Annotated in this window: 46 protein-coding genes and 1 riboswitch; of the genes, 36 read left to right on the top strand and 10 right to left on the bottom strand. The window is 36.3% G+C overall.

What is annotated here, in order from left to right; all coding sequences use genetic code 11:
- Positions 1-326: 326 nt before the first annotated feature.
- The gene (locus K9V48_RS16765; RefSeq protein WP_224140174.1) at positions 327-782 is read right to left on the bottom strand and encodes a YndM family protein; all 456 of its coding nucleotides are present in this window, start codon (positions 780-782) and stop codon (positions 327-329) included.
- A gap of 191 nt (positions 783-973) precedes the next feature.
- On the opposite strand from K9V48_RS16765, the gene K9V48_RS16760 reads away from it, so the two are divergent.
- From K9V48_RS16760 to K9V48_RS16745, 4 genes are all read left to right on the top strand, one after another.
- A complete protein-coding gene (locus K9V48_RS16760; RefSeq protein ID WP_224140173.1) occupies positions 974-1,369 on the top strand; it encodes a VOC family protein in 396 nt (131 codons plus the stop codon).
- A gap of 311 nt (positions 1,370-1,680) precedes the next feature.
- Positions 1,681-2,289 (top strand): flavin reductase family protein, encoded by a 609-nt coding sequence (locus K9V48_RS16755; protein WP_224140172.1) that lies wholly within the window; start codon positions 1,681-1,683, stop codon positions 2,287-2,289.
- Positions 2,290-2,315: 26 nt separating this feature from the next.
- A complete protein-coding gene (locus tag K9V48_RS16750) occupies positions 2,316-2,924 on the top strand; it encodes an alpha/beta hydrolase (RefSeq protein ID WP_224140171.1) in 609 nt (202 codons plus the stop codon).
- Between the two features lie 332 nt (positions 2,925-3,256).
- Positions 3,257-3,856 (top strand): NADPH-dependent FMN reductase, encoded by a 600-nt coding sequence (locus tag K9V48_RS16745; RefSeq protein WP_224140170.1) that lies wholly within the window; start codon positions 3,257-3,259, stop codon positions 3,854-3,856.
- A gap of 253 nt (positions 3,857-4,109) precedes the next feature.
- Here K9V48_RS16745 and K9V48_RS16740 read toward each other — a convergent pair whose 3' ends face one another.
- Positions 4,110-5,156 carry a lactonase family protein gene (locus K9V48_RS16740; RefSeq protein WP_224140169.1) on the bottom strand — a complete coding sequence of 349 codons (1,047 nt, stop codon included), beginning with the start codon at positions 5,154-5,156 and terminating at the stop codon, positions 4,110-4,112.
- A gap of 180 nt (positions 5,157-5,336) precedes the next feature.
- On the opposite strand from K9V48_RS16740, the gene K9V48_RS16735 reads away from it, so the two are divergent.
- The 4 genes from K9V48_RS16735 to K9V48_RS16720 all read left to right on the top strand — a co-directional run bounded on the left by K9V48_RS16735 (position 5,337) and on the right by K9V48_RS16720 (position 9,776).
- Complete coding sequence (locus K9V48_RS16735) at positions 5,337-5,957, top strand: acetate uptake transporter (RefSeq protein WP_224140168.1); 621 nt, start codon at positions 5,337-5,339, stop codon at positions 5,955-5,957.
- 325 nt (positions 5,958-6,282) lie between these two features.
- Positions 6,283-7,188 (top strand): arginase, encoded by a 906-nt coding sequence (gene rocF / locus K9V48_RS16730; protein ID WP_224140167.1) that lies wholly within the window; start codon positions 6,283-6,285, stop codon positions 7,186-7,188.
- Between the two features lie 121 nt (positions 7,189-7,309).
- Positions 7,310-8,503, top strand: a complete 1,194-nt coding sequence (locus K9V48_RS16725) for an ornithine--oxo-acid transaminase (RefSeq protein ID WP_263432863.1) — start codon at positions 7,310-7,312, stop codon at positions 8,501-8,503.
- 601 nt (positions 8,504-9,104) lie between these two features.
- Positions 9,105-9,776 (top strand): AarF/UbiB family protein, encoded by a 672-nt coding sequence (locus tag K9V48_RS16720; RefSeq protein WP_224140166.1) that lies wholly within the window; start codon positions 9,105-9,107, stop codon positions 9,774-9,776.
- 111 nt (positions 9,777-9,887) lie between these two features.
- Here the strand turns inward: K9V48_RS16720 and K9V48_RS16715 are convergent, their stop codons facing one another.
- Entirely contained in the window at positions 9,888-10,136 is a 249-nt protein-coding gene (locus tag K9V48_RS16715; protein WP_224140165.1) for an alpha/beta-type small acid-soluble spore protein, read from the bottom strand.
- A 228-nt stretch (positions 10,137-10,364) separates the two neighbouring features.
- On the opposite strand from K9V48_RS16715, the gene K9V48_RS16710 reads away from it, so the two are divergent.
- A complete protein-coding gene (locus tag K9V48_RS16710) occupies positions 10,365-11,597 on the top strand; it encodes an alanyl-tRNA editing protein (protein ID WP_224140164.1) in 1,233 nt (410 codons plus the stop codon).
- Positions 11,598-12,010: 413 nt separating this feature from the next.
- Here K9V48_RS16710 and K9V48_RS16700 read toward each other — a convergent pair whose 3' ends face one another.
- On the bottom strand, positions 12,011-12,937 hold the full coding sequence (locus tag K9V48_RS16700; protein WP_224140163.1) for a VanW family protein: 927 nt from the start codon (positions 12,935-12,937) through the stop codon (positions 12,011-12,013).
- A gap of 37 nt (positions 12,938-12,974) precedes the next feature.
- Positions 12,975-13,823, bottom strand: coding sequence for a hypothetical protein (locus tag K9V48_RS16695; RefSeq protein WP_224140162.1), 849 nt, complete (start codon positions 13,821-13,823; stop codon positions 12,975-12,977).
- A gap of 597 nt (positions 13,824-14,420) precedes the next feature.
- Between K9V48_RS16695 and iolG (K9V48_RS16690) the strand changes: the two genes are divergently transcribed.
- The 15 genes from iolG (K9V48_RS16690) to K9V48_RS16620 all read left to right on the top strand — a co-directional run bounded on the left by iolG (K9V48_RS16690) (position 14,421) and on the right by K9V48_RS16620 (position 33,020).
- Positions 14,421-15,425 carry an inositol 2-dehydrogenase gene (gene iolG, locus K9V48_RS16690; RefSeq protein ID WP_224140161.1) on the top strand — a complete coding sequence of 335 codons (1,005 nt, stop codon included), beginning with the start codon at positions 14,421-14,423 and terminating at the stop codon, positions 15,423-15,425.
- 37 nt (positions 15,426-15,462) lie between these two features.
- Positions 15,463-17,328, top strand: a complete 1,866-nt coding sequence (gene iolD, locus K9V48_RS16685; protein WP_224140160.1) for a 3D-(3,5/4)-trihydroxycyclohexane-1,2-dione acylhydrolase (decyclizing) — start codon at positions 15,463-15,465, stop codon at positions 17,326-17,328.
- A 35-nt stretch (positions 17,329-17,363) separates the two neighbouring features.
- Complete coding sequence (gene iolB / locus K9V48_RS16680; RefSeq protein WP_224140159.1) at positions 17,364-18,185, top strand: 5-deoxy-glucuronate isomerase; 822 nt, start codon at positions 17,364-17,366, stop codon at positions 18,183-18,185.
- Positions 18,186-18,297: 112 nt separating this feature from the next.
- The gene (locus K9V48_RS16675) at positions 18,298-19,326 is read left to right on the top strand and encodes a Gfo/Idh/MocA family oxidoreductase (protein ID WP_224140158.1); all 1,029 of its coding nucleotides are present in this window, start codon (positions 18,298-18,300) and stop codon (positions 19,324-19,326) included.
- A gap of 243 nt (positions 19,327-19,569) precedes the next feature.
- Positions 19,570-20,985: a sugar porter family MFS transporter gene (locus tag K9V48_RS16670; protein WP_224140175.1), complete on the top strand. Its 1,416-nt coding sequence runs from the start codon at positions 19,570-19,572 to the stop codon at positions 20,983-20,985.
- A gap of 78 nt (positions 20,986-21,063) precedes the next feature.
- Positions 21,064-21,906, top strand: coding sequence for a sugar phosphate isomerase/epimerase family protein (locus tag K9V48_RS16665; protein WP_224140157.1), 843 nt, complete (start codon positions 21,064-21,066; stop codon positions 21,904-21,906).
- Positions 21,907-22,450: 544 nt separating this feature from the next.
- On the top strand, positions 22,451-23,938 hold the full coding sequence (locus tag K9V48_RS16660; protein ID WP_224140156.1) for a sugar ABC transporter ATP-binding protein: 1,488 nt from the start codon (positions 22,451-22,453) through the stop codon (positions 23,936-23,938).
- Positions 23,939-23,944: 6 nt separating this feature from the next.
- Positions 23,945-24,952, top strand: coding sequence for an ABC transporter permease (locus tag K9V48_RS16655; RefSeq protein ID WP_224140155.1), 1,008 nt, complete (start codon positions 23,945-23,947; stop codon positions 24,950-24,952).
- A gap of 79 nt (positions 24,953-25,031) precedes the next feature.
- A complete protein-coding gene (locus tag K9V48_RS16650) occupies positions 25,032-26,021 on the top strand; it encodes a sugar ABC transporter substrate-binding protein (protein ID WP_224140154.1) in 990 nt (329 codons plus the stop codon).
- A 17-nt stretch (positions 26,022-26,038) separates the two neighbouring features.
- Complete coding sequence (locus K9V48_RS16645) at positions 26,039-27,028, top strand: sugar ABC transporter substrate-binding protein (RefSeq protein ID WP_224140153.1); 990 nt, start codon at positions 26,039-26,041, stop codon at positions 27,026-27,028.
- Between the two features lie 207 nt (positions 27,029-27,235).
- Positions 27,236-28,249: a zinc-dependent alcohol dehydrogenase gene (locus tag K9V48_RS16640; RefSeq protein ID WP_224140152.1), complete on the top strand. Its 1,014-nt coding sequence runs from the start codon at positions 27,236-27,238 to the stop codon at positions 28,247-28,249.
- Positions 28,250-28,377: 128 nt separating this feature from the next.
- Positions 28,378-29,373, top strand: a complete 996-nt coding sequence (locus tag K9V48_RS16635) for a Gfo/Idh/MocA family protein (RefSeq protein ID WP_224140151.1) — start codon at positions 28,378-28,380, stop codon at positions 29,371-29,373.
- Positions 29,374-29,544: 171 nt separating this feature from the next.
- On the top strand, positions 29,545-30,315 hold the full coding sequence (locus tag K9V48_RS16630; RefSeq protein WP_224140150.1) for a sugar ABC transporter substrate-binding protein: 771 nt from the start codon (positions 29,545-29,547) through the stop codon (positions 30,313-30,315).
- A 125-nt stretch (positions 30,316-30,440) separates the two neighbouring features.
- Positions 30,441-31,634 carry a Gfo/Idh/MocA family protein gene (locus tag K9V48_RS16625; RefSeq protein ID WP_224140149.1) on the top strand — a complete coding sequence of 398 codons (1,194 nt, stop codon included), beginning with the start codon at positions 30,441-30,443 and terminating at the stop codon, positions 31,632-31,634.
- Positions 31,635-32,021: 387 nt separating this feature from the next.
- The gene (locus K9V48_RS16620; protein WP_224140148.1) at positions 32,022-33,020 is read left to right on the top strand and encodes a sugar ABC transporter substrate-binding protein; all 999 of its coding nucleotides are present in this window, start codon (positions 32,022-32,024) and stop codon (positions 33,018-33,020) included.
- Between the two features lie 239 nt (positions 33,021-33,259).
- Here the strand turns inward: K9V48_RS16620 and iolE are convergent, their stop codons facing one another.
- The gene (iolE, locus tag K9V48_RS16615) at positions 33,260-34,186 is read right to left on the bottom strand and encodes a myo-inosose-2 dehydratase (protein WP_224140147.1); all 927 of its coding nucleotides are present in this window, start codon (positions 34,184-34,186) and stop codon (positions 33,260-33,262) included.
- A gap of 293 nt (positions 34,187-34,479) precedes the next feature.
- Between iolE and iolG (K9V48_RS16610) the strand changes: the two genes are divergently transcribed.
- From iolG (K9V48_RS16610) to ystJ, 6 genes are all read left to right on the top strand, one after another.
- Positions 34,480-35,502: an inositol 2-dehydrogenase gene (gene iolG, locus K9V48_RS16610; protein WP_224140146.1), complete on the top strand. Its 1,023-nt coding sequence runs from the start codon at positions 34,480-34,482 to the stop codon at positions 35,500-35,502.
- 197 nt (positions 35,503-35,699) lie between these two features.
- Positions 35,700-36,551 (top strand): transketolase, encoded by an 852-nt coding sequence (locus K9V48_RS16605; RefSeq protein ID WP_224140145.1) that lies wholly within the window; start codon positions 35,700-35,702, stop codon positions 36,549-36,551.
- Positions 36,552-36,554: 3 nt separating this feature from the next.
- Positions 36,555-37,508 (top strand): transketolase family protein, encoded by a 954-nt coding sequence (locus tag K9V48_RS16600; RefSeq protein ID WP_224140144.1) that lies wholly within the window; start codon positions 36,555-36,557, stop codon positions 37,506-37,508.
- Positions 37,509-37,608: 100 nt separating this feature from the next.
- A complete protein-coding gene (locus tag K9V48_RS16595) occupies positions 37,609-39,036 on the top strand; it encodes an aldehyde dehydrogenase family protein (protein ID WP_224140143.1) in 1,428 nt (475 codons plus the stop codon).
- Between the two features lie 161 nt (positions 39,037-39,197).
- Positions 39,198-40,238 carry a LacI family DNA-binding transcriptional regulator gene (locus tag K9V48_RS16590; protein WP_224140142.1) on the top strand — a complete coding sequence of 347 codons (1,041 nt, stop codon included), beginning with the start codon at positions 39,198-39,200 and terminating at the stop codon, positions 40,236-40,238.
- Between the two features lie 468 nt (positions 40,239-40,706).
- Positions 40,707-41,951: an NADP-dependent malic enzyme gene (gene ystJ / locus K9V48_RS16585; RefSeq protein WP_224140141.1), complete on the top strand. Its 1,245-nt coding sequence runs from the start codon at positions 40,707-40,709 to the stop codon at positions 41,949-41,951.
- 127 nt (positions 41,952-42,078) lie between these two features.
- Here the strand turns inward: ystJ and K9V48_RS16580 are convergent, their stop codons facing one another.
- Positions 42,079-42,624 (bottom strand): NADPH-dependent FMN reductase, encoded by a 546-nt coding sequence (locus K9V48_RS16580; protein WP_224140140.1) that lies wholly within the window; start codon positions 42,622-42,624, stop codon positions 42,079-42,081.
- A gap of 276 nt (positions 42,625-42,900) precedes the next feature.
- Between K9V48_RS16580 and K9V48_RS16575 the strand changes: the two genes are divergently transcribed.
- The 6 genes from K9V48_RS16575 (at position 42,901) to K9V48_RS16550 (ending at position 48,758) form a co-directional block, all read left to right on the top strand.
- The gene (locus tag K9V48_RS16575) at positions 42,901-43,881 is read left to right on the top strand and encodes a bile acid:sodium symporter family protein (RefSeq protein ID WP_224140139.1); all 981 of its coding nucleotides are present in this window, start codon (positions 42,901-42,903) and stop codon (positions 43,879-43,881) included.
- Positions 43,882-43,981: 100 nt separating this feature from the next.
- Positions 43,982-44,085, top strand: a riboswitch (TPP riboswitch).
- A 126-nt stretch (positions 44,086-44,211) separates the two neighbouring features.
- On the top strand, positions 44,212-45,489 hold the full coding sequence (locus K9V48_RS16570) for an acetylornithine deacetylase (protein ID WP_224140138.1): 1,278 nt from the start codon (positions 44,212-44,214) through the stop codon (positions 45,487-45,489).
- Between the two features lie 72 nt (positions 45,490-45,561).
- Positions 45,562-46,236 (top strand): thiaminase II, encoded by a 675-nt coding sequence (tenA, locus tag K9V48_RS16565; RefSeq protein ID WP_224140137.1) that lies wholly within the window; start codon positions 45,562-45,564, stop codon positions 46,234-46,236.
- Positions 46,229-46,999, top strand: a complete 771-nt coding sequence (locus K9V48_RS16560; protein ID WP_224140136.1) for an ABC transporter ATP-binding protein — start codon at positions 46,229-46,231, stop codon at positions 46,997-46,999. Before tenA ends, K9V48_RS16560 begins: the two co-directional genes overlap by 8 nt.
- Entirely contained in the window at positions 46,996-47,748 is a 753-nt protein-coding gene (locus tag K9V48_RS16555; RefSeq protein WP_224140135.1) for an ABC transporter permease, read from the top strand. Before K9V48_RS16560 ends, K9V48_RS16555 begins: the two co-directional genes overlap by 4 nt.
- Complete coding sequence (locus K9V48_RS16550; RefSeq protein ID WP_224140134.1) at positions 47,745-48,758, top strand: ABC transporter substrate-binding protein; 1,014 nt, start codon at positions 47,745-47,747, stop codon at positions 48,756-48,758. Before K9V48_RS16555 ends, K9V48_RS16550 begins: the two co-directional genes overlap by 4 nt.
- A gap of 467 nt (positions 48,759-49,225) precedes the next feature.
- Here the strand turns inward: K9V48_RS16550 and yppF are convergent, their stop codons facing one another.
- The 3 genes from yppF to K9V48_RS16535 form a co-directional block, all read right to left on the bottom strand.
- On the bottom strand, positions 49,226-49,438 hold the full coding sequence (yppF, locus tag K9V48_RS16545; RefSeq protein ID WP_224140133.1) for a YppF family protein: 213 nt from the start codon (positions 49,436-49,438) through the stop codon (positions 49,226-49,228).
- A 536-nt stretch (positions 49,439-49,974) separates the two neighbouring features.
- A complete protein-coding gene (locus tag K9V48_RS16540) occupies positions 49,975-50,736 on the bottom strand; it encodes a SurA N-terminal domain-containing protein (RefSeq protein ID WP_224140132.1) in 762 nt (253 codons plus the stop codon).
- Positions 50,737-51,272: 536 nt separating this feature from the next.
- A partial coding sequence (locus K9V48_RS16535; RefSeq protein ID WP_224140131.1) for a hypothetical protein occupies positions 51,273-51,510 on the bottom strand: 238 nt, incomplete at its 5' end.

The raw sequence follows: 51,510 nt of genomic DNA, 5'->3' as shown, positions 1-51,510 counted from the left end.
CTTAGTGAAAAAGAATAAGAAAGAAAAGGAAAAAGGCAATTTGCCGTCTAAAAAGCAGACAGCAAATTGCCTTTTTGTATTGAAAAGAAATTAAAAGAATAAAAAACGTAAGTTTTTCAGTGGCCTCCAATCAATAGCAGTTGGTTTTTTCATTATCTTTTCGAAAGATCAGAAATTATAAATTTTTTGACTTAGTTTTCGTGTCCAGCGCAAGCGTCCGGCCCCTCGAGGTCATAAGCCACTTTTGAATTGAAGGCAAAGTGCGCCTTCTATTCAAAAGCGTCTTATTTGCCCGAGGCTGAACAAGGCGCTTGCGCTTTTCTTATCTACTTTTTAGAGCGTGATAAATCTTGAATACTCTCTTCCTCTGCAAACTCTGTTCCATAGGCAAGAGTGGGATTTAATCCCGAATTCCGTTCTCGTTTAGTCTTTTGTTTAGCTGTTACTGGCTCATTTAAGAATGAATGAACAAAGACTTCTACTGTCGTGATAATAATGGCGGAAATAATACTTCCCCAGCCTATTTGTATATAGTTGTCTAATAGGATACTTCCAAATACCCATACGCTTAAATAGGTTAATAAAAAATCAATCGCAGTAGCAGCTCTCTTCCCTAATTGTCTTAAGACGATTACATCACCAATTACATAAGAAACAATCGTGATAAATAAACTAAAGGAAAGAATATCAACGATCGTTGCGTCAAAGAATAAATCAAGTCCGACCGTAAAAGCAATCACACAGGTTACAAATTTTATTAGTAAAACAGTTATTTGTTTCATGATCAAAACCTCCCATTTATTAGTTTTGATCAAAATGGAAAGGTTCATACATAGTTTTAGACAGAATTCTGTTTTTTGCGATTATCGTGATCAGATATTTTTCAAATTAATATAGACAGATTCCAGATGTATGATGATGTTTTCATTTGCTATAATTAGTACTACTACTTATACATAAGGAGATGTACAAATTGATCGAAATCGAAAACATCCACCATGTAAGTCTATCTGTAACAGATTTACAAAGGGCTAAACATTTTTATGGGACAATGCTAGGATTTAAAGAATTAACCCGTCCGAATTTTGACTTTCCCGGTGCTTGGTATGAGATAGGTAAGCAACAACTTCATTTAATTGCGCTACCGGATTCTTCTACGCTCCGTAAGAGTAGCGAAATTAATTCGCGAGAAGGGCATTTTGCCATTCGTGTAAAAGATTATCATGCAACATTAAAGTATTTACAGGAATTAGGAATTGAGATTAATGAAAGAACGAATAGTAAAAGTGGTTTTGCGCAAGTTTTCTGTATGGATCCTGATTTGAATTTGATTGAATTTAGCGTTGATAAGGCATCGTTATTGAAATGATGGTCTGCTAAATTGATATAAAGGTAAAGGTTACGGAATGAATTGTTGAAAATCGTAATATCCGCATATTTAGAGGATGAAATCGCAATGATTTTGTCCTTTTTTATTTATTATAAAAAATTGAATGAATAAAAGTTTAAATGATTGACAAAATAAAAGCAATATATTATGATTATCTCGAATTAAAAATAATATAAATCAAGATATATGAACAACAAGTAGATTATCCCATACTTTTTTTAAAGAATTATCTCGGAATCAAGAATATTCAATTGCATGCTATAGTTTGATTTTAGAGAGGAATGATCCTTATGCTTTCGATTGATCCAGCTACAAACACGGAAAGAGAGAATTATAAGCTCTTAATTGGAAGTATTATACCTAGACCAATCGCTTTTGTAACCACGAGTTCACGTGATGGAATTGTAAATGGAGCCCCTTTTAGTTATTTTTCGATTGTTTCATCAAATCCTCCAATGATTTCAATAGCGATACAGCGTAAAGAGGGGATACAAAAGGATACTGCGAGAAATATCAATGAGTTAAAAGAATTTGTTATCCATATTGTAGATGAACAAATTGTTGAAAAAGTTAATGCAACAGCAGCTAATTTACCGCCTGAGCAAAGCGAAATCGAATTAGTAAACTTAACGCAGATTAACAGTACAAAAATATCTGTACCTGGTATAAAAGAAGCGAAAATTCGTATGGAGTGCATACTAGAAAAATCGCTGGCATTAGGAGGAAGTGATGAACCAGGCTGTGACCTCATTATAGGTAGAGTTGTTCAATTTCATGTTGAAAACGATATTTATGAAAATGGAAGAATTAATCCAAGTGGTTTAGCTGCAATAAGTCGTTTAGCTGGTCAAGATTATGCGCATATAGGTGAGACCTTTTCGCTGGAAAGACCTAAATAAGCACAAGTTTTTGGAGGAGATAAGAAATGAAACATATTTTTCAAAAAGGGACCAATCCAGCAAAACCAACCTTGCTTTTGCTTCATGGTACTGGTGGGAACGAACTAGACCTCTTGCCTTTAGCTGGAAAAATTGACGAAGAAGCTTCTGTGTTAAGTGTACGTGGAAATGTACTTGAAAACGGAATGCCGAGATTTTTCCGTCGCTTAGCAGAAGGTGTTTTTGATGAAGAGGACCTTGTGTATCGTACGACAGAATTAAATGAGTTTCTGGATGAAGCTTCCAAAACATATGACTTTGATCGCGATAACATTGTGGCAGTTGGGTATTCAAATGGTGCGAATATAGCAGCAAGTTTATTATTCCATTACCAAGATGCATTAAAAGGTGCCATTCTTCATCATCCGATGGTACCGAGGAGAGGGATTCATCTACCAGATATAGCAGATAAATCAGTATTTATTACGGCAGGAACAAATGATCCAATTTGTCCTTCACAGGAATCTACTGAACTGCAGTCTATGTTGGAAAATGCAAATGCAAATGTGCAAATTCATTGGGAGAATATGGGGCATCAGTTAACCTTTTCAGAAGTAGAAGCTGCTGCTAAGTGGTACCTTGGAATTGGGTTTTAATAACGTGTAACCTATGATCAAGATGATAGTATCATAACTAAAAATGCAAGTGGCAACAGTGCGAGCATATTAGTACAAATTGAGATAAATGTGTTTATAATCAAAATCGGATGATTATTTTAATTAGTAAAGAGCTACCCGAAATTATATTTATGAATAGGTTTATACGTATAAATAGGGGAGATAATAGGAAAGTGAAAATTGGTCGGAAGTCAATAAGAGCTTTTGATTATGCTAAATTACCTTCAATAGATAAGTGTTATCGCTGCACTTTAAGGGGGTGAAGTAACCATCCACAAGACAAGTTCAGAATAAATTTAGAGGTGAAAGAAATGGGATTTTTGGATAAATTATTTGGGAAAAATACTAATACTAAGGAGTCGAATGAAATGACAAAATTAAACATTGGAATTATTCTAGGAAGTACACGCCAAGGACGCGTTAGTCCACAAGTAGGAAAATGGGTTAAAGAAATTGCTGACAAACGTGGAGATGCAAATTATGAGATCGTAGACATCGCAGATTTCAAATTACCATTATTAGGCGAAGGAACTGGAGAAGAGCCTGGTCTAAAAGCTTGGTCAGAAAAGCTTTCTAGCCTAGACGGATTTGTATTCGTTGTTGCTGAATACAACCACAGTATTACAGGAGCATTAAAAAATGCACTTGATTCAGCTCGTGATGAGTGGAACAATAAAGCAGCTGGTATCGTAAGCTATGGTTCAACAGGTGGTGCTCGTGCAGCTGAACACTTACGTGGAATCTTAGGAGAATTATTAGTTGCTGACGTTCGTACGCATCCAACATTATCTCTATTCACTGATTTTGAAAACTTCAGCGAATTCAAACCAGCTGATTTACACCAAGATAATATGACTGGTATGCTTGATCAATTGATCGCTTGGAGCGGAGCATTAAAAACAATTAGATAATTATTTGTCAACAGGTTTCCATGATATAAAATGGAGACCTGTTTTTTCTAAGCAACCCTGGCTATTCGTTCTTTTTAGTTACTCGTTATCGCTTGATAAATACACTGAGGTTAGGAATGAGTGTGGTGGCGAGTATGGTTGCTGAACGAAATAAAAGAAAAACGCTTGGGTGCTAACTATCCAAGCGTTTTTCTATGGAAATAATCCGATAAGTCTCACTAGACTAGCAGATAGAACTGATGGAAGTCACGCTTTATACATTCAAAAACTTCACACAAACTGGATATGGTACTGTTACATCTGATTGTAATAGTGATAATTTTCCAGTCTCTGCATCTCTTGCATACAAGACTAGATTACTACTTTCTTGATTTGAAGCAACCATAAATTTTTCCGATGGATCTAGTGCAAAATCGCGAGGCCAATTTCCTTCTGTTGGTGTATATTCAACAAACGTAAGTTCGCCGTTTGCTTGATTTACACTAAAAACAGCAATGCTATCGTGTCCGCGGTTTCCTGCATAGACGAAACGCCCGTCGGCCGAAATATGAATGGCGCTCCCTTGACTATTTTCTGTGAATTCTGTCGGAATCGTTGAGATGTATTGCAACTCAGTAAAAACTCCATTTTCTGCATTGTAGCTTAATGTAATCACTTCATTGCTAAGCTCTGTCATGACGTATGCATACTTTCCATTTGGATGGAAGGTAATATGTCTAGGGCCACTACCAGCTTTCACTAGTAGACTATGTACTTCTTCTAGTTTGCCATCATCAATTTTATACGTTATTACTTTGTCAATCCCTAGATCAACAGCAACTACATATTTCTCATCAGGGGTAAACCCAGAAAAATGAGTATGTGGTTTTTCTTGTCTCTCATGTGGACCTTCTCCTGAGTGTTCCATAATAGAGGTAACAGGATTAATCATGCCATCTTCATTTACTAAAAAAGATTCAATGGTTCCCTTGTGGTAATTTGCAGTCACAACTTGACGATTTTGACGATCAACACTGACATGACAAGGTGATGCACCTTCGTTCACTTGACTATTTAGCTTTGTAAGATCACCAGTTTGACTGCTTATCGCGTAAGAAGCGACACCACCCTTGTCACCTTCTTTAACGACAGCATAAAGAGTCTTATTATCATGACTCAAGTTTACATATGTAGGGTTATCCAATTCAGCAACAGCTTTAATATCACCAAGCTTTGCAGCTTCAGTATCTAACGTAAAGCTATAAACACCTTTACTATCACCTTTTGTGTATGTACCGATATAACCAATTAATTTTGGCAAAATATTTGTCTCCTTCCAAACATTGTATATAAACGTATTATACCGCTTTATGTCGATTATCATCAACTTTTTGATCTTTTCTACCTGTTTTCATACTAAACTAATGCAAATGAAAAAATGGTTTGACAGAATCATTTATCTTCTGTAATATCTATTGGGATGTTTTTTAAGGAGGACATAATGGATAACCAGAATATACAACAAGTTAAAATATCAACAGCAGATCCGTCAGCGCTAGGACTATTTGGATTAGCAATGGTTACACTCGTAGCTTCTTCACAAAAATTAGGGTTAACAGATGGACTTTCATTTATTTTACCGTGGGCGTTCTTTCTAGGTGGTTTTGCACAATTGTTTGCTAGTGTACTAGATGCAAAACACAACAATATCTTTGGTACAACAGCTTTCGGTGCATTTGGACTTTTTTGGATCGGAGTCGGGACATCTTGGCTAATTCAATTGGGTTTCTTTGGTGAAAATCTAGCTGCAAATGCTGACCCAAAACAACTCGGAGTCGCTTTTATTGGTTATTTAATTTTTAGTCTTTACATGACTATTGGTGCGATGGAAACACACAAGGTTTTATTTTTCATCTTCGTTTTTATAGATTTCTTATTCATCGGTTTATCATTAAGTACTTTTGGAATTATGTACGAAGTAACACATATGGTAGCGGCTGTCTCTGAATTTCTGATTGCATTATTATCTTTCTATGGCTCTGCAGCAGTTGTTTTAAATACACATTTTGGACAAGTTGTATTGCCTGTAGGGAAGCCTTTTGGGATTTATAAAAAGAAGTAAATAGTGTCGGGCTTTCATCAATGACCCTTTAAAATAAGAAAAGCAAGAAAAAAAGCAGTGGATAATATGAGAATCCACTGCTTTTTATATTGTAAAAAACGAAAGAGCTCAAGGCCAAGAAAATTCATAAGTTTGAGTATTATTCTTTTCATTTATTCCATATTAACGGGTAGTAATTAATAGCCGACCGAGGGAAGTTTTAACGTATCTATCGCTTACGAGAGGTGATTTCTGATATTTCTGAATTTTTATACAAATAAATGTTAAGTTGAGTCATCTTCCTACCGTAAGTTACAATTTAGGTAACGAACAAAGGGGGAGAATGATGGTGAAAAAACAGATATCGATCATTGGCGTGCCGATGGACTTAGGACAGTCAAGACGCGGTGTTGATATGGGGCCGAGTGCAATTCGCTATGCTGGTGTTGTTGAGCGTTTAGAAAAGTTAAATTATGAGATTCATGATATGGGTGATATTGAGATTGGAAGACCTAGCAAAGATGAAGAGGTTAATGATGGGAATTTGAAATATTTGAGAGCGGTGTCGGAGGCAAGCGATAAGCTTGCTTTAGAAGTAAATAGGGTTATTGAGTCAAAATCGTTTCCACTAATTTTTGGAGGAGATCACAGTATTGCGATTGGAACACTTGCAGGCATTTCCAAACATTACAAGAACTTAGGTGTGATTTGGTATGACGCCCATGGAGATTTGAATACTAGTGAAACATCACCGTCTGGCAATATCCACGGTATGCCTTTAGCGGTAAGTTTAGGTATCGGACATCCCGCATTAATAAATATTGCAGGTTACTCTCCAAAAGTAAGGCCGGAGAATATCGTGATTATTGGGGCACGTTCATTAGATGAAGGTGAAAGGGTACTGATTCGAGAAAAAGGAATCAAGGTTTATACGATGCACGAAATTGATCGATTAGGGATGACGAAGGTGATGGAAGAAGCTGTCTCATATTTAAAGTCAAAGACGGACGGTGTTCACCTGTCTCTTGATTTAGATGGGATTGATCCAAGCGATGCCCCAGGTGTCGGTACACCCGTATTAGGTGGCATAAGTTACCGGGAAAGTCATTTAGCGATGGAAATATTGGAAGAGTCAAACATAATAACGTCTGCTGAGTTTGTTGAAGTAAACCCAATTTTGGATGAAAGAAATAAAACAGCAACAGTTGCAGTCGCATTAATGGGTTCGCTTTTTGGTGAGAAATTATTATAAAACGTATAGGGGTTGACATGATAGGGGTCAGCTCCTATTTTTCTTGCATATATAAAGGTAAGGAATGAAATCGCATTTGGTGTAATGCGAAAAAAGAATCATTTTTCTTGGAGGGATAAAAATGAATACAGACACTGCCAAAGTGATTAGACAAACTGAGCAATATGGCGCAACCAACTATAATCCTCTCCCGATTGTTATTACAAAAGCAGAAGGAATCTGGGTTAAGGATCCGGAAGGTAATACGTATATGGATATGCTTAGTGCTTATTCAGCCGTGAACCAGGGACATAGACACCCAAAAATTATTGAGGCTCTAAAAGCCCAAGCAGATAAGGTAACACTTACATCACGTGCATTTCATCATGATCAATTAGGGGTATGGTACGAAAAAATTGCAAAGTTAACACAAAAAGAAATGGTGTTACCAATGAATACGGGTGCTGAAGCAGTTGAAACGGCTGTTAAAGCGGTTAGACGTTGGGGCTATCAAGAAAAAGGGATTTCAGATAATCAAGCAGAGATTATTGCATGTGTTGGCAACTTTCACGGTCGTACAATGACTGCGGTATCACTCTCTTCTGATCAAGAATACCGCAGTGGCTTTGGGCCAATGTTACCAGGCATTAAATTGATTCCATACGGTGAGATTGAAGTACTGAAAGCTGCAATAACACCACAAACGGTAGGTCTTCTCATTGAACCGATTCAAGGAGAAGCAGGTATTTTGATTCCACCAACAGGATTCCTAAAAGAAGCCTATGAAGTATGTAAAGAAAATAATGTTCTTTTCGTTGCTGATGAAATTCAAACAGGATTAGGTCGTTCAGGAAAAATGTTTGCCAGTGATTGGGAAGATGTCATTCCTGATATGTATATTTTAGGTAAAGCATTAGGTGGTGGCGTGTTTCCTATTTCATGTGTTGCGGCAAATCGAAACATCCTTGGAATATTTAATCCAGGATCACATGGATCAACTTTTGGCGGGAATCCTTTAGCATGTGCTGTATCAATCGCAGCACTTAATGTGATTGAAGAGGAACATCTAGTAGAGCGTTCATTGAGATTAGGTGAGTATTTCATTGAACGTTTAAAGGAATTATCCAATCCGATTATCAAAGAAATTAGAGGTAGAGGCTTATTTATTGGCGTTGAATTAACTGTACGTGCAAGACCATATTGTGAAAAGTTGATGGAGAAAGGGCTATTGTGTAAGGAAACCCATGAATCGGTTATTCGATTTGCGCCACCACTTATTATTACTGAAGAGGAATTAGATTGGGCGATGGAAAGGATTAAACTAGTCCTTTCTTAAGGTGCTTAATTATAAAGGCTGTTTTCGCAAACTTTGTTGCTATTGTCAGATAGAGTGCCATCAACAGTGCCCGATTTGACTCCAATATACTAAAATTGGGCGCGAAACTCAAGTAAAGGTGCCCGTATTGGCTCTTTTTCCTTGATTAGGGCAAAAAACAACAATCATTTAGAAAATAGTATGATAAAATAGTAGTTGATATTCAGTTGATATTGAATTATATCCGTTCAAAAAAATGAAAAAGTCAGGCAGTGGAACCTACTGTTTCTATTATTTCAATAAAAATTCATTACCGTCTTTGGTTTTCATTAAATAGAGATAAACGAAGATGAAAATAGTGGAAATCTCATTTTGGAGTTATGAATTGACCTTCACTTGAATACTATTTATAATAGCGATAACTGAATAACTTATACCTTTTTAAAGGGGAGTAGCTGTCACAGTAAAGTCGTCAATACAGGTTTATACCTCGGCTTTATTGGCAACGGACGTTGTTTGTGAGACCTTTACCATTATTTGGTGAGGGTCTTTTTTGTTCACTTGATCAGACAAGCACAAGAATAAGACGACATAGCAATACGTAAGAAAGGAGCTGTAAGCGATGAATAGTAATATCTATGCAAATAGTATCGAATTTGCAGTGAGTAATGGTAGAATTCAAGTTAAACAGTATCATCAAGATTTAAAGCTAGTCGGTACTGGCAGGAGCGCGTGTGTATTCCGAATAAAAGATACGAACAAAGTAATAAAAGTGTTTCCTTCACAATTTACTCATATTGCTCAAAAAGAGGCTGATATTTATAAATTGTTAATAAATAGTAATTATTTTCCCACTATTTATGAAACTGGTGAAAATTTTCTTACAATGGATTATATAGAGGGGAATACCCTGTTTATGTGTCTAAACAAAGGAATCTTCATTAGTGAAAAGCAAATCAATGAAGTTGACAATATTTTAAATGAAGTGAGAGAAGTGGGATTAAATCCCTCCGATATTCATCTGCGTAATATTATCGTTACGCCAGACAATCAGATTAAAATGATCGACGTAGCAAGATATAAACAAAAAAAGCATGATACACAATGGAATGATTTAAAAAATGCTTACTATCGATTTTATCTACACCCACTCTTTCCAAAAAGATTGCCAGAGTGTATGTTGAATTTTATTGCCGCGTTATATAAAAGAAAATTATTGTTTATCCGGTTCTTAACGGGCAGTAAAACACCTACCTCAAGATACAAGAGAAGCAAAGAAAATAGGTGGGGATAACTACCAATATTGCTTTCGATTCGTCCTGGGTCACAATCAGTGGGGGATGAAAGAACCCCCTACTGGTTTAAGTCTAGCTTTTGGTGAAGTGTATACTTGGCGAAACAAAGACTATTTCTTTAATTGCTCCTCAGCCATTTTTACCATTTCCCGAACCATATTCCCACCTAAATTCCCGCCGATTTTACCAGCTTGTCTAGAGGTTAAATGACCATTATCGCCTTCCTTTAGTGGAATCCCTACTTCTTTTGCTATTTCAAATTTAGCATCCACAGGTTTTTGTGTGTTCGCGACCCGTGCTTTTAATTGGTCCACACCTTGTCTAGCTTCAGGAACAAGTAATTGATTTTTTCTTGCCATAGTTTAACCCTCCTTTTGCACTTAGTTTTCCAATAGCAGTACTAATTATGAAATAAGGTTCTCGAATCTCATGGGTTCATATAACAGCCATGTTCGAGAAGTAATAAAATAAGTTCGTTATTTCATTTTCGCAAAATTACTATGCCTATTTTGGTTGTTTTTTGTAGAACTAAATGACTTTCAGGGGGTGAACCATAAGAACGTAACGATATGCTATAGTGGAGGAAAGTGAAATTTTTAAAAAGTGAGTGGAATTTGATGACAACGGAAAAAATTTATTATGATGATCAGTATAAACAGTCCTTTAAAACAAATCTGGTAAAACAAGATCAGAATGAAGACGGACGTTTGTACGTCGTATTAGAAAAAACAGCATTTTATCCTACTGGAGGTGGACAGCCTCATGATACCGGGACATTAAATGATGTTCAGGTTTATGATGTAGAGGAAATTGATGGAGAAATCCGGCATTATGTTGAGCGTTCTCTTGATGAACATGAAAATATTGTTGGACAAATTTCATGGGAACGACGCTTTGACCATATGCAACAGCACTCAGGTCAGCATATTTTATCAGCTGCTTTTGAGGATGTGTATGGCTATAAAACGATAAGTTTTCATTTAGGAAAAGATCATTGTACGATTGACCTTGAGGTTCCTAATCTTACTGAAGAAGAAGTGAATCAAACCGAGACATTGGTAAATGAAGTCATTCTTGAAAATCGATTGATTGAAGCGAAATGGGTAAGCGAAGAGGATCTTTCACACTATTCTCTTAGAAAAGAGTTGTCTGTTTCCGAAAATATCCGTCTTGTTATGATTTCTAACTTTGATAATAGTGGCTGTGGAGGGACTCATCCGAGTTCAACAGCAGAGGTTGGCGCCATCAAAATCTTACATTGGGAAAAACAAAAAAGGAATATTCGTGTCTATTTTGTTTGTGGAGCTAGGGTGATGAAGCAACTTCAAGTAAAACATCAAGTGATTCAGAGTCTAACTTCAGTTTTAAATGCTCCACAAGAAAAATTGATAGATGCAGCAAATCAAATAAGACAGTATTCAAAAAATCTTGAAAAAAAGGTTGATGAATTAAAGAACGAGTTACTTACATATGAAGCGAACAAACATATCGATCATGCTCAGTTAAAGAACAATCAGAAAATTGTCCAATCCATATATGAAAACAGATCAATTTCAGAACTGCAGCAGCTTTCTAGATTGATTACAAGTATGGCTTCGGATGTTATCGTATTTTTTATTAGTGAAAATGAAGATAAATTTCAGCTTGTATGCACCCGAGGGAAAGATTTAGATATAAATATGAAACAAGTCCTAAAAGAAGTATTACCTGTAATAAATGGAAAGGGTGGAGGCAATGATTCGTTAGCTCAAGGTGGTGGAGAACGAATTATTGAGGCTGAGCATTTGATGGAAGAGCTTATGAAGGTCAGTTTGTTCTAATTAGTTATACTGTCAAAGGATGATAGATAGTCCATCCGTTTTTGGCAATCTGGAGAAAATTCCTATTGCGTTCAATTAGGAAATTTAGTATTATAACTATACAAGCTGCGCTGTACGCATTTTTTATAAAGTTTTAACCTTTAAGCTGAAATAGGGAGTTTAACATTGAAGCTGGAATATCAAGCCTCCATTGAGAAGAGGACGATACGAAATCTTCTGCGAACACCCACTTTTAGGAGTGGTGGTTTTAAAACTCTATAATCCTTGATGCGGCAATCGCGGCACTTTACTTTTAATGATTAATCCGGTTCTTTGGAACCGGATTTTTTATTTGAATTTATAAGTGATTGAAAATGGTTTTAAGTTTTTTTTAGAAAGATAAATAAATGAGCTCTGGCATTATTGTGTCAGAGCTATTGCTGGTTTCCATTCTTATCATTCTTATTAACTTCTTTCGGCAATTTCCCAGGTGCACTTGGTACCTCCCGTTTTTCAATATTGAGTGTGTCTGAAGAATAGATAACAATGATTAATTGGCCACCGATTACTTTAGAACGGATAAGAAGTGGCTGGTTGTGACGATTTTTAAAAGTGAAATCTGGACCGTACCAGCTGACAGTAGCATCTCGATTTGGTGGTACATAAGGGACTTTTCTGCTATGTGAATAGCGTTCAATTATTTTTACACCTGCGCGATCAACTGCATTAAAAAGTGTAGAGGATACTTGGCAAATACCACCTCCCACACCTTCAGAAAGCTCTCCCTTTACAATCACTGGCGCAGGTAAATAGCCTTTTTCGGCTGTACGTTTACCGACAACAGCATTGAATGAAAATGTTTCATTTGGAAACACAACATAGTTATTGATTGCTTCTGAGGCTAAATCAATATTATGTGAGCGTTGTTTATTTCCACTATTAAAGTAGGTAACATATTGGCTAATTCGTTTCGTTCTAATGCTTGCTAAAAGTTCACTGTCTACTTTTGGATAAATGGTTTCGATGGGTATTTCTATGGAAGCAGTGCCCTCTGAGAAAAAATTTGTATAAAACTCCTCTTTGAATTTCTTTCGATTAAGTCTATGTCCATTCTTTTCACTAATTAATCTTCCATAGTTGTCAATGGATGCATCAACTGGTTTTTCAAAGACCTTTTGCTCAATTGTATTTAAAAGTTGTTGGTATTTACCTTCATCAATCATCGTTTCTTCAAATGGAGACAATCCAAACCCTGAGCGTTGTAAAGAATTTATTTCTTTACCTTCAAAAGTTAATGAAATCTCATCCTGAAAAGAGTTGGGTAACATGGTCAGCAATAGAAACGTTACGATAAGTTTCATAAAACACTTCACCTCCAGAAAAGTTCCTCTGCGAATTTTAAGGTTTGTTTATGGTTGATAGTAAAGGATCAATATTTACTTTCCAAGGAGAAAGTGGTGAGGTTCTCACTAAAGTAAAAGTTAGTTTCGTATTTATCGCTCCAATATTATTCATAAAGAGATTGACATCGACCGGGACGTTAGCTGCTAATGAATATGGATCTGTTTTCTTCTGGTTGGGTAAAGACCATCGGATTGCTACAATTTTTTCAATTTTATTTAGTTCATGATTGATATCTTTTTGATTGCTTATGGCAATCTTTTTAGCTAAGCCTTTATCACCATTTTTTATGATTGCTAAAAAAACATTTAGTAACTCAGATGGTGGAAGGTTATTTAGATATTCATCAATTTTCCCAGAAGCCTTAAGAATCATTAAATGATGGGAAATGTCCGATTTTCCGGTTCGGTGTGTCGTGCTTCCCGAAAAATGAATGCAGAAATGACCCGGGAAACCATTCTGAAGAGCACCTGCGCCATGTGGCATTCCATGCATTGAAGCGGGAATTAAGCTATCTTGGGCTAATATTAGCACCGCTCTGCGTTTCCAACTCCATCTCCCTCCATATATTTTTTTCATAATCTTTGTGTCCTTTTTTGTTAATGGCTGAACATCTGCATGGCCACTGCCTGCTCTTCTTTGTACGTCAAAACTCTTGCCACTTTCCACATCAATAACAGTGAACTTTGAGTATTTTGGAAGGAACTGACGGACTGCATTCCAATCTTGGATTTCGATCTGGAAGCTTATTTGACAGGAATCTTCTTCAACTTCAGTTGCATATGTATGTTGGCCGCATAGACTAAGTAGAAGTAATAGGATGAAAAGATAAACAATTTTTTTCACAGTAAAATGTCAACTCCGTTCGTTTAGTAAATGAACATATTTATTTTGTGTTGTTTATTTGCAGAAAATAGCTTTTAAAAATTGGGAATTTTTGTAGAAGAAGAAGGGGGTTTGTAAGCAAAATCAATGAACACAAGCCTGTTAGACACAGAAGGCGTTTGTTCCTAAATAATAAAATAGTACTATTCCAAAAGTTAGCACATACTTATTATGATGAAAAATTTTGAATATACATAAAACAACAGAAAAATTTTTAAAATTCAAAAAAATCATTTTATTAGTTGAATTATGTTTTTTTATGTATTATAATCTGAATTAGGAAAAATGAATTTGAAGAAAAACTATTACTCAACAATGGTTAAGCGCTTAATTAATTGTTAGAGAAACTAGAAACCTAAATTTTCATTTTTTTACAATTTAATAGTCTTAAGGTAAATGTTCATTATTTTTTAAGTTAACCTTAGAAGAGATTTAGATGGTTTTTATTGAGAAAAGCGGAAAAAATTAAGTTGCGTCGATTGCTTATTTTTATTTTTCGCTTTTTATATCCCTTATTAGGAAAGCGGTTACCCTATTTTGTGAAGTGTAGGTGATGGAATGAAGGAAAAAATTAGATGTGCAGTTATTGGCGTTGGTAGATTAGGTTATTGGCATGCAGAGAACTTGGCAACACGCATCAAAGGTGCTGAATTAGTTACAATCGCGTCTTCAAGAAAAGAGAGTGCTGAAAAGGTAGCTCGTGAATTAGGTGTAAAAAAGTGGACGAATAATCCCCAAGAAATATTTGAGGATCCTTCAATTGACGCTGTGGTTATTGTTACACCTACAAAAACGCATGCTGAGTTAATTATTCAAGCAGCAAGAAGTAAAAAACATATATTCGTAGATAAACCTTTAACAGAAACATTAGAGGAAGCAGAAATGGTTATTCAAGAAATCAATAAGAATAACGTATTTTGTCAAGTTGGATTTATGAGAAGATTTGATCCAGCATACGCAGAAGCAAAAAGACGAATTGAGAATGGTGATATAGGGCAACCTATTTATTTCAAAGGACTCAGTAGAGACCCAGGTTCACCACCGGAAGATTATATTAAAACAAGCGGTGGAATTTTCTTAGACTTATGTATCCATGAATATGATATTGCTCGTTTCTTGATGGGAGACGAAGTGAAATCTGTTAAAGCGTTTGGGGATGTGCTTATCCACCCGTTTATGAACAAATATCAAGATGTAGATCAATCAATGACTTTTATGACATTTAAAAATGGTGCATCATGCGATATTGAAGGTAGTAGGAATTCATCATTTGGTTATGACATTAGAGGGGAAGTGATTGGAACGGAAGGAACGATTCAAATTGGTTCTCTTCAACATCATGATATAAAAATCCTTACCTCTAAGGGAAGCGCTTACGATAATGTTCCGAATTTCCCTATTAAGTTCAAAGAATCTTTTTTAAATGAACTTTCTCACTTTATAGAGTGTTTACAAAAAAATGAAAGACCACAAGTTTCAGAGATTGATGGAAAGATTGCATTGGAAATTGCTGAAGCAGCTACAAAATCTTTTAAAACAAAAGAAACTGTAGTGTTAAATTAGTTAAACCACATCATGAAGGTAATAGGAGGGAAAGTAAATGGAAACGATTCGTTTAACAATGGCGCAAGCGCTATTGAAGTTTTTAGATAAACAGTACATTGAACTGGATGGAGAGGAAAGAAAATTTGTTAAAGGTATATTTGGAATATTTGGTCATGGCAATGTGACAGGAATGGGAGAAGCTTTAGAAACACAAAGTGAAGGTCTTACCTATATTCAAGGGAAAAACGAACAAGGGATGGTTCATTCTGCTACCGCATATGCAAAACAAAAAAATCGCCTTGAAATTTTCGCTTGTACGACATCGATAGGACCAGGAGCATTAAATATGGTTGCTGCTGCTGGAACTGCAACAGTGAATCGTATTCCAGTATTGTTATTACCAGGGGATAACTTTGCAACTCGTCAACCAGATCCAGTTTTACAACAAATTGAAGATCCTGCTGATTACACGATGGCTGCAAGTGACGCATTTAAGCCTGTAAGTAAATATTGGGACCGTATCCAAAGACCTGAACAGCTAATGACTGCAGCACTAAATGCAATGCGTGTATTAACAGATCCAGTGGATACTGGTGCAGTTACACTAGCTTTACCTCAAGATGTTCAAAGTGAAGCTTATGATTATCCGGTTGAATTCTTTAAAAAGAGAATTCATCATATTGAGAGGAGAAATCCTGCACCATCAGCGATTGAACGTGCTGTAGAGTTGATTTCTAGAAAGAAAAAACCAGTTATTATCGCAGGTGGTGGCGTTCATTATGCATTAGCAACAGAGGGATTGAAAGCGTTTGCCGAAACCTTCCAAATTCCTGTTGGTGAAACACAGGCAGGAAAAAGTGCTCTTGCTTGGGATCATACTTTAAACATGGGCAGTATTGGATCGACCGGATCATTAGCATCAAACATCTTAGCAAAAGAGGCTGATTTAGTCATTGGAGTAGGTACTAGATTAACTGATTTCTCCACATCATCAAAAACAGCATTCCAAAATCCAGATGTAGAATTTTTAGGTATTAATGTTAGTTCTTTTGATGCACTGAAACTGGATGCGCAATCATTTGTTTCAGATGCAAAAGTAGGTCTTGAAATTTTAACAGAGGAATTGAAAAAACAAGGCTATCAAACATCTTATGAAGAAGGGCAACTTCAAACATTGAAAGAGAATTGGGATGCAGAAGTTGATAAACATTTTGCAGATCAAAGAGAAGAAGGACTTTCTCAAACTCAAGTGTTAGGCGAAATCAATAAAACGATTGATGAAAAAGATATTATTATCGCTGCAGCTGGAAGCTTACCAGGTGACTTGCATCGATTATGGAGAAGCTCTCACCCTAAGACATATCATATGGAATATGGATTCTCGTGTATGGGTTATGAAGTAGCAGGTGCTTTAGGTATTAAGATGGCTGAAGAAAACCAAGAAGTATATACCATTGTCGGTGATGGTAGTTATTTAATGCTTCATTCAGAGTTAGTTACTAGTCTGCAAGAAAATAAAAAAATTAATATCCTTTTATTTGATAATCATGGCTTCCAATGTATCCACAATTTGCAAAGAGGACAAGGTAGTGACGGGTTTGGAAATGAATTCCGATATCGCTCAGAAGCAGATAACCGTTTAACAGGAGATTATATGCCTATCGATTTTGCTGCAAACGCACGAAGTCTTGGGGCGAAAGGTTATACCGTTCATACAGTAGAAGAATTGAGAGCGGCATTAGAACAAGCTAAGAAGGAAACAGTTTCAACATTAATTGATATTAAAGTACTTCCTGGTACATGTACAACAGGATATGAGTCATGGTGGCGCCTAGGTGTAGCTGAAGTATCCCCTAGCGAAAAAGTTCAAAAAGCCTATGTTGAGATTGAAAAAAGAAGAGCTACAGCTAGAAAATATTAAAAAATAAATTGATAAGTCTGAAAGGAGAATAGGACATGAGTAATCTACTTGCTAGTAATCTACTTGTAACCCCAGAACAAAAAGGTGATAAGGATGGTAAAGTGTTATCAATAACACCTGAATCGGCTGGTTGGAAATATATTGGATTTGATGTCCATAAGCTAAAAGCAGGTCAAACTGTAGAAAAAGAAACGTTGGATCAGGAGACGGTTATCGTATTAGTATCTGGCCGGGCGAACGTTAAGACAAAACATAAATCTTGGGACAATATAGGAAAAAGAATGAGTGTATTTGAAAAAACTCCGGCTTATTCTGTATATATCCCAAATGATGATCAATTTACAGTTGAGGCATTAACAGAACTTGAAATTGCTGTTTGTAAAGCACCAGGAAAAGGAACATATGAGGCGAGACTTATTGCTCCAGAAGATGTAGATGTCGCAACACGCGGATCAGGTAGTATGCAACGTGAAGTTCAAACGATTTTATCTGAAACAGATGCAGCAGATAGCTTATTTGTTATCGAGGTGTTTACACCAGCAGGAAACTGGTCAAGCTACCCGCCTCATAAACATGATGAGGAAAATTTACCACAAGAAGGATACTTAGAAGAAACATATTATCACAAAATGAATCCGGTTGAAGGTGGCTTTTCTTTACAACGTGTTTATACGGATGATAAGTCTTTGAATGAAACGATTGTGGTCAATGATAGTCAAGTTGTACTTGTTCCAAAAGGATATCACCCAGTTTCAGCACCTCCTGGCTATGATTTATATTATATGAATGTTATGGCAGGTCCTGTGAGAACGTGGAAATTCACAAATGATAAAGATCATGAATGGCTAATGAAGTAATGATTACACAAAGAGTAAAATCATAGCTGTAGGAGCCTATAGTTATGATTTACTTCTGAATCAAGATGAAGCGCTTACCTTAAAACTTTACTGAAATGAAAGGATGAATAATATGAAAGAAACAATTCGTACAGCTGTGTTGGGATTAGGAAGATTAGGATATTGGCACGCAGAAAACCTTGTCTCTAAAGTCAAAGGGGCTCAATTAGTTAGTGTAGTAGATCCTCTTGAAGGAAGAGCGGAGCAAGTAGCAAGAGAATTAGGTGTTGGAAGCTGGTCTCAAAATCCTAATGATATATTCGAAGATGATAGTATTGATGCTGTTGTGATCGTCACACCAACAAGTACTCATGCAGATATGATTTCACGTGCTGCAAGGCATGGTAAACATATATTTGTAGAGAAGCCGTTAACACATACTTTAGATGAAGCGGATGATGTGATCAAAGTCATTGGTGAAACGAATGTTTCATTGCAAGTTGGATTTATGAGACGATTTGACCCAGCATATGCAGAAGCGAAAAAGAGAATTGCAGCTGGTGATATTGGCACACCGATTTATTTTAAAGGTGTAAGCCGAGATGGAAACGTCCCACCAGAAGAGTTCATCAAGCATAGTGGCGGAATCTTTTTAGATATAGCTATACATGACTATGATATTGCCCGTTATTTAATGGGGCAAGAAATAGCCTCTGTTACATCAACAGGTAATATTTTAATGAATTCAAATAAGTTTATGGAAAAATATAATGATGTTGATCAAGCGATGACATATTTCACTTTTGATTCAGGTGCTGCAGGAGATATTGAAACGATGCGAATTGCTCCTTATGCATATGACATCAGAGGTGAAGTAGTTGGGACAGAAGGATCGATTCAAATTGGTTCAATGAGATACCATGATGTAAAAGTATTAACATCTAAAGGCAGTACACATGATTTAATCTCTGATTTTCCAACACGATTTAAAGATGCTTATTTGCTGGAAATGGTTCACTTTATCGATAGCTTACGTAAAGGGACAAAACCTATTTGTACAGAAATCGATGGAAAGGCAGCGTTAGAAATTGCTTCGGCTGCTACAAAGTCTTTTATAACAGGTGAGACAGTCGAGTTAAATAATAAATTGCTAACACGATAAAACGAATAATAAATCGTTATTACTCAGTTTTGAGAAAAAGTTCTTTACTAAACTAGACTTTACTTTGCAATAAATAGAAGTTTTATAGTTATAGTAAAGAACTTTTTTACCTTTATTTAATTCTGAATATTCAATTAAATTTGCAAAAAATGTCTCTAAGAATATGTCATTTGCTAAGTCATAATAGCCTATAGATATATCAAATTTTAATAATCAATTCTTATAAAGAAAGGGGAAATTGGTATTAATAATCAGGCAAACCCAAATTCGTTTTTACGGACTATTATCTTAGTGTCAACACTTGGTGGGCTCCTATTTGGATATGATACTGGTGTTATTAACGGTGCTTTACCTTTTATGTCTGAATCATTCAATCTCAACTCATTTACTGAAGGTCTCGTTGCGAGTTCACTTCTTTTGGGAGCTGCTTTTGGTTCAGTATTCGGCGGCAAACTATCAGATTATATCGGTCGTCGTAAAAATATTCTTTATCTTGCACTACTGTTTTTGATTACCACATTGGGATGTACTCTTGCTCCGAATGTAACTGTTATGGTTATCTGTCGTTTTTTATTAGGCGTTGCTGTAGGAGGAGCGTCAGTAACTGTTCCGGCATATTTAGCGGAAATGTCACCTGTGGAGAGCCGGGGACGAATGGTTACCCAGAATGAACTGATGATCGTTAGTGGGCAGCTATTAGCCTTCGTTTTTAATGCCATCCTTGGTAGCACAATGGATGACAACCCGAATGTTTGGCGTTACATGTTAGTCATCGCAGCACTTCCAGCAATTTTATTATTTCTTGGTATGCTTAAAATGCCAGAGAGTCCACGTTGGCTTGTATCAAAAAAGAAAAATGAGGATGCTCTCGTTGTTCTCCAAAAAATCCGTAGAGAGGATCGCGCCAAATCAGAACTGAGGGAGATCCAGACAGCTTTTACGGAAGAGACAGAGACAAAAAAGGCAAATTTTATTGATATGATAGCTGTCCCGTGGGTGCGCCGCATTTTATTTCTAGGGATCGGAATTGGTGTAGTGCAACAAATTACAGGTGTAAACTCTATCATGTATTATGGTACTCAAATTCTTAAAGATGCTGGATTTCAAACAAAGGCAGCACTTATCGGAAACATTGCCAATGGTGTAATATCAGTTTTAGCAACTTTTGTCGGAATCTGGCTTCTTGGTAGGGTTGGGCGTCGACCAATGCTGTTGACTGGACTAATCGGTACAACGACAGCACTTCTGCTCATCGGAATATTACCACTGATTTTTGAAGGTTCTCCGGCACTTCCGTATATTGTGCTTACCTTGACAGTCACGTTTCTTGCCTTTCAGCAGGGAGCTATTTCACCTGTAACATGGCTAATGCTTTCAGAAATATTCCCATTACGGTTGAGAGGTCTCGGTATGGGTATTAGTGTGTGTGGCTCCTGGATAGTAAATTTCTTTGTTGGTCTGACATTCCCAATTTTACTGGATAAAATTGGATTGTCCACAACATTTTTCATCTTTGTAGTACTGGGACTTGTCGCACTGACATTCGTGAAGAAATTCTTGCCAGAAACAAAAGGGTTTACACTTGAGCAGCTTGAACGGAACTTTCGGAAGTATAATGATCGCAGTGACAAGGTATCAAGTAAAAATGAAGTTGTATAAAGAAGCTAAAGGAAATGTATTCTACTGTTTAATGACAAGTACTTACTTCTAAAAAAATTTAAAAGGAGAAATAAACATATGAAATTATCATTCAATCAGACGCTTAGGCAATCTAGTCTAGAAAATGATTTACAGCTTTGTGAAAAGCACGGTTATGATGCAATTGAATTACGTTTAAGCTTTATAAAAGACTATTTGCAAAATCATTCTATCGATGAACTTGCAACATACTTTCAACGTCACCACATAAAACCTCTTGCGCTGAATTCACTTGAATTTGTGACATTTTGTAATGAAAAGGATTATAGTCAAATAAAAGCAGATTTAGCCTTTCTTTGTGAAGTTGGCAATAAAATCGGTTGTGATACCATTGTGGTCGTTCCTTCGTTTAATATTGGTGATTATACGATGGAGGAAATAAAGAAAGAGTCAGTTCGTGTGTTAAATGATTTAGCAGATTATGCAGAACAAGCAAATATGCGGTTGGCTTTTGAATTTGTCGGTCATCCTGACTGTAGTGTTAATACATTCGACCAATGTGAAGATATTATTAATGAGGTAAATCGAGAGAGTGTTGGAATGGTGTTAGATATTTTCCACTTCCATTCACTAGGTTCAAATATTGAAGACCTAAGAAATTTTGATCCAAACAAAATTTTTGTCATACACATTGATGATGCCGATGATTTTCCACGTGGATATTTAAAAGAGAATATACATCGTTTATTTCCTGGAGATGGTGCAATTAATCTAGATCTAATTCTCTCTACACTAAAGGAAATTGGTTATCATGGTGCAGTATCTGTTGAGTTATTTAGAGAAGAATATTACACATGGGACCCAGAAAAATTTATTAAAGTTTCAAGGGAGAAAACAGCTGAAGTTGTAGGAAAACACTTTACTGTCGCAACACAGGCTTAAAGGATTTCTAATCATGGAGTAGTCGGAATTATTAAAGAATTGACTACTTCTATGTTTCCCTTTGCAGAATGACTCTTGAAGGCTCACGGCTTTTCTCTCAATTACATTTTTAAGTCCTCTGATGTGTGGACGCCTATTGAAAAGTATTCATATGATCTAGTAATAAAATATAAATTGAAATATTATAACTCACATCAAGTTATCTACAAATAACCACCTCCAGACCGCACATCTAGTATATTCATAAACTACCTTTTTATAGTTAGACATCACGATTACAATTTAGATTAAAGTAAGTGCTCTTCTAAGAAATTTTTGAGGTTCATTCGAGCTTCTAATAAATGGATGACTTCAAAACATTTTGATGTTTTAGTTGAAGCTTTTCAAGGTTTGGCAACAGTTTATTCTAGCATTTAATAGACCTTATAATGTAAGCGTTTTAATCGTAAGTGTGAATCATTTTTCGAAGGTGGTGATGCATTAGGTACATATTTACAAAAATGAAAAGCTTAAATTTAAAAACAATCATGAGGGGTGGAATCCTATGGTATTGCTGGAAATGAAAGATGTTAGTAAATCCTTTTCTAGTGTAAAAGTCTTGCATAATATCAGTTTAGAAATTCAAAAAGGCGAAGTCCACGTGCTACTAGGGGAAAATGGTGCAGGAAAATCTACAATTATTAAAATTTTAACCGGAGCCTATTCTAAAGATACAGGCGAGATTAAGTGGGAAGGACAAAAAGTAGATATCATCCAACCTAAAGATGCTATCGACATTGGCATCGCAACGATTTATCAAGAACTAAACCTAATTCCTCAACTGTCGATCGCGGATAATATCTTTTTGGGTCATGAACAAAAAAGGGGCAATCGTTTTTCTCTTCTGGACCGTGCGCATATGAAGGAAGAAGCGAAAAAATTAATGCAAAGACTAGGTCAAAAAGTAAATCCTGATGAACTAGTAGGGAATTTGGGTGTAGGACAGCAGCAATTAGTCGAAATTGCAAAGGCACTTTCGTTAAATGCCAAATTAATCATTATGGATGAACCAACTGCTAGTTTAAGTGGTCAGGAAGTTGAACAATTGTTATCTACTGTTGAAAAGTTACGAGAACAAGGAATGACGTTTGTCTATATTTCTCATAGATTAGAAGAAATTAAACGTATTGGTGATCGAATCACAGTTTTAAGGGATGGTACTAAAATTACTACCGTACCAGTAAAGGATACTTCTGTAGATCAAATGATTGAATTAATGGTAGGGCGTTCCCTTGATCAAAAGTATCCGAAAAAAGTATTTAAGCGAGGGGAAGAAGGATTAAAGGTAAAGAATCTTAAACTAAAAGACTCACCAAACGAGATAAACTTTACTGCTTATCAAGGAGAAATTCTTGGTATATCTGGATTAGTTGGAGCAGGAAGATCTGAATTAATGAGAGGAATATTTGGCGCTGATTCGATTGATTCAGGAGAAGTTTATATCTTTGGTGAACGGAAAGTTATTCGGAAGCCTCAAGATGCTATTAACGCTGGAATTGCATTCATTACAGAAGATCGAAAAGGAGAAGGGCTTTTCCTAGATCAGACTCTTATCTTCAATAAAACAATTGCTAAATTGAAAAGGGTCAAGGGAAATGGGCTTATCAGTTATAAAAAACAAAAAGAAGTAGCAAATAAATATGTAGATGATCTAAAAATCAGGCCCAATAATATTCATCTTTTAGCTCGAAATTTAAGTGGTGGTAATCAACAAAAGGTAGTCATTGCAAAATGGTTATTCACTCAAGCAAAGGTTTTTATATTTGATGAGCCGACCCGTGGTATTGATGTTGGTGCAAAGGTTGAAGTATATAACCTTATCAATGAACTGGTTGAAGCAGGGGCTTGTGTCATTATCGTTTCCTCTGAGCTTCCAGAAATTCTAGGCATGTGTGATCGTATTCTGGTTATGCACGAGGGAAAAATAACAGGTGATTTAAAACGGAAAGAAGCCAATCAAGAAGTTATTATGAAAGCTGCGACGGGAGGATGATGAACTATGCAAGAACGTTCAATTCAATTAGAAACAAAAACAAACACAAACACTGTAGTAAGAAAAGGATGGAATTGGAAAATAATTGTTAACAAATTTGGTGCATTGTTTGGGTTAGTTGGATTATGTGTCATTCTTTCGATTCTTACACCTAGTTTTTTGAAAGCTGACAATTTAATGAATATAGCACGTCAATCTTCTATTAATGCATTGTTGTCCTTAGGAATGTTATTACCTATTTTAACAGCTGGTATTGACTTGTCAGTTGGATCAATTTTGGCCTTTGCAATCATTAGTGCTGGTATGGTAACAGTAACGTGGGGAATGAGTCCAGTGTTAGGAATTCTAGTTTGTCTTGTGATCGGGGCATTGGCAGGATGGCTAAACGGAATCTTGTTAACTAAATTACGTTTACCTCACCCGTTTATTTCTACATTGGGAACGATGAATATGTTCCGTGGACTAGCTTTAATTATTACAGGTGCTTCACCTATTTTTGGTTTTTCATACGCTATGAACTTTGTTGGTCAAGAAAACGTTGGTATTATTCCTGTTAGCTTTTTGTTGGTGATTTTGATTTATGTAGCTTTCCATATCTTTTTAACCCGTACTTCAACTGGTAAATATATTTATGCAATAGGCGGTAATAAGGAAGCAGCCCGACTTGCTGGTATTCCTGTCGACCGGGTTTTAATTCTAGTTTATACATTAAGCGGTTTAATGGCTGGATTAGCTGGACTTGTATTAATCGGACGAACAAATTCTGCATCTCCTATAGCTGGTTTATCGTACGAATTAGATGCAATCGCAGCAGTAATTATTGGCGGAGCAAGCTTCTTTGGTGGTGTTGGTACGGTATGGGGAACTTTAATTGGGGCTTTGATTATTGCCGTTCTACGTAATGGTCTAAATTTACTAGGAACCTCTTCTGATTTGCAAACAATTATTATTGGATTAGTCATCATAGCAGCAGTATATGTCGATGTGCTTCGTCGTAGATCATCTAAAAAATAATTGAAGTGAAGAGACAGAAGGATCTGTAATGATTGAAAAGTAATTTGGAATTTCATTTCCTTTTAGAGGGGGAAGAAACATGTTGAACTATTATAAAAAGATTCTATTAATCTTAACTGTGTTTGTTCTAGCTGTATTATCTGCTTGTTCTAACAGCGATAAGGGAAATAGTGCAACAGAAGCTAATGGTTCTGAAGATAGCTATGAATTTGGAGTTGTATTAATGTCACTAAATAGTGAATATTGGAAAATCGTGATGGCTGGTGCAGAAGATGCAGCTAAAGAACTTGGTGTTGATGTTCAATTTTTTGGACCACCTGAGGAAGCACAATATGAACAACAAATTAAAATGGTGGAAGATCTGGTTGTCTCTGGTGCGGACGCGATAATCGTAGCACCGAGCCAGGCTGATGCGATTATTCCTGCTTTAAATAGCGCAGATCAACAAGGTGTTCCGATTGTTCTCGCAGATGCTGATGCAGAATTTGAAAAGAAAGTTTCTTTCATTGGGACTGAGAATTTTGATGCAGGAAAGCTTGGAGGAGAATTTGTAAGTGAACAGCTTGACCTTAAAGATGGTGATAAAGTAGCCATTATTCGCGGGCAATTAGGAAGTAAGACACACGATGACCGTACAAATGGATTCAAGGGAGCGATGCAAGGTGAAAATATTGAATTTATCGTTCAAGACGCGAAAAGTGATCGTGTACAGGCGGTTAACGCGATGGAAAATATTTTGACAGCGAATTCTGATATTAAAGCTGTTTTTGCAACCTCAGATGAAATGGCGTTAGGAGCGATTCAAGCTCTCGAAAATAAAGGGAAAACAGATATTCCGGTTATTGGATTTGATGGTACACCAAATGGCCTCGATGCACTAAAAAACGGTAAAATGCTAGCGAATATTGCACAGAAACCTTATGAAATTGGTTATCAAGCTGTAGAAACTGCTTACAAAGCAAAACAAGGAGAAGAAGTTGAGAAAAGAATTGATTCTGGTGCAACTGTGATCACTAAAGAAAATGTAGAAGAAACAATTAAGGAAATTAATGGATACCTTGGAAAATAGTTATTGGAGGAATTGTTATGAAAAGAAAAGGAATTCTAGCAGTATTTACACTGTTTACGCTTGTTTTATTCCTTGTAACAGGGTGTGGACAAGCGAGTCAAGAAGCAAATGGAAACAAGGAAGAAGGAAGCAAAGACGATAGTAGCAAACCGAAAGTTGCTGTTGTATTAAAAGGGTTAGATCAAGAATATTTTAAACTGGCTGAAAAAGGTGCGAAACAGGCATTTAAAGACTTTGATGTAGATGGGACATTTCTTGCAGCTACTACTCAAACAGAAACGGAAAAGCTAATTAATATTCTTGAAGATTTAATAAATGAAGAGCCAGATGCATTAGTTGTAATGCCAAGCACTGAAGCAGCCATTCCAGTTCTTGAAAGGTATAAGGAGAAAAATATTCCAGTTCTTCTTATAGATACTGACTTAAACTGGGATGGAAAAACAACGTACATTGGTACTGACAACTATACAGCAGGACAGGAAGCTGGCAAGTTCCTGGCTTCTAAATTATCAAAAGGTGATGAAATTGCAATTCTTGAAGGGGTATTAGGAACAGATGTAAGTGAGGAACGGGTAAAAGGTGTAAAAGATGTTATGGAAGAAAAGGGAATTAAAGTTGTTGCTTCACAAGCAGCAGATTTTGACCGTGTTAAAGCTGTTACTGCAATGGAAAATATTTTAACGGCTAATCCAGATATTAAAGGTGTTTTTACAGCAAATGATGAAATGGCTATGGGAGCTTTAAAGGCGGTAAAATCTCGTAATCTAGAAACTCCAATAATTGGTATCGATGGGACGAGCGACGCTTTAGAGTCGATAAGTAATGGGGGAGTATCGGCTTCTGTAGCCCAAAAACCATATGATATGGGATATAAAGGTGTCGAAAATGCTTTAAAAGCAATCAATGGGGAATCAGTTGAGAAAAAAATTGATAGCAGTATAGATGTTATCACGAAGGAAAACGCTTCAGAAACCTTAAAGCAAGTGAAAGATATATTAGGTAAGTAATCTCTAGCATTACATGTGAAAGTGCGGTTGATAAACACATTCCGCACTTTCTATCCTTTATATTATGGAAGTTAATTAAAGAATAGTTGTCCTTCTGATTATAAGTTTGCCACAATATTTTCAAATATGTTTTTGATTTTGTCTCATATGCTTAACAATTACAGATAACCTGATTAAAAATTCATATTCAATTAAGGAGGAGTAAATATGTTAGCAGGTGTATTTGAAAAAGTAGGAAGTCTAGCTATACAAGAAAAGGAAGTACCAACTTTAAAGTCCGAACTAGACGTAAAAATTAAGGTACTAGCAGCTAGCATTTGTGGAACAGATGTTCATATTTTATCAGACCCCCCAGGTCATCCAGCGACAACTGGGGTTATTCAAGGCCATGAATATATGGGAGAAGTAGTTGAAATTGGCAAAGAAGTAAAGAATGTCAATGTTGGTGATCAGGTAATTGTCGACCCTACTACTACTTGTGGTTCTTGTCATTATTGTCAAATTGGTAAACCGAACATGTGTGAAAATAGTTCTACTCTCGGGATTTTTCTTGATGGCGGCTGGGCTTCATATAGTGTTGTTCCTTCGAAAAATTTATTTAAAATTTCAAAAGAAATTGCCCCTGAAATAGCTGTGTTAGCTGAACCACTATCATGTGTTATCCATGGGAGTGAAAGAGTAAATGTTCAGCCTGGCGACAGTGTTGTCATTGTAGGTGCTGGTCCGATGGGACAGCTGTTTACACAGGTATTAAAAGCTGCGGGTGCAACAAAAGTCATCTGTGCTGATTTTTTAGACTATCGACTAGACTATGCAAAAAAATCTGGAGCTACTCATGTTATTAATCCAAAGAACAAGGATCTCATAAAAGCTGTAAGAGAAATAACAGAGGTTGGTGCAGATGTAGTCGTCGATTGTGTAGGTGCATTATTTGACCAATGCATGTCACTAGTTCGTCATGGTGGACAGATTCTTTTAGTAGGTATGAACGAACATGCGAACCCGCAAATTAAACAATATGATCTTACAAAAAATGAAATCACTGTTAAAGGAACTTATATTCAAAATTATGATTTCCCAAAAGTAGTTAAAGTTTTGGAATCAAATTTATTGAATCTTGAAAGTTTAATTACGCATAAAATTTCTTTAGATAAAATAAGTGAAGGAATCGATACAATGAGAAAAGGAGAGGCGATTAAAATAATCGTATATCCAGAGTGATAAACAGAACAAAAAAACTTGGAAAAAAATATAGAGATAGATGGTGAAAATTTATTAAACTAGTTATTCATATAACAAGAATTATTTGAATCAACCAAAATTTATAATAAATAAGGAGCTAAAACAACATGAAAAAAATTCGCTGGGGAATTCTTAGTGCTGCAAATATTGCTTACGATCAACTTTTACCTGCTTTAAGACGTTCAGAACGTGCTGAGGTTGTTGCGATAGCAAGTAGAAGCGAGGGGCGTGCTGAGAGATTCAACATTCCAACTATTTATAAAGAATATGATCAGTTACTTGATGATCCTACAATTGATGCGGTTTACATACCATTACCTAATGCCTTGCATACAGAATGGTCTATTAAAGCAGCAATGAAAGGAAAACATATATTGCTAGAAAAACCTGCCGCGTTAACTTCGGCCGAAGTAAAAGACATCCAGACAGCTGTTTTAGAAAACAATGTGGTCTTTATGGAAGCATTTATGTATCAATTCCATAAACAGCATCAGCGAGTGAAAGAATTATTGAATTCAAATTATATCGGAGAATATCTTCATGTGAAGGCGCATTTTTCTTGGATGCTGGAAGACTCTAATGACATTCGCTTAAAGCCTGATCTTGGTGGCGGGGCACTATGGGATGTCGGCTGTTATGGTATCCATGCTATGAGTCAAATAATTGGCATGAAGCCAACCAAAGTAACGATGGCAGGAAAAATTCATCCAGAATATAAAGTGGATACATTATCTACTTGTATTTTTACAGATGATAAAGGACGAACAGCCGAGATTACTGCGAGTGTGGAGCTTCCTTTTATTAACCGATACGAAATTATCGGACCTAAAGGAACAATTTTAGTAGATTCATCCTTCCGTCCAGACGTATCACCTGATCATTTTGGAAAAATGATTGTAAAAGATCATAATAATCAAACGGTCTTATACGAAGCTTACGAAGATGATCAGTATTTAAATCAAATAGAGCATTTACATGATTGCATTATTAATGGCTTGCAGCCAAGGTATTCTATTGAGGACTCTTTACAGGTAATCCATTATATTGAAAAGGGCTATGAATCTTTAAATAACTCTTCTGTTAAACAAGAGTTACTATACTAATAAATCTATGAAAAGCATTCGTAGTTTCATAGTAATTTTCTTCTAAAATTAATCAAAATAACCCTATAGGGCTCGAACTTTTCCTCTAGGTCACATTTTTACTCCTCAGATGTTCGGGCCGCTTTTTCCGTGGGTGATCGTATTGTAATGTAATTCTAAGTGGTATTACAAATGACATCATGCTATCTACAGATTATCACTTCCAGAACTTCCTTTACTTCTAGAATTTTCATAAAACAAAACACTTTTATAGACCAACTAGGAAAGCGCCTTATTTTAAGTGCTTTAAGAGTTGATTTTTTCCTAAAATGCGCGGTTGATGTGCTACTAGAGGAACAAAGTGCAGGAAAATCGACAATAATTAAATTATTAACTGGGGACTATTCTAAAGATATAAATGTAACAGTTTGTAAAAAGGCAGGTGAACTTTTAGCCTCTATGCTTAGTCCTGGTGATAAAGTTACAATTCTTGAAGGTGTTTCAGGTACTCCAACTAGTGAACAACGTGTTAGTGGAGCGGAAAAAGGTTTGAAAAACGCAGGAATGAAAATTGCTGCATCACGAGCTGCTGATTCAAATAGGAATATGGCGGTTTCGGTAATGGAGAATATATTAACAGCCAATCCAGATCTAAAAGGAATATTTGCAATAAATGATGAAATGGCCCTCGGTTCTCTAAGGGCAATAAAAGCACAAAATAAAGACATACCAGTTATCGGAATAGATGGAATTACTGAAGCTGTTAAATCAATTAAGACTAAAGGTATGGAAGCTACTGTTGCTCAAAAACCATATGATATGACGTATACAGGTGTTGAGAGTGTTTTAAAAGTCATAAAAGGAGAATCTATTAATAAAAGAATAGATAGTGGATTTGACGTTATTACTGAAAAAAATGCTGATAAAACATTAGAAGAATTAACCAAATTGTTAGGAGAGTAATTTTCTTATATCGCATTATGAAAATAGGAGAAAAGCTGAGTATTAGTGGAATCAATAAATGTAGGGAATTGGAATTTGTTTACATGTAGGGGCTGAAAAACAATTTAAAAAGAAGGTGAGATCTAATGAGCATAGAGAAAAAGAAAGTTAGAGTAGGAATGATCGGCTATAAATTTATGGGGAAAGCGCATAGTCTAGCTTATCGCAATCTTCCATTTTTCTTCGATACAAAATTTGTTCCAGTTATGCAAGCAATTTCTGGTCGGAACGAAGCTGGAGTTAAAAAAGCTGCAGAGAAAATGGGTTGGGATTCATATGAAACTGATTGGCGTAAATTAATACAACGTGATGATATCGATGTAATTGATATCGTAACTCCAAATAGTACGCATTTTGAAATGGCGATTGCAGCAGCAGAAGCAGGAAAGCATATCATTTGTGAAAAACCACTTTCTATGAACGTTAATCAAGCGAAAAGAATGTATGAAGCTGTACAAAAAAATGGGGTAATTCATATGATTTGTCATAACTATCGTTTCGCCCCTGCGGTTCAATATGCAAAAAAACTTATCGACCAAGGTCGTTTAGGAAACATACGCCATATCCGTGGAACATATTTACAAGATGCATCTATGGATCCGAATCTTCCAATTACGTGGCGCGCGAAAAAAGAGATAACTGGTTCTGGTGCACTTGGGGATATTGGTTCACATAGTTTGGATTTAGCGAGATTTTTAGTAGGTGAATTTCAAGAGGTTGTAGGAGTGATGGAAACCTTCATCAAACAGAGACCAATCCAGAATGAAGGTCTTAATGTACAAGTAGATGCGACAAAGATGGGGGAAGTAACCGTAGATGATGCCACTGTCATCCTTGCACGCTTTGAAAATGGAGCAATTGGAACATTTGAAGCAACCAAATTTGCTGGTGGAAACCTTAATGGTAACCGCTTTGAAATTAACGGAGATAAAGGGTCGATTCGTTGGGATTTAGAAAACTTGAATAACCTTGATGTGTATTTTGCTGATGATGAACCAGGTTTAAGAGGTTTCAGAACCATTAACTGTACTGAAGAAATTCACCCTTATGCAGGTGCTTATTGGCCACCAGCACACATTATTGGTTACGAGCATACGTTTATTAATTTATTGTCTGATTTTATGAATGGTATTGCAGATGGCATAAGTCCGAAGCCAAATTTTGAAGATGGCTTACGAAACCAAATTGTACTTGAATCAATAGAAAAATCAGCAATGCAAAAATCATGGGTCAATATTTCGGAAATTTCCAATAATAGTTTAGTTACTAATTTAAAATAAAATTCTTAAAAATATTCTCCCTTATCCTTGAACTTTAACTAAAGAGTGGGAGAGATAATTCTCATGAATGTCACTATAAAATGAATTAATAACTACATTCTCCCCCTATTAAGAAGTGCTAGGGCAGCGCGCATGGTGAAAACAGGAAAATTACAAATGAGTTAAGTTTTCTGTGGTGTCTTTTTTAATTTGCCGTTGACCCCCTTTGCTAAAACCATTGTATGTAGAATGATGTTAAAACAGCAAAAAAGGAAAACATATATTACTTGAATACCTGCTTCATTAAATGTAGCAGATATGAATCTTTAAATAACTCTTCTTTTACCCAGGTGTTATCTATAAAAAAATACTACGAAATAACTTTTTTAAAGAAATTGAGGGGATGTAATGAAAAGAAAAGGATTTTTGTCAATTTTTACCTTATCCACTCTGATTTTATTACTATTAACGGGTTGTGGTCAGAAAAGTACAGGTACTTCATCTGAAAGTAGTGGTGAAGACAATAAGGATAATGATGGTAAACCTAAAATAGCTGTTGTTTTAAAATCATTAGAAGCAGAATATTTTAAATTGATGGAAAGTGGAGCGAAGCAGGGGTTTGAAGATTTCGATGTGGAGGGAACGATTCTAGCTCCTTCAAGTCAAACACAAGTTATGGAGCAGATTAATATACTCGAAGATTTATTGACGAAAGATCTTGATGCATTAGTTGTCATGCCGAGCCAGTCAGAAGCAGCGATTCCAGTGCTTGAGAAATATAAAGCGAAAGGGATTCCTGTTCTTCTTGTAGATAGTGATGTGGAATGGGATGGAAAAACAACATTTATCGGTACTGATAATTACACATCTGGAGAAGAGGCAGGACAAGAATTAGCATCATATCTTAATAAAGGAGATGAGGTTGCGATTCTTGAAGGCGTATTAGGTACACCAGTAAGTGAAGATCGAGTAAGAGGTGCAGAGGATGCGTTGAAAGAAGCGGGACTAAAGATTGCTGCTAAACAAACGGCGGATTTTGATCGGGTTAAAGCAGTTTCGGTAGTGGAGAATATTTTAACAGCAAATTCTAATATTAAAGGCATTTTTGCAGCAAATGATGAAATGGCATTAGGGGCCTTAAAGGCTGTATCTGCTCGTAATATGTCAATACCAATTATCGGAATTGACGGTACAAGTGAAGCGATCCAATCAATAAGCAAAGGCAAATTAACAGCTACTGTTGCCCAACAACCACATGACATGACGTACAAAGGCATCGAAAATGCATTAAAGGTAATCGATGGTGGTACGATAGATAAAAGAATTACCAGTGGTAAAGATATGGTTGTTACGAAGGAAAATGCTGCTGAAAAATTGGAAGAAGTAAAGAACTTACTTGGTAACTAAACTGTTGAGAAGATGAATCAATCCATTCAGTTACAGTTAAAGTGATATATTTGTTTAAAATTAAATGATGGCTATCTATTTTTTTAGAAATAAAATATGAAAAAATAGGGATTATAATCAGTACAATACTGAAAATAATCCCTATTTCTATTTTGGAAGCTATTCTTAAAATGAAAAAACGTCTAGCGGCTCGTTTTACCGGACTAGACGTTTTGTAAAATAGGATTCTACCAAATTTGTTATATAACTGATTTATTTGTTTGAAGATCTAATAAAATGTTCTCAATAAATTTTTTCGATTTTTTTGCGTATTCATAAGGATTACATACTAAAGGATCCTGTTCTCCTTCAATTAAGGCCCATCCGGAATATTCTTGTTCAAGTAATTCCTTGAAAATTGGTTTGAAATCCAAACAACCGTCCCCAGGTACTGTAAACATTCCTTTGCTTATACATTCTCTAATACTATATTGATTTTCACGTGCCTTATCTAATACTTCTTGTCGAACATCTTTTAAATGAATATATTTAATTCGGTCATAATATTTTTTTAACAATGTTAATGGATCATTTCCGCCATAATAACCGTGTCCTGTGTCGAATAGGAGATGTACTAAATTTGGATCAGTCATTTCCATTAGTCGATCAATTTCTTCAGGTTGTTCAACTACTGTGCCTGCATGATGATGGTAGACAAGGTACATGCCATTTTCGCGACAAATTTCTCCTGCTTTATTCAATCCTTCAACCATGTATTTCCATCCATCATTGTCTAACCGAATAACTTCAGTTTCATCTTGACCGCGTCTTGGGTCTTGATTAAGGATGGAGCCACCGATTTCTGCAGTACTTACTACTTTACAGCCAAATGGTTTTAAAAATTCAACATGTTTCCGGTACGCATCCAATTCTTCTTTATGATTTTGCGGATCAGAAAAAAGGACAGATTTCCATCGAGTTGTTAGCTGGAGATTGTATTGAGATAATGCTTCTTTTAACGCTTCTGCATCATTTGGAAACTTTCTGCTTACCTCTGTTCCTTTAAAATCAAGAGAGGATATTTCCGACATAACCTGTTGGTACGAATAATGATCACCGTGTTCTAAAACATCTTCTCCTACCCAATTGATTGGGTGAATTCCTAATTTGAATGGAATGTTTTCCATTTAAAATTCCTCCTCATCCCTTTTCTTTATTAAAAGCAGTTAATAAGATTAGAAAAATCATTAAAATATAATTAAAGCGCTTACCCTTTATATGAAAATTTTAAATGAGAAGTTTAGATAAAGCAATAAAATGTTAAAGAAATACTAAATAAATCATGTATATTCTTTAAAAATAAAAAAGAAAACCCTTTAAAAAATGTAATATTTAGAATATAATGAATTTATAAGGAAAAGCGCTTACCCTTTGAAAGGCGTTTTCCAAATGTAAACTAATAATTAGGTAGGTGACTGTGTTGGAAAAGTTAACGATTGGAATAATTGGAGCAGGTAGAATTGGACGAATGCATGCAGAAAATATCGTGTATATTCCAAATGTTAAAATTAAGACTATTTCAGATTTATTTATTGAAAATGCAAAATTATGGGCTGAGCAAATTGGAATTCAAAACGTTACAACAAATTATCAAGATATTTTAAATGATCCTGAAATTGATGCAATCTTCATTTGTTCACCGACAAGTACACATGGATCGATTATTAAAGAAGCTGCTCGTGCCGGGAAACACATTTTCTGCGAAAAACCGGTCAGTTTTTCAACAGAAGAAACGAAAGAGGCTCTGGAGGTCGTAAAAGAAGCTGGGGTTAAGTTACAAGTTGGATTTAACCGCCGTTTCGATCCGAACTTTAAAAAGGTCCATGATACTGTGAAAGAAGGAAAAGTAGGAGAACCACATATATTAAAAATTACTTCACGCGACCCGGAACCGCCTCCAGCAGAATACATCAAAAATTCGGGAGGGTTATTCTTCGATATGGCTATTCATGACTATGATATGGCTCGTTATGTAATAGGTAGCGAAGTTGAAGAAGTATATGTTCAGGGAGTTAATTTAGTTGACCCTATTTTTGAGGAACTAGGTGATATAGATACAGCGATGACAATCCTTAAGTTCGAAAACGGGGCAATTGGTGTGATTGATAACAGTCGAAAAGCAGTTTATGGTTATGATCAACGTCTTGAAGTATTCGGATCCAAAGGAAGTGTAACTGCTCAGAATGAACATCCAACAAATGTAGAAATTAGTACAAAGGATGGAGTTTATAAAGACAAATTAAAGCATTTCTTTTTAGATCGTTATAAAGATGCATACATGATCGAAACACACGCATTTATTGATTCAATATTGAATGATAAACCACTTGTTTGTATTGGAAATGATGGGCTTCAGGCTGAATTGATTGCAAAGGCAGCAAGAGAATCTTTTGAAACTGGGAAACCTATCAAATTGATAAGAGAAGAATATTCACTTCTTTAAAAGATACTAAACTTAAAAAATATGAGTGATTATTCTTACAAAAGTATAATCACTCTATAAATATTGAAATGCAGGATATGCCGAAATAGAATGACTAACTTGGATACATTCAGCTAAAATATGAATATTTTATATCTTTAGGTTAAGCGCTTCACCATTTAAGTGATTAATCTTAACATATTTAAGGAGGAAACCAAATGAGTACAATACTTGATCAAGAAAAGGTGACGATATTAAAGCAAAAAGCAATTGAAACGAGAAAACTTATTCTTGAAACGATTCACCACGCAGGAGCAGGGCATATCGGAGGACCTTTGTCTGCAGTTGATGTGCTAGTAAGCTTATATTTTAATGAAATGGATATTAATCCTGAAGACCCACGTTCTGATGATCGTGATCGTTTTGTCTTATCAAAAGGACATTCTTGTATTGCGTTATATACGGTGCTTGCACTACGAGGTTACTTCCCAATTGAAGAATTAAAAACATTTGATGAAATTGACTCTCGCTTGCAAGGTCACCCGGATATGAAGATTTTGCCTGGAATTGATATGTCAACAGGTTCATTAGGACAAGGAATCTCAGCAGCTGTAGGAGTGGCGCTTGGTGGAAAACTACGTGAGAAAAATTTCAGAACGTATTGCATGATTGGTGATGGAGAATCACAGGAAGGTCAAGTATGGGAAGCGGCAGATGTAGCAGCAAAATATGAATTAGATAATTTAGTTGTGATTATGGACTATAACAAACTTCAACAATATGGATGGGCTGGCTCAGTAACAGAGCGAGAAAATCCTGTATTTTCTCCTGAAAAACGCTGGGAAGCATTTGGCTGGAATGTTATTAGTACTGATGGCCATGATTTCCAACAAATTATCCAAGCTTTAAATGATGCAAAGGAAGTAAAACGCAAGCCGACGATTATTGTTGCAAATACAGTAAAAGGAAAAGGTGTAAGTTTTATGGAGAATTCTTATGGGTGGCATGCGAAAGTACCGAATGCTGAAGAATTAGAAGCAGCAATTAAAGAAATTGTAATGGGGGTTTAAAAAATGGGAAACTTAAAAACTGCTGAAAAAGTTGCAATGCGTGACGTATTTGGTGAAACATTACTTAAATTATCTCAGGTTGATCCAAGGGTTTATGCGTTAGATGGTGATTTAGCAACATCAACGAAAGTCGATGTTATTGCAGAAAAAAATGAATCTAAATTTTTGCAAATGGGAATTGCTGAGCAAAACATGATGAGTGTTGCAGCTGGACTTGCAACAACTGGATTGCAGCCATGGGCTACTACCTTTGCAGCATTTTTATCAAAACGTGCGATTGATCAAATTCAAGTGCAAATCGCTCAACCAAATCTTGATGTTAAAATGATTGGAGCTTACAGCGGACTTTTAACTGGTAAAACAGGTAAGACTCATCAAGCTCTAGAAGATATTGCAATTTTCCGTAGTCTTGCTAACATGGTTGTGCTTGCACCGGCTGACGGTGTTGAAACTAAGAAAATGATGGAATTTGCGAATAATCATTATGGACCTGTTTATATTCGTCTTGCTCGTGACCCACTGCCAACAGTTTTTTCTGAAAATCATAAGTTTGAACTTGGTAAGGCAGTAAAAGTAAGGGAAGGAAAAGATGTAACAATCATTTCAACAGGTACACAAACAGTTCGTTCTCTTGAAGCTGCCCAAAAACTTGCAGAAGAAGGAATCAATGCTGCTGTTCTGCATATGCCATCCATTAAACCATTTGATAAGGAAGCGATTATTCAAGCGGCTGAAGAAACAGGTGTCATTGTAACCTCTGAAGAGCATAGCATTTATGGCGGGTTAGGAAGTGCTGTTGCAGAAGTGCTTGTTGAAGAAAAACCAGTGCCAATGCTTCGTGTAGGCGTTAAAGACCGTAACGCAGAATCTGGTTCAAATGAGGCGCTTCTTCAAAAATATGAAATATCATCAGACCACATTGCAGCTAGAGTAAGAGAGGCTTTAAAGAAGAAATAATTGAATCTATCACACTAAGGTAAGGAAAGGGGAGTATTTTTTAGACAGATACTTCCCTTAAAAATGAAACGATTTTTACAAAGCTAATGGAGGGAATCAGATGGTACAAACAATTGAAAAGCAGAAATTGTTTATAAATGGTGACTGGGTTTCAACAGACGATACGTATAAAATTTATAATAAATATACAGGAGGTGTATTTGCTGAGATTCCTAAAGCAAGTTATCAACTTGTTGATCAAGCAGTGGAAGCAGCAGTACACGCACATAAAAAAGTGCCATTTACACCGGAACAACGCCACAAAGTTTTACTTCGTGTAGCAGAACTGCTTAAACAGAATCTTGACGATTTTGCTGACACGATTGCTCAAGAAGGTGGAAAGCCAATTACCGATGCAAAAGTTGAAGTAAGCCGTTCGGTTGCAACATTTCTAATGGCAGCAGATGAAGCAAAAAAACTAGTGGGAGAAATCATTCCAAATTACAATGTTGAAGGGCGTTTCTTATACACAATCAAAAAACCAGTCGGTGTTGTAGCAGCAATTACGCCGTTTAATTTTCCGTTAAATCTTGTCGTGCATAAAGTAGCTCCTGCACTTGCAGCAGGTAATCCTGTCATTATAAAGCCTGCTACTGATACGGCAACAACATCTATAAAATTATGCAAGATTTTAGAGGAAGCTGGTGTTCCAAAAGGTTATGTACAATGTGTGACGGGCGGAGGAAGTACAGTAGGTGAGCAGCTATTAAACGATGAGCGTATTGCACATTATACTTTTACAGGTTCACCTGGTATTGGTAAGCATATCCAAAAAACAATCGGCCTACGTAAAGCAACATTAGAGCTTGGGTCTAACTCAGCTACGATTGTTCATAGTGATGCTGATGTTGAACAAGCAGCAGTCAAATTAGCGAAAATGGCGTTTGTGAATGCAGGACAAGTATGCATTTCTGTTCAGCGTATTTTTGTACAAAAAGCTGTGGAAGAACAGTTTATGAAAGCTTTTCTGCAACATGTAGCGGAGCTTAAAGTTGGCGACCCACTCGATCCTGAAACAAATGTCGGCCCAATGATTAGTGAAAAAGAAGCCATTCGAATTGAAGAGTGGGTGAATGAGGCTAAAGAAGCAGGTGCTATTGTTTTAACAGGTGGTAAGCGCAACGGAAATATCTTTGATCCAACTGTTCTTGTAAATGTGAAAAAAGGCATGAAGGTTGTGGACGAAGAAGTGTTTGCACCAGTTGTATCGGTAACAGCTTATGATACAATCGAAGAAGCAATTGACCTTGTTAATGATTCAAAATACGGACTGCAAGCAGGGGTCTATACTAAAGATATGAATCTATCCTTTAAAATTCCATATTTACTCGAAGTCGGTGGAGTAATCATTAATGATACATGTTGTTTCCGTACAGATCAAATGCCATATGGTGGTGTGAAAGAAAGTGGAAATGGAAAAGAAGGTCCAGCCTATGCGATACAGGAGCTTATTGAAACGGTGACGGTAGTTATAAATCTAGAAGGTTAATCAAATATTAGCAGCTCTTTGTATTGAGAGGAAGATTCATTGTCACTTTTGCAATGAATCTTTCTACATTATAATAGGTTAAGAAGCATTTTGGAAACATTATTATATTTAAATTGCTATAATAAACAGAAGAAGTTGTTTTCGAAATGAGGAGTTAGAACATGAAATCACCGACAATTTATGATGTTGCAGAAAAAGCAGGAGTTTCTATTGCAACCGTATCTAAAGTTATTAATAATACGGGAAGAATTAGTGATAAAACAAGAAAAAAAGTATTGAGTGTAATGGATGAGTTAAACTATTATCCAAGTGTTGTTGCATCAGCACTAACAGGAAAACGTACACATATGATTGGATTGCTACTACCTAATCTTGCAAATCCTTTTTACGCAGAATTGGCAAGGAATATGGAGGACCGGGCAGATGAGTTAGGATACAGTCTTGTAATATGTAGTACTGATTATAAAGAAGAAAAGGAACAAAAATATGTTTCGTTATTAATCCGAAAGCGAGTTGACGGATTTATTATTACTTCAGGGTTTAATAATGTTGATTTGGTTCAAGAATTGCTGGATCATAAAATACCAGTAACTTTAATTGCTTATAATATTACTAGAAAATCATTAAATACGGTTTCTGTCGATGATTATACTGGTGGATATCAAGCAACGGCTCATTTGGCTGAATTGGGACATAAACGTATTGCAGTAATTACAGAACAGGTTCAAAGTAGTGCTGATCGGATTCGCGGATATAAGACCGCTCTTAATGATTTTGAATTGTTATATGACGACAATCTTTTTTCTGAGGCGCAAGCGACGGTCGAAAATGGTGAAAAAGAGGCAGGGAAATTGCTTAACCTAGAGGATCCTCCAACTGCAATTTTTGCATTTAATGATATTTTAGCTATTGGAGCTATGGAGGCAGTACACAAACGAGGCCTCTCCATTCCTGAGGATGTATCAATAATCGGTTTTGACAACACTATTTTAGCTAAACATTGTTATCCACCTTTAACAACGATGGCACAACCTCTTGATGAAATTGGGAATCAAGCAGTGGATTTGCTTGTCGGAGAAATCGAAAGTAAGATAACGCGGAAACAACGAGTCATGTTGTCAGCAGAGCTTGTTATAAGAGATTCAACAGGGCCTTTGAAGAAAAAGAAGAAGACAAATGCAAGTGATGTGTCTATCCAATAAAATAAGGAAAAGAAAAGATGTAAGATATTGATTTTTGACTGAACTTGCTAGTAACTTTGATGATTGGAAACAGTAGTTGGATATCGTTTAATTGTTCGTAGTACTGACTATTGACCGATAAAAATAACAATCAGATTATTCCATTTTAGCTTTGGGTATTGAGAATCTAAAAAAAGAAGAGATCCCTCTATCAATCGTTGCTCAAGATTTTCCGATGTATCATTTGAATGAGATTTTATTTAACGAAATTTTCAGATTTTACAGTTGATTTACCAAAATAATCAACTTATACTAAAGATGTTGGATAGGACAACGCTTTCATCGAGAGAAGCGATTTACAGTAAGGAAAGATTTTTAACATATTGTATTTAGATGTTGCAATGAATATTTTTTCTAGTAATTCGCACATCTTAAATTATAAATTTTCTATATTTTCAAAAAAACAAAACAATGGGAGAGATTAACAAGATGTCCACCTTACGTGAAGAAGCATTAAAAATGCATAAAGAAAAGCAAGGGAAATTAGGGGTACATTCGAAAGTTCCAGTACAAAATGCGAAAGATTTAAGCCTAGCTTATTCACCAGGTGTCGCAGAACCTTGCATGGAAATTCATCATGATGAGAGCAAAGTATATGATTATACGATGAAGGGAAATCTTGTTGCGGTTGTTTCAGACGGTACAGCTGTACTTGGTCTAGGAAATATTGGACCGAAAGCAGCCATGCCTGTTATGGAGGGGAAAGCACTATTATTTAAAGCGTTTGCAGATGTTGATTCATTTCCTATTTGCTTAGATACAACTGATCCCGATAAGATTGTAGAAGTTGTTAAATTATTAGAGCCTACTTTTGGAGGCGTGAACTTAGAAGATATTGCAGCACCTAAATGTTTTGAAATTGAAGAACGTCTAAAAAAGGCTTGTAATATACCGATTTTCCATGACGATCAGCACGGAACAGCAATCGTAACTGCTGCTGGTTTACTAAATGCACTGAAACTAGTGCACAAAAAGATAGAAGAGATTCGCGTTGTAGCTAACGGCTCCGGAGCGGCTGGGGTTGCCATCGTAAAGTTGCTTTTACATATGGGTGTAAAGGATGTTATCTTATGTGATACAAAAGGAATCATTTATGCAGGTCGTCCGGAGGGAATGAACTCTTTTAAAGAAGAAATGGCACTGATTACGAATAAAGATCAAATGCAAGGAACATTGGCAGATGCACTTGTTGGAGCAGATGTATTTGTTGGTGTATCAGCGGCTGGGGCTGTTACGAAGGAAATGGTTCGTTCAATGAATCAAGATCCAATTATTTTTGCTATGGCAAATCCAATACCAGAAATCATGCCAGATGAAGCGAAGGAAGCGGGAGCACTTGTGATTGGGACAGGCCGTTCGGATTTTCCTAATCAGGTTAATAACGTTCTTGCATTCCCAGGTATTTTTCGCGGAGCTTTGGACGTCCAAGCAAAAGAAATAAATGAAGAAATGAAATTAGCAGCCGTTCATGCAATTGCTGCATTAGTCTCAGATGAGGAGCTTCATGCTGATAATGTCATTCCTAATCCTTTCGATAACAGGGTAGCCGCATATGTAGCAGAAGCTGTTGCGAACGCAGCGATTAAAACAGGTGTTGCACAAAAGATTATTAATACAAATGAAATAAAGACTCGATTACTAGCATTAACTGCTGAAAATAAAGTTTTAGTGTAAAAAAAGCGAATTAGAGTTAGTTTATCTCTTTTACGGTATTAAAGATATTTTGCTTGATGCATTGCGTTCTCCCATTCTTACGTAAAAACCCTAATAGGATCCTATTGGGGTCTTTTACATAAGTGGATTAACGATTTTGTTGCTTCATCCAATTAATAAAATTGTCTACAACTGTATCTAAAAACTGAACAGTTGGTTCGTGTGTAAGTTCGCCTGCTTCATTAATTTTTTCATGAACAGCCCCTACGTATACTTCATTGCCAGGAAGGAGAGGAGATGAGAGGCCCATGGCAAATAGAATTTCACGTAAATGTAATTGTGCTTTAACCGTTCCTAAGTTCCCCATAGAAGCCCCAACAATCCATGATGGTTTGCCGTTCATGACTTTCTCTACACGAGATAACCAATCAATTGCATTTACTAATACGCCTGGAACCGTAGCGTTGTATTCAGGTGTCACCCATAATACTGCATCTGCACCGGCAACTTTGTTTTTAAAGTCCTTTACAGCTGCGGGTGGGTCCATTTCAATATCTTGATCATAAAATGGCAATTCGCGAATATTTAAAATTTCAAGATCAAACTGTTCTTGATATCGTTTTTGAATAAATTGTGCTAGCTTTAAGTTATAAGAATCTTTTCGAATACTTCCTACAATTGCAACAACCTTCATTGTATTACCTCCAAATGTCTTAATTGATTTATTTTGGTGAAATTAACATTCAAAATAGTAATTCACTTTCCTACAATAATTGATATTTTTTTAAAAGTGAAATGAAATGCTCATGTAAAGAAAAACATGTGCAACCTTTAATTTATCCAGCATTTTAGAATTAATGCTGAGAAATAAATCTCCCGTTTTGTTAGCAAAATAAAAATAACTAGGTCGAACAAAAATTTGCTACAATGGTAAAGTAACTTTTTATTCATAAGAATAGGAGAATGCCTAGTGCTTCAGTCAATAAATCGACAGCTTGAAAGGTTTATGCCAATCATTACTCCTGTTAGCGTATTAATTGGTATCTTTTTTTCCGATCATTTAATCTTTTTCTCGTTTATCATACCTTGGGTCTTTGCATTCATTACGTTTTCTGGAAGTCTTGGCTCTAGCTTTTCTTCAGTTAAAGGGGCATTAAAAAGCCCACTTCCATTAATTGTTATTTTATTACTTTTGCATGTTATCATGCCAGTTATTGCTTGGCTTGTAGGGCAAATACTCTTTACCAATGATCATTTAACAGTGACAGGGCTGGTACTGGGTTTAGTTATCCCGACTGGTGTTGCAAGCTTTTTTTGGGTGTCAATTTATAAGGGGAATATCGCGTTAGCATTGTCAATTATTTTATTTGATACGCTGCTATCCCCTTTTCTTGTCCCATTCACGATTTCGGTTCTTATTGGTCAAAAGGTTGAAATTGATTCGCTTTCAATCATGAATGGTTTGCTGATTATGGTGGTTCTACCTTCGATATTGGGAATGGTGATTAATTATTTTACGAAAGGGAAAAGTGTGAATATGGGCAAAGTGTTAGCACCTTTTTCTAAAGTAGGGCTCGCTTCTGTTGTCATGATGAATGGTGCTGTTATTGCTCCGTATTTAACTGAGATTAATAAGAAGTTACTTCTTATTATCGTAACCGTTTTTTTCCTTGCATGTTCAGGATATATTTTAGCATGGTTGATTGGAAGATTACTCAATAGAGACCGAGAAACGATGGTTGCCATGATTTTTACAGGAGGGATGCGAAATAATAGTGCTGGAGCTGTTATTGCTGTTCACTATTTTCCTCCTGCTGTCGCTGTTCCAGTTATTGCATGTATGTTGTTTCAACAGGTATTAGCGTCCACTTTCGGAGCCTTGTTTGATCATGTTGATAGACGAAAGACAGATGCTGAAAAAAGGCTTGCAATAAATAAAAATGCATCATAGTAAATGATAAAAATCGTTTATTCGCTTGCTAAATAAACAATAGTATGTTTAAAATAGTGTAAGTTAGTTTTGAATATTCTTTCAATTTGGAATTTAATAGAACCACCACTAGGGGAGCTTTTAGGAGCTGAGAGAGACAATCTGTCTCGACCCTTATTACCTGATCTAGATAATACTAGCGGAGGGAAGAGGTGTTTGAATTTACATTTGAAGAGCAAAGACAATTTTTCTGCTATTCGAAAATTTACTTACTATCGTATGTTCAAACCACTTCTTTCAAAAAGAGAAGTGGTTTTTTGTTTTTTCAAAACACTATAAGGAGAAGATCGCATGTCAGTGCAAATTCAGCATCTCGTTGAACAAATAGATGTTCGAAAAGATGAGGTAATTGACTTACTAAAAAAACTTATTGAATTTAAAACCCCAGCACCACCAGCACGAAATACGAAGGATGCTCAAACATTTGTTGCTGATTTTTTAAGAGAAAGAGGCTTTTCTGTAGATATGTGGGATGTATATCCGAATGATCCAAATGTGGTAGGTGTCTTAAAAGGAAGTGATGCTGATCATTTCAACAGTTTAATTATAAACGGACATATAGATGTAGCGGAGGTGAGTGAGGAGGAAGAATGGGAGCTTGATCCATTTACACCGATTGTGAAAAATGGGGTTGTCATTGGACGAGGCGCAGCGGATATGAAGGGTGGTTTAGCTGGAGCGTTATTTGCCATTCAGCTTTTACATGAAGCAGGGATTGAACTTCCAGGTAGTTTGCTGTTTCAATCTGTTATCGGTGAAGAGGTTGGTGAAGCAGGAACACTGGAGTGTTGTAATCGAGGGTATAAAGCTGATTTCGCTGTAGTCGTTGATACGAGTGATTTACATATACAAGGACAAGGCGGTGTCATCACTGGATGGATTACAGTGAAAAGTACACAAACCTTCCATGATGCTACAAGAAGGCAAATGATTCATGCTGGTGGGAAACTATTTGGAGCAAGTACGATTGAAAAAATGACGAAAATCATCCAAGGCTTGCAAGAGTTAGAACGCCATTGGGCGGTGACAAAAAGCTACCCCGGTTTTTTACCAGGAACAAATACAATCAATCCAGCTGTTATTGAAGGTGGGAGGCATGCAGCATTTATTGCTGATGAATGTCGTCTATGGATTACCGTACATTATTATCCAAATGAATCTTATGAGCAAATTATCAAGGAAATCGAAAAACATATACGTCATGTAGCGAGTGCGGATCCTTGGCTTAGAGAGAACCTTCCTACTTTTGAATGGGGTGGAAAATCAATGATCGTTGATCGCGGTGAAATCTTCCCGTCATTAGAGATTGATCCTAATCATTCAGGAGTAAAAAAATTAGCAGCTGCTCACCATGCTGTTTTACAAGAAAATGTTGTTGTCGACGTTTCGCCGACAGTAACAGATGGTGGTTGGCTTGGAGAGGCTGGCATTCCGACAGCCATATATGGCCCAGGAAATTTACAAAACGCACATGCAGTAAATGAACAGGTTTCGATCGAACAGCTTATTGAATATACGAAAGTGATGGTAACGTTCATTTACGAATGGTGTCATACGCAGAAAGCTTAAATTTAAAGGTGTAAAGGAATTTTTTTAGGTGAAAAATAGGAGTTTACTTCAAAGGAAATGGGAGGATTAATCGTGAAATTCAGTGAAAGATTACTAGAAAAGGTGTTACCAATTTGGAAGAAGAATCATGCACATCCGTTCGTGCAAGGGATTGGTGACGGATCTTTAGATAAAGAAAAGTTCCGCTTTTATATGATTCAGGATTATGTGTATTTAATCGAGTATGCTAAAGTATTTGCCTTGGGTGCTGTTAAGGCAACAGATCTTGCAACAATGGGGAATTTTGCAAAACTACTTGATTCAACATTAAATGAGGAAATGGAGCTTCATCGCCAATATGCAAAAAAGTTTGGTATTTCTGTTGAAGAGTTAGAAACAGCAAAACCTTCGCCGACAACGCTTGCTTATACACATTACATGTTGCATGTTAGTCAAAATGGAACATTAGCTGAATTAGTTGCCGCCCTCCTTCCGTGTACGTGGAGTTACTGGGAGATTGGCAAGGCGTTAAATGAACGTAAAGGTGCAAGTGAGCATGAGTTTTATGGAGAGTGGGTAAGAATGTATTCTTCCAACGAATTTGGCCAGCTTGCAATCTGGTGTATTGATCTCATCGATGAATTGGCAGAAGGCAAAATTGAATCAGAGTTGGTAAAATTAGAGGAAATCTTCTTGAATACGACCCGCTTTGAATACATGTTTTGGGAAATGGCCTTCAACGAGATGATGTGGCCGACAGATGAGTGAACTAGCGCTACAGTTTAAAAATGTTTCCTTTCATTATGAAAATGAACCGGGGAAGATGCCAATCCTACAAAATCTTCATCTCTCTATTAAAGAAGGGGAATTTGTCAGTATTATTGGGCCAAGTGGTTCAGGAAAAAGTACGTTATTTAAACTAATTACTGGATTGGAGCAACCAACGCAAGGGGATATATTTCTGCAAAACAAATTGGCATTTAATCGTCTCGGTGAGGTTGGCTATATGCCACAGCAGGATTTACTTCTACCATGGCGCACAATTGCTGAAAACGCTGGCCTACCTTTAGAAATAAAAGGAATGAAGAAGCGTGAAGCACATCGTAAAGTGCTTGAATTACTTGAAGAGTTTGGTTTAAAAGGTGTTGAAGACAAATTCCCGAATGAATTATCAGGAGGAATGAGACAAAGGGTATCTTTTTTACGAACGATTTTAAGTGGATCAAGGGTTCTTTTATTGGATGAACCATTTAGTGCACTCGATGCAATCACAAGACTGACTTTGCAGGAATGGTTGTTAGCACAGTGGGAGAAACGGAAGGAAACGATTCTTTTCATTACTCATGATGTAAATGAAGCCTTATTTTTGTCAGATCGTATCTTTATTTTAACTGAAACACCAACTTGTAAGTTAGAAGAAGTCAGTGTTCCACTCGAACGACCGAGAAAGTTAAAGGATTTAAATGAGACGAAGCTAATTGGAATAAAAGAGGATCTAATTAATCAACTACGAGCGAAGGTGACATCATGAGATTTTTTAAAAAATATGCTGCATCAACCCTCTTAGTAGTTTGCTTGCTCCTTTTTTGGGAGGTAGGTGCAAGGTTCGTCAACATGGGGTTTATTTTACCAACACCATCGGAAATTATTCTGAAACTGTGGGAGTTAAAGAAACCTTTATTTACGATCCATTTACCTGCTACCTTGTTAATTATTGTCATTGGCCTCATGATTTCTATTGTCTTTGGCGTAGGATTAGCGGTATGGATGAGTGTGAGTAAAACCGTTGAAAGGACATTTTATCCACTGATTATCACATCTCAAATGATTCCGATGATTGCACTGGCACCAATCTTTGTTCTTTGGTTCGGTTACTCGATATGGAGCAAGATTGTTGTGACCGTTTTAATTACGTTTTTTCCGTTAACGGTTAACACGTTTGACGGGCTCCGCTCAACTAGTAAGGAATACAAAGAGCTATTGTTAACAATGGGAGCTAGTAAAAGGGATATTTTCTTTAAGCTTCAAGTACCAGCAAGTGCACCACATTTCTTTTCGGGCCTTAAGGTTGCCGTCACACTTAGTGTTATCGGTGCAGCAATTGGTGAATGGATCGGTGCTCAAGCTGGGTTAGGTTATTTCAGTAGAAGAATGATGACGCAATTTGATGGAGCTGGCGTTTTTGCTCCAATCGCTCTTTTATCCGTCGTAGGAATCATCTTATTTATTCTTGTTGTTTGGTTGGAAAAAAGAACACTTAAATGGAGGAAGACAGAATGAAAAAGGCCTTATTCGTACTAATCAGCTTAGTGCTTGGATTACTAACTGCATGTTCAAATGGTGAAAGCAAATCGACAGAAATAAGAGGAGAAGGAACAAAAGAATTAAAAGAAGTAAGTATTATGTTGGATTGGTATCCGAATGCTGTTCATACTTATTTATATGTAGCGAAAGAAAAAGGGTATTTTGAAGATGAAGGAATAAAAGTTGATATTCAATTTCCCGCAAACCCAACAGATCCGATTAATCTAGCAGCAGCAGGTCAGGTAACACTTGGAATCTCATATCAGCCAGATGTAATCATTGCTCGCGCGAATCAAGGTGTAACTATTAAATCAGTTGGCGCCATTGTTCGTTCGCCTTTAAATCGTGTTGTTTTCAAGGACGATAGCGAGATTCACTCACCAAAGGATTTAGAAGGGAAAACAGTCGGCTATCCAGGTATTCCATTAAATGAATCCCTTATTCAGTCAATGATGAAAGCCGATGGAGGTAATCCCGATAACGTAAAATTAGTTGATGTTGGTTTTGAACTAAATTCTTCCCTTGTTAGTGGAAATGTAGATGCTGTTATTGGTGCATACATCAATCATGAAGTACCTGTTCTTAAACATGAAGGGTATGAAACTCGAAATCTCAATCCGACTGATTATGGCATTCCAAGCTACAATGAGTTAATCGCTGTAACTAGTGATAAAACATGGGATAACGAGCAAGAAAGTATTAAAGCTTTTTGGCGTGCAGCAACAAAAGGATATGATTTCACTTCTGAAAATCCTGAAGAAGCGTTAAACATCCTTTTGGACAATCAGGATGAAGCAAACTTTCCTTTAGTCGAAGAGGTCGAAAAAGAAAGCCTTGATATTTTACTACCACTTATGAAATCTGAAACAGAATTTGGTAGTCAAAATAAGGATCAATGGGAAGAAACGATTAATTGGATGAAGGACGCAGGCTTGATTGAAAATGAGCCGAATGTTGATGATATTTTTGTGAATATAAATAAGTAAATGATCGAAGGATGCGTGTTTCTTGAGGGAGCACGTATTTTTATTTTCGTTTAGCGTACGCCATCTAGCGCAAGCCTTAGGTCTACAGCCAATCAGGAATTGAAGGTGAAAAACAGCTTCTATTCCTGATCGTCTTATTGACCTGGGGCTGAACAAGGTGCTCTGGATTGTGTCAAACCTCTATTGATGGAAGTTTCACTTGTCCATCAGAATTTATAAGTTTTGGCTTCGAGAAATTGTCCAACGCAAGCGTCCGACCCCGAAGCACAGGACGTGCAAGTGCAGTCAAATGCGACAGGACGTCGCGTTCTTGACTGCCTCTTGGGTCTACAGCCACTCAGGAATTGAAGGCAAAGAACAGCTTCTATTTCTGATCGTCTTATTTGCCTGAGGCTGAACAAGACGCTTGCGCTTTTTAATAAAAACGAATATGAATAGGATATACAGTTAATTAATAGTGAGACCTGTTAAATTGAAGTACTAGATTCAAGTTCTTCAAAATCAAAATGTGGTTTTTCTGCACCAAGCTTATCGAGTTCAAAAAAGAGCTTTTTGTATTCGATAATTGATAATTCCCCATAAATATAACTTTTTTGCATATAATCAAGTAATTCATTGGTATGGAGAGGGGAACGCTCTTTTACTTGTTCAAAACGGAATATTAAGTCTTCTACTAACATAGTAATCCACTCATTTCATCTAGGATTTTTTGTAAAAAAGTGTATACGTTTTCGAGAATTATATCATGTAAATTGTTTTATAACTTATTTTCTAAAAATTCAAACTTACGACATATTTTTACAATATCTTTATTATTATCCTAATAAAACAGTTAAAAAGAATAATATCGACAAAAGAAATGGAAGTGTCGAAAATTATCCCACTCTTAACGGGCTGTAAGACTCCCACCTCGGGGATTCTCAAGTGTACAAAGAAGGTAGGTGTGGTAGATTAACTGCCCGTAAAGGTCCGATAAGTGCGAACTAACCATCAGTGGGGGATGAAAGAAAACCCCACTGATGGAAGTCTTCTTTATGAAACTAATAAACACAAAAATAATTTAGAGAAACTTGTAGTTGGGTGTTCGGATGACCTATTCGGTGAATAAACTACAGTAGAAGACGAGTAATATCATGATTTGAGAAGTATTAAATAAATATTGAATAGGGGGGAAAAGCTGTGTGAACGAAGTCACACAGCTCTATTACAATTCAAATTAAATTTTTAACTCAACTTCTGCTGATTTACGAAGCTCCTCTACTTTAGGAGCAATTTTTTCTTGCAATTTTTGTTGTGTAAGCTGTGCTTTTAGCATATCTTTTATATCTTCATATTTCGGTGTATCAGCAGATTTTTCAGCAGAACTAGTGAAAGAGTCATAAAGCTTCTTAATTTCTTCTTCTTTCACTTCTTCAACTTTCAAATCTTTTTCGATATATTGACTAACTTTTACACCATCTGAAATTTGCTTTTTTAATTCTTCAAGTGTCATGTTACTATCTTTAAGAGCTTTTTCAAACGCTTCATTAGTATCAAAACGAGCTTTTTCGGTTTCTAATTCTTTCGTAATCTCTTCTTCAGAAGCACGATAACCCAGTCTTTCAATATCTTGCATTAATAAGACTTGTCCAACGAGGTTGTTTAGTGTAAGCTCTTTTAACTGTTTAGCTGTTTCTTCATTAGTTGGGTCTTGTCCTTGCTGTTGTGCACCGATTTGCGATTGTGCTAAAGCATTATTGTATTCGATTCCCTTTATTTCCTGTCCGTTTACAATGGCTACGATACTATCATCTTTAACCTTCTGTGCATCAAGCTTCTTTTGCAATTCTTCTGGATCAACAGCAGCCTTTTCTTCTTTATTCGTCGTTTCTTCTGATGTTTCCTCAGTTTTTGTTTTAGAATTGTCCTCCTTATCGTTACATGCAGCAAGTGTAAATGCTATAAGCCCGATAACAATTGTTAGCAACAATTTTTTCATTTGTCGTTCTCCTTTCAGTATTGAGGAGGAAAATCTCTCCCTTTATCTAAGATTTACGAGCTGTAACACCCCAACTTCAAGACTTCGAAAAGAAGAACAAGGACATTAACTGCCGGTAAAAGCTAAGATAAATCTTACTTTATAGAATAACATAGTTGGCATTGTATAACAGTTATGAGAAAAATAAAAGGTAATAGAAACGAAAAGTTTGAAATAAAGTAAGTGTCCCAAGTGAGACATACATAACCTTTATAGACAGGTATTGCCCAGCTCCTTCAAAACCATAACATGTTATATAAAACCATAACAAATCGTAGGTTTTATGAAGTAGGGAACAAAACAAAGTTTTACCCGACCCTTCGCTGGTGAGGGTCTAGTTGCCGAAGTCACCCAAGTCTTTCGATCTCCGAAGAGCACACCAAGGGGCTGGAGTTACCAGAACTACCTGAAGTCCCACACAGCAATCCTTCTATCGGAATTTTCACACCGAAGTGTCTGTGCAGAAAAACAAGCTTAAAGTTTTTTATTCCATAGAGCTAAAAAGGAAATTCTATTTCGCTAGTAAACGAGATATCGGAAACAATAAAATCTTGTAAAAAGCAGTGTTTTACATTCATTTTTATTTTTTTCATCTTTTTTAGTAGGTTATCATGCCATTTCTTTACTACTTTCCAGTGTTTGAATAAGTCCGAAAGAGGTTGTCCCTTTTTTGCTTCCTTTGCAAAAAGGACTGACAACAATTCTTTCGGTATTTTTTCTTCAAAACCCAACCCT

The sequence above is a fragment of the Metabacillus rhizolycopersici genome, assembly GCF_020075705.1.
The sequence above is the reverse complement of the archived record's forward strand: the minus strand, read 5'-3'. Positions and strand labels throughout refer to the sequence as shown.

Coding starts and splice junctions, on each gene's coding strand:
- K9V48_RS16765 (WP_224140174.1), bottom strand. CDS start 782: ATGAAACAAATAACTGTTTTACTAATAAAATTTGTAACCTGTGTGATT.
- K9V48_RS16755 (WP_224140172.1), top strand. CDS start 1,681: ATGCTTTCGATTGATCCAGCTACAAACACGGAAAGAGAGAATTATAAG.
- K9V48_RS16750 (WP_224140171.1), top strand. CDS start 2,316: ATGAAACATATTTTTCAAAAAGGGACCAATCCAGCAAAACCAACCTTG.
- K9V48_RS16745 (WP_224140170.1), top strand. CDS start 3,257: ATGGGATTTTTGGATAAATTATTTGGGAAAAATACTAATACTAAGGAG.
- K9V48_RS16735 (WP_224140168.1), top strand. CDS start 5,337: ATGGATAACCAGAATATACAACAAGTTAAAATATCAACAGCAGATCCG.
- rocF (WP_224140167.1), top strand. CDS start 6,283: ATGGTGAAAAAACAGATATCGATCATTGGCGTGCCGATGGACTTAGGA.
- K9V48_RS16725 (WP_263432863.1), top strand. CDS start 7,310: ATGAATACAGACACTGCCAAAGTGATTAGACAAACTGAGCAATATGGC.
- K9V48_RS16720 (WP_224140166.1), top strand. CDS start 9,105: ATGAATAGTAATATCTATGCAAATAGTATCGAATTTGCAGTGAGTAAT.
- K9V48_RS16715 (WP_224140165.1), bottom strand. CDS start 10,136: ATGGCAAGAAAAAATCAATTACTTGTTCCTGAAGCTAGACAAGGTGTG.
- K9V48_RS16700 (WP_224140163.1), bottom strand. CDS start 12,937: ATGAAACTTATCGTAACGTTTCTATTGCTGACCATGTTACCCAACTCT.
- iolG (WP_224140161.1), top strand. CDS start 14,421: ATGAAGGAAAAAATTAGATGTGCAGTTATTGGCGTTGGTAGATTAGGT.
- iolD (WP_224140160.1), top strand. CDS start 15,463: ATGGAAACGATTCGTTTAACAATGGCGCAAGCGCTATTGAAGTTTTTA.
- iolB (WP_224140159.1), top strand. CDS start 17,364: ATGAGTAATCTACTTGCTAGTAATCTACTTGTAACCCCAGAACAAAAA.
- K9V48_RS16675 (WP_224140158.1), top strand. CDS start 18,298: ATGAAAGAAACAATTCGTACAGCTGTGTTGGGATTAGGAAGATTAGGA.
- K9V48_RS16665 (WP_224140157.1), top strand. CDS start 21,064: ATGAAATTATCATTCAATCAGACGCTTAGGCAATCTAGTCTAGAAAAT.
- K9V48_RS16660 (WP_224140156.1), top strand. CDS start 22,451: ATGGTATTGCTGGAAATGAAAGATGTTAGTAAATCCTTTTCTAGTGTA.
- K9V48_RS16655 (WP_224140155.1), top strand. CDS start 23,945: ATGCAAGAACGTTCAATTCAATTAGAAACAAAAACAAACACAAACACT.
- K9V48_RS16650 (WP_224140154.1), top strand. CDS start 25,032: ATGTTGAACTATTATAAAAAGATTCTATTAATCTTAACTGTGTTTGTT.
- K9V48_RS16645 (WP_224140153.1), top strand. CDS start 26,039: ATGAAAAGAAAAGGAATTCTAGCAGTATTTACACTGTTTACGCTTGTT.
- K9V48_RS16640 (WP_224140152.1), top strand. CDS start 27,236: ATGTTAGCAGGTGTATTTGAAAAAGTAGGAAGTCTAGCTATACAAGAA.
- K9V48_RS16635 (WP_224140151.1), top strand. CDS start 28,378: ATGAAAAAAATTCGCTGGGGAATTCTTAGTGCTGCAAATATTGCTTAC.
- K9V48_RS16630 (WP_224140150.1), top strand. CDS start 29,545: ATGACATCATGCTATCTACAGATTATCACTTCCAGAACTTCCTTTACT.
- K9V48_RS16625 (WP_224140149.1), top strand. CDS start 30,441: ATGAGCATAGAGAAAAAGAAAGTTAGAGTAGGAATGATCGGCTATAAA.
- K9V48_RS16620 (WP_224140148.1), top strand. CDS start 32,022: ATGAAAAGAAAAGGATTTTTGTCAATTTTTACCTTATCCACTCTGATT.
- iolE (WP_224140147.1), bottom strand. CDS start 34,186: ATGGAAAACATTCCATTCAAATTAGGAATTCACCCAATCAATTGGGTA.
- K9V48_RS16605 (WP_224140145.1), top strand. CDS start 35,700: ATGAGTACAATACTTGATCAAGAAAAGGTGACGATATTAAAGCAAAAA.
- K9V48_RS16600 (WP_224140144.1), top strand. CDS start 36,555: ATGGGAAACTTAAAAACTGCTGAAAAAGTTGCAATGCGTGACGTATTT.
- K9V48_RS16595 (WP_224140143.1), top strand. CDS start 37,609: ATGGTACAAACAATTGAAAAGCAGAAATTGTTTATAAATGGTGACTGG.
- K9V48_RS16590 (WP_224140142.1), top strand. CDS start 39,198: ATGAAATCACCGACAATTTATGATGTTGCAGAAAAAGCAGGAGTTTCT.
- ystJ (WP_224140141.1), top strand. CDS start 40,707: ATGTCCACCTTACGTGAAGAAGCATTAAAAATGCATAAAGAAAAGCAA.
- K9V48_RS16580 (WP_224140140.1), bottom strand. CDS start 42,624: ATGAAGGTTGTTGCAATTGTAGGAAGTATTCGAAAAGATTCTTATAAC.
- K9V48_RS16570 (WP_224140138.1), top strand. CDS start 44,212: ATGTCAGTGCAAATTCAGCATCTCGTTGAACAAATAGATGTTCGAAAA.
- K9V48_RS16560 (WP_224140136.1), top strand. CDS start 46,229: ATGAGTGAACTAGCGCTACAGTTTAAAAATGTTTCCTTTCATTATGAA.
- K9V48_RS16555 (WP_224140135.1), top strand. CDS start 46,996: ATGAGATTTTTTAAAAAATATGCTGCATCAACCCTCTTAGTAGTTTGC.
- K9V48_RS16550 (WP_224140134.1), top strand. CDS start 47,745: ATGAAAAAGGCCTTATTCGTACTAATCAGCTTAGTGCTTGGATTACTA.
- yppF (WP_224140133.1), bottom strand. CDS start 49,438: ATGTTAGTAGAAGACTTAATATTCCGTTTTGAACAAGTAAAAGAGCGT.
- K9V48_RS16540 (WP_224140132.1), bottom strand. CDS start 50,736: ATGAAAAAATTGTTGCTAACAATTGTTATCGGGCTTATAGCATTTACA.